This window comes from Microbacterium sp. ZW T2_14, assembly GCF_044987405.1.
GTDB lineage: Bacteria > Actinomycetota > Actinomycetes > Actinomycetales > Microbacteriaceae > Microbacterium.
Genome location: NZ_JBJDRK010000012.1, coordinates 1 through 56,753, shown reverse-complemented (window position 1 = coordinate 56,753; position 56,753 = coordinate 1). Strand labels below are relative to the sequence as shown.

Annotated in this window: 54 protein-coding genes (1 of these 54 running past the window's edge); 45 read left to right on the top strand and 9 right to left on the bottom strand. The window is 70.7% G+C overall.

The features are described from left to right. The 12 genes from ACI3KY_RS06415 to ACI3KY_RS06360 all read left to right on the top strand — a co-directional run. Positions 1–1,128, top strand: the 3' portion of a protein-coding gene (locus ACI3KY_RS06415) for a ribonuclease J (RefSeq protein ID WP_194413877.1). It extends 549 nt beyond the left edge of the window; only the last 1,128 of its 1,677 coding nucleotides appear in the window; the start codon falls outside the window, past its left edge; the stop codon is at positions 1,126–1,128. A 210-nt stretch (positions 1,129–1,338) separates the two neighbouring features. Next, positions 1,339–1,833 (top strand): GNAT family N-acetyltransferase, encoded by a 495-nt coding sequence (locus ACI3KY_RS06410; RefSeq protein WP_404929354.1) that lies wholly within the window; start codon positions 1,339–1,341, stop codon positions 1,831–1,833. 89 nt (positions 1,834–1,922) lie between these two features. Then, the gene (locus ACI3KY_RS06405; protein ID WP_404929353.1) at positions 1,923–4,664 is read left to right on the top strand and encodes a DNA translocase FtsK 4TM domain-containing protein; all 2,742 of its coding nucleotides are present in this window, start codon (positions 1,923–1,925) and stop codon (positions 4,662–4,664) included. Between the two features lie 41 nt (positions 4,665–4,705). Further along, complete coding sequence (gene pgsA / locus ACI3KY_RS06400; protein ID WP_404929352.1) at positions 4,706–5,278, top strand: CDP-diacylglycerol--glycerol-3-phosphate 3-phosphatidyltransferase; 573 nt, start codon at positions 4,706–4,708, stop codon at positions 5,276–5,278. After that, positions 5,275–5,757, top strand: a complete 483-nt coding sequence (locus ACI3KY_RS06395; protein WP_404929351.1) for a CinA family protein — start codon at positions 5,275–5,277, stop codon at positions 5,755–5,757. The genes pgsA and ACI3KY_RS06395 overlap by 4 nt, the downstream gene beginning before the upstream one ends. Before the next feature lie 167 nt (positions 5,758–5,924). Beyond that, positions 5,925–6,233, top strand: coding sequence for a helix-turn-helix domain-containing protein (locus ACI3KY_RS06390; protein ID WP_163620678.1), 309 nt, complete (start codon positions 5,925–5,927; stop codon positions 6,231–6,233). 41 nt (positions 6,234–6,274) lie between these two features. Next, the gene (locus ACI3KY_RS06385) at positions 6,275–6,499 is read left to right on the top strand and encodes a DUF3046 domain-containing protein (RefSeq protein WP_194413872.1); all 225 of its coding nucleotides are present in this window, start codon (positions 6,275–6,277) and stop codon (positions 6,497–6,499) included. 278 nt (positions 6,500–6,777) lie between these two features. Then, a complete protein-coding gene (gene recA, locus ACI3KY_RS06380; protein ID WP_404929350.1) occupies positions 6,778–7,833 on the top strand; it encodes a recombinase RecA in 1,056 nt (351 codons plus the stop codon). Beyond that, a complete protein-coding gene (locus ACI3KY_RS06375; RefSeq protein WP_404929349.1) occupies positions 7,833–8,708 on the top strand; it encodes a regulatory protein RecX in 876 nt (291 codons plus the stop codon). The genes recA and ACI3KY_RS06375 overlap by 1 nt, the downstream gene beginning before the upstream one ends. Positions 8,709–8,803: 95 nt before the next feature. Next, entirely contained in the window at positions 8,804–10,354 is a 1,551-nt protein-coding gene (miaB, locus tag ACI3KY_RS06370) for a tRNA (N6-isopentenyl adenosine(37)-C2)-methylthiotransferase MiaB (RefSeq protein ID WP_404929348.1), read from the top strand. Positions 10,355–10,356: 2 nt separating this feature from the next. Then, positions 10,357–11,313: a tRNA (adenosine(37)-N6)-dimethylallyltransferase MiaA gene (miaA, locus tag ACI3KY_RS06365; RefSeq protein WP_404929382.1), complete on the top strand. Its 957-nt coding sequence runs from the start codon at positions 10,357–10,359 to the stop codon at positions 11,311–11,313. Beyond that, positions 11,310–11,732: a GNAT family acetyltransferase gene (locus tag ACI3KY_RS06360; RefSeq protein ID WP_404929347.1), complete on the top strand. Its 423-nt coding sequence runs from the start codon at positions 11,310–11,312 to the stop codon at positions 11,730–11,732. Before miaA ends, ACI3KY_RS06360 begins: the two co-directional genes overlap by 4 nt. Here ACI3KY_RS06360 and ACI3KY_RS06355 read toward each other — a convergent pair. After that, positions 11,719–13,374 (bottom strand): cytochrome bc complex cytochrome b subunit, encoded by a 1,656-nt coding sequence (locus ACI3KY_RS06355; RefSeq protein WP_404929346.1) that lies wholly within the window; start codon positions 13,372–13,374, stop codon positions 11,719–11,721. The two genes, ACI3KY_RS06360 and ACI3KY_RS06355, sit on opposite strands and share 14 nt — an antisense overlap. A 111-nt stretch (positions 13,375–13,485) precedes the next feature. On the opposite strand from ACI3KY_RS06355, the gene dapF reads away from it, so the two are divergent. Beyond that, positions 13,486–14,373: a diaminopimelate epimerase gene (gene dapF, locus ACI3KY_RS06350; RefSeq protein ID WP_404929345.1), complete on the top strand. Its 888-nt coding sequence runs from the start codon at positions 13,486–13,488 to the stop codon at positions 14,371–14,373. Positions 14,374–14,379: 6 nt separating this feature from the next. Here dapF and ACI3KY_RS06345 read toward each other — a convergent pair whose 3' ends face one another. Then, positions 14,380–15,027, bottom strand: coding sequence for a class I SAM-dependent methyltransferase (locus tag ACI3KY_RS06345; protein ID WP_404929344.1), 648 nt, complete (start codon positions 15,025–15,027; stop codon positions 14,380–14,382). A gap of 104 nt (positions 15,028–15,131) precedes the next feature. Between ACI3KY_RS06345 and hflX the strand changes: the two genes are divergently transcribed. After that, positions 15,132–16,649 carry a GTPase HflX gene (gene hflX, locus ACI3KY_RS06340; protein WP_404929343.1) on the top strand — a complete coding sequence of 506 codons (1,518 nt, stop codon included), beginning with the start codon at positions 15,132–15,134 and terminating at the stop codon, positions 16,647–16,649. Between the two features lie 52 nt (positions 16,650–16,701). Here hflX and ACI3KY_RS06335 read toward each other — a convergent pair whose 3' ends face one another. Continuing rightward, the gene (locus tag ACI3KY_RS06335; protein WP_404929342.1) at positions 16,702–18,657 is read right to left on the bottom strand and encodes a S9 family peptidase; all 1,956 of its coding nucleotides are present in this window, start codon (positions 18,655–18,657) and stop codon (positions 16,702–16,704) included. Positions 18,658–18,949: 292 nt separating this feature from the next. On the opposite strand from ACI3KY_RS06335, the gene ACI3KY_RS06330 reads away from it, so the two are divergent. Together ACI3KY_RS06330 and metE are read left to right on the top strand one after the other, a co-directional pair. Then, the gene (locus ACI3KY_RS06330; protein ID WP_404929341.1) at positions 18,950–19,912 is read left to right on the top strand and encodes a methylenetetrahydrofolate reductase; all 963 of its coding nucleotides are present in this window, start codon (positions 18,950–18,952) and stop codon (positions 19,910–19,912) included. 91 nt (positions 19,913–20,003) lie between these two features. Further along, positions 20,004–22,337 (top strand): 5-methyltetrahydropteroyltriglutamate--homocysteine S-methyltransferase, encoded by a 2,334-nt coding sequence (gene metE, locus ACI3KY_RS06325; protein ID WP_404929340.1) that lies wholly within the window; start codon positions 20,004–20,006, stop codon positions 22,335–22,337. Here metE and ACI3KY_RS06320 read toward each other — a convergent pair. Both ACI3KY_RS06320 and lexA read right to left on the bottom strand, forming a co-directional pair. Continuing rightward, positions 22,334–23,854, bottom strand: a complete 1,521-nt coding sequence (locus ACI3KY_RS06320; RefSeq protein ID WP_404929339.1) for a hypothetical protein — start codon at positions 23,852–23,854, stop codon at positions 22,334–22,336. The genes metE and ACI3KY_RS06320 overlap by 4 nt on opposite strands. Positions 23,855–23,958: 104 nt before the next feature. Continuing rightward, positions 23,959–24,639, bottom strand: coding sequence for a transcriptional repressor LexA (lexA, locus tag ACI3KY_RS06315; RefSeq protein WP_404929338.1), 681 nt, complete (start codon positions 24,637–24,639; stop codon positions 23,959–23,961). A gap of 394 nt (positions 24,640–25,033) precedes the next feature. Between lexA and ACI3KY_RS06310 the strand changes: the two genes are divergently transcribed. From ACI3KY_RS06310 to ACI3KY_RS06280, 7 genes are all read left to right on the top strand, one after another. Next, positions 25,034–25,435, top strand: coding sequence for a LysM peptidoglycan-binding domain-containing protein (locus ACI3KY_RS06310; RefSeq protein ID WP_404929381.1), 402 nt, complete (start codon positions 25,034–25,036; stop codon positions 25,433–25,435). Positions 25,436–25,504: 69 nt separating this feature from the next. Further along, entirely contained in the window at positions 25,505–26,599 is a 1,095-nt protein-coding gene (locus ACI3KY_RS06305; protein ID WP_404929337.1) for a histidinol-phosphate transaminase, read from the top strand. Continuing rightward, complete coding sequence (gene hisB / locus ACI3KY_RS06300; RefSeq protein ID WP_404929336.1) at positions 26,596–27,204, top strand: imidazoleglycerol-phosphate dehydratase HisB; 609 nt, start codon at positions 26,596–26,598, stop codon at positions 27,202–27,204. The genes ACI3KY_RS06305 and hisB overlap by 4 nt, the downstream gene beginning before the upstream one ends. Then, a complete protein-coding gene (hisH, locus tag ACI3KY_RS06295; protein WP_404929335.1) occupies positions 27,201–27,872 on the top strand; it encodes an imidazole glycerol phosphate synthase subunit HisH in 672 nt (223 codons plus the stop codon). The genes hisB and hisH overlap by 4 nt, the downstream gene beginning before the upstream one ends. Before the next feature lie 73 nt (positions 27,873–27,945). Next, positions 27,946–28,692: a bifunctional 1-(5-phosphoribosyl)-5-((5-phosphoribosylamino)methylideneamino)imidazole-4-carboxamide isomerase/phosphoribosylanthranilate isomerase PriA gene (gene priA, locus ACI3KY_RS06290; RefSeq protein WP_194413857.1), complete on the top strand. Its 747-nt coding sequence runs from the start codon at positions 27,946–27,948 to the stop codon at positions 28,690–28,692. Next, positions 28,676–29,476: an SseB family protein gene (locus ACI3KY_RS06285; RefSeq protein ID WP_404929334.1), complete on the top strand. Its 801-nt coding sequence runs from the start codon at positions 28,676–28,678 to the stop codon at positions 29,474–29,476. Before priA ends, ACI3KY_RS06285 begins: the two co-directional genes overlap by 17 nt. A 136-nt stretch (positions 29,477–29,612) precedes the next feature. Beyond that, a complete protein-coding gene (locus ACI3KY_RS06280; RefSeq protein WP_404929333.1) occupies positions 29,613–31,004 on the top strand; it encodes a pyridoxal phosphate-dependent decarboxylase family protein in 1,392 nt (463 codons plus the stop codon). A gap of 47 nt (positions 31,005–31,051) precedes the next feature. On the opposite strand, the gene ACI3KY_RS06275 is transcribed toward ACI3KY_RS06280, so the two are convergent. Beyond that, the gene (locus tag ACI3KY_RS06275; protein ID WP_163620451.1) at positions 31,052–31,420 is read right to left on the bottom strand and encodes a DUF1844 domain-containing protein; all 369 of its coding nucleotides are present in this window, start codon (positions 31,418–31,420) and stop codon (positions 31,052–31,054) included. 349 nt (positions 31,421–31,769) lie between these two features. Between ACI3KY_RS06275 and infC the strand changes: the two genes are divergently transcribed. The 18 genes from infC (at position 31,770) to argH (ending at position 50,767) form a co-directional block, all read left to right on the top strand. Further along, positions 31,770–32,438: a translation initiation factor IF-3 gene (infC, locus tag ACI3KY_RS06270; protein WP_194414894.1), complete on the top strand. Its 669-nt coding sequence runs from the start codon at positions 31,770–31,772 to the stop codon at positions 32,436–32,438. Positions 32,439–32,508: 70 nt separating this feature from the next. Then, a complete protein-coding gene (rpmI, locus tag ACI3KY_RS06265; protein ID WP_194413854.1) occupies positions 32,509–32,703 on the top strand; it encodes a 50S ribosomal protein L35 in 195 nt (64 codons plus the stop codon). A gap of 30 nt (positions 32,704–32,733) precedes the next feature. Then, complete coding sequence (gene rplT, locus ACI3KY_RS06260) at positions 32,734–33,117, top strand: 50S ribosomal protein L20 (RefSeq protein ID WP_109211834.1); 384 nt, start codon at positions 32,734–32,736, stop codon at positions 33,115–33,117. A 128-nt stretch (positions 33,118–33,245) separates the two neighbouring features. Continuing rightward, positions 33,246–34,046, top strand: a complete 801-nt coding sequence (locus ACI3KY_RS06255; protein WP_404929332.1) for a TrmH family RNA methyltransferase — start codon at positions 33,246–33,248, stop codon at positions 34,044–34,046. An 89-nt stretch (positions 34,047–34,135) separates the two neighbouring features. After that, the gene (locus ACI3KY_RS06250; protein WP_404929331.1) at positions 34,136–34,951 is read left to right on the top strand and encodes an amino acid ABC transporter ATP-binding protein; all 816 of its coding nucleotides are present in this window, start codon (positions 34,136–34,138) and stop codon (positions 34,949–34,951) included. Positions 34,952–35,049: 98 nt separating this feature from the next. Then, on the top strand, positions 35,050–35,967 hold the full coding sequence (locus tag ACI3KY_RS06245; protein ID WP_404929330.1) for a glutamate ABC transporter substrate-binding protein: 918 nt from the start codon (positions 35,050–35,052) through the stop codon (positions 35,965–35,967). Positions 35,968–36,041: 74 nt separating this feature from the next. Continuing rightward, on the top strand, positions 36,042–36,689 hold the full coding sequence (locus ACI3KY_RS06240) for an amino acid ABC transporter permease (protein ID WP_404929329.1): 648 nt from the start codon (positions 36,042–36,044) through the stop codon (positions 36,687–36,689). Next, the gene (locus ACI3KY_RS06235; RefSeq protein WP_404929328.1) at positions 36,686–37,594 is read left to right on the top strand and encodes an amino acid ABC transporter permease; all 909 of its coding nucleotides are present in this window, start codon (positions 36,686–36,688) and stop codon (positions 37,592–37,594) included. The genes ACI3KY_RS06240 and ACI3KY_RS06235 overlap by 4 nt, the downstream gene beginning before the upstream one ends. A 60-nt stretch (positions 37,595–37,654) precedes the next feature. Beyond that, positions 37,655–38,704: a phenylalanine--tRNA ligase subunit alpha gene (gene pheS / locus ACI3KY_RS06230; RefSeq protein WP_404929327.1), complete on the top strand. Its 1,050-nt coding sequence runs from the start codon at positions 37,655–37,657 to the stop codon at positions 38,702–38,704. Next, positions 38,704–41,259 (top strand): phenylalanine--tRNA ligase subunit beta, encoded by a 2,556-nt coding sequence (gene pheT / locus ACI3KY_RS06225; protein WP_404929326.1) that lies wholly within the window; start codon positions 38,704–38,706, stop codon positions 41,257–41,259. The genes pheS and pheT overlap by 1 nt, the downstream gene beginning before the upstream one ends. A gap of 164 nt (positions 41,260–41,423) precedes the next feature. Further along, the gene (locus ACI3KY_RS06220) at positions 41,424–42,473 is read left to right on the top strand and encodes an NAD-dependent epimerase/dehydratase family protein (protein ID WP_404929325.1); all 1,050 of its coding nucleotides are present in this window, start codon (positions 41,424–41,426) and stop codon (positions 42,471–42,473) included. 314 nt (positions 42,474–42,787) lie between these two features. After that, complete coding sequence (gene argC, locus ACI3KY_RS06215; protein ID WP_404929324.1) at positions 42,788–43,870, top strand: N-acetyl-gamma-glutamyl-phosphate reductase; 1,083 nt, start codon at positions 42,788–42,790, stop codon at positions 43,868–43,870. Next, positions 43,867–45,024, top strand: coding sequence for a bifunctional glutamate N-acetyltransferase/amino-acid acetyltransferase ArgJ (gene argJ / locus ACI3KY_RS06210; protein WP_404929323.1), 1,158 nt, complete (start codon positions 43,867–43,869; stop codon positions 45,022–45,024). Before argC ends, argJ begins: the two co-directional genes overlap by 4 nt. Then, entirely contained in the window at positions 45,021–45,920 is a 900-nt protein-coding gene (argB, locus tag ACI3KY_RS06205; RefSeq protein WP_194413844.1) for an acetylglutamate kinase, read from the top strand. The genes argJ and argB overlap by 4 nt, the downstream gene beginning before the upstream one ends. Continuing rightward, a complete protein-coding gene (locus ACI3KY_RS06200; RefSeq protein ID WP_404929322.1) occupies positions 45,917–47,149 on the top strand; it encodes an acetylornithine transaminase in 1,233 nt (410 codons plus the stop codon). The genes argB and ACI3KY_RS06200 overlap by 4 nt, the downstream gene beginning before the upstream one ends. After that, positions 47,146–48,069 (top strand): ornithine carbamoyltransferase, encoded by a 924-nt coding sequence (argF, locus tag ACI3KY_RS06195; RefSeq protein WP_404929321.1) that lies wholly within the window; start codon positions 47,146–47,148, stop codon positions 48,067–48,069. The genes ACI3KY_RS06200 and argF overlap by 4 nt, the downstream gene beginning before the upstream one ends. Before the next feature lie 28 nt (positions 48,070–48,097). Next, the gene (locus tag ACI3KY_RS06190) at positions 48,098–49,264 is read left to right on the top strand and encodes a heparan-alpha-glucosaminide N-acetyltransferase domain-containing protein (protein WP_404929320.1); all 1,167 of its coding nucleotides are present in this window, start codon (positions 48,098–48,100) and stop codon (positions 49,262–49,264) included. Between the two features lie 72 nt (positions 49,265–49,336). Further along, on the top strand, positions 49,337–50,767 hold the full coding sequence (gene argH, locus ACI3KY_RS06185; RefSeq protein ID WP_404929319.1) for an argininosuccinate lyase: 1,431 nt from the start codon (positions 49,337–49,339) through the stop codon (positions 50,765–50,767). A gap of 21 nt (positions 50,768–50,788) precedes the next feature. Here the strand turns inward: argH and ACI3KY_RS06180 are convergent, their stop codons facing one another. From ACI3KY_RS06180 to ACI3KY_RS06170, 3 genes are all read right to left on the bottom strand, one after another. Then, positions 50,789–51,391: a hypothetical protein gene (locus ACI3KY_RS06180; RefSeq protein WP_404929318.1), complete on the bottom strand. Its 603-nt coding sequence runs from the start codon at positions 51,389–51,391 to the stop codon at positions 50,789–50,791. A gap of 80 nt (positions 51,392–51,471) precedes the next feature. Next, entirely contained in the window at positions 51,472–52,089 is a 618-nt protein-coding gene (locus tag ACI3KY_RS06175; protein WP_404929317.1) for a DNA-binding protein, read from the bottom strand. Between the two features lie 101 nt (positions 52,090–52,190). Beyond that, entirely contained in the window at positions 52,191–52,580 is a 390-nt protein-coding gene (locus ACI3KY_RS06170; protein ID WP_404929316.1) for a MerR family transcriptional regulator, read from the bottom strand. Positions 52,581–52,634: 54 nt separating this feature from the next. Here ACI3KY_RS06170 and ACI3KY_RS06165 point away from each other — a divergent pair, with 54 nt between their 5' ends. The 4 genes from ACI3KY_RS06165 (at position 52,635) to ACI3KY_RS06150 (ending at position 56,626) form a co-directional block, all read left to right on the top strand. Next, on the top strand, positions 52,635–53,588 hold the full coding sequence (locus tag ACI3KY_RS06165) for an aldo/keto reductase (RefSeq protein ID WP_404929315.1): 954 nt from the start codon (positions 52,635–52,637) through the stop codon (positions 53,586–53,588). 166 nt (positions 53,589–53,754) lie between these two features. Then, complete coding sequence (gene tyrS, locus ACI3KY_RS06160) at positions 53,755–55,041, top strand: tyrosine--tRNA ligase (RefSeq protein WP_404929380.1); 1,287 nt, start codon at positions 53,755–53,757, stop codon at positions 55,039–55,041. Between the two features lie 42 nt (positions 55,042–55,083). Continuing rightward, positions 55,084–55,908: a DUF4184 family protein gene (locus tag ACI3KY_RS06155; protein WP_404929314.1), complete on the top strand. Its 825-nt coding sequence runs from the start codon at positions 55,084–55,086 to the stop codon at positions 55,906–55,908. A gap of 76 nt (positions 55,909–55,984) precedes the next feature. Beyond that, the gene (locus ACI3KY_RS06150; protein WP_404929313.1) at positions 55,985–56,626 is read left to right on the top strand and encodes a UdgX family uracil-DNA binding protein; all 642 of its coding nucleotides are present in this window, start codon (positions 55,985–55,987) and stop codon (positions 56,624–56,626) included. Positions 56,627–56,753: the final 127 nt, after the last annotated feature.

Sequence of the window (56,753 nt, the reverse complement as noted above, 5' to 3'; positions counted from 1 at the left end):
GACCTGCGTGCCTTCGCACGGCTGGGGGAGGAGGGGGTCGACCTGTTCCTCGTCGACTCCACGAACGCCGACGTGCCCGGGTTCACGCCCCTGGAGCGCTCGATCGGGCCGGTGCTCGACCAGGTCATCGGCAAGGCCCCGCGCCGGGTGATCGTGGCGAGCTTCTCGAGCCACGTCCACCGCGTGCAGCAGGTGCTCGACGCAGCGGCCGCCCACGGCCGTCGCGTGGCCCTGCTGGGCCGCAGCATGCTGCGCAACATGACGATCGCCGAGGACCTCGGCTACCTGCACGTGCCCGAGGGTGTGCTGATCGACTACAAGAAGGCGCGCGACCTGCCCGACGACCGGATCGTCTACATGTCGACCGGCTCGCAGGGCGAGCCGATGGCCGTGCTCAGCCGCATGGCGAACCTCGACCACGCGATCGAGCCGGGGCCGGGCGACACGGTGATCCTGGCGTCGAGCCTCATCCCGGGCAACGAGAACGCCGTCTACCGCGTGATCGACGGGCTGACGAAGCTCGGCGCGAACGTCGTGCACAAGGGCAACGCCAAGGTGCACGTCTCGGGCCACGCCGCCGCCGGCGAGCTGCTGTACTGCTACAACATCCTCAAGCCGAAGAACGTCCTCCCAGTGCACGGCGAGTACCGCCACCTGATGGCGAACGCGCGGCTCGCGCAGGACACGGGCATCGCGCCCGAGCGCACCCTCCTCGCGGAGAACGGCACGGTCATCGACCTGCGCGACGGCGAGGCCCGCATGGTGGGGCAGCTCGACCTGGGCTTCGTCTACGTCGACGGGTCGACCGTGGGCGAGATCACGGATGCCGACCTCAAGGATCGTCGCATCCTCGGCGAAGAGGGCTTCATCTCGGTCATCGTGGTCGTCGACGCCTCGACCGGCAAGGTGATCTCGGGCCCGGAGGTGCACGCCCGCGGCTTCGCCGAGGACGACGCCGTCTTCGAGGACGTCAAGCCCAAGATCGCCGCGGCGCTCGCCGAGGCGGCTCAGTCGGGCGTCCGCGATTCGCATGCCCTGTCGCAGATCGTGCGCCGCACGATCGGACGCTGGGTCAACCAGTCGCTGCGTCGCCGGCCGATGATCGTCCCGCTCGTGATCGAAGCGTAGCGAGATCACCATCAGGCGGAGTATCGAAGCGTAGCGAGATCACCATCAGGCGGAGTATCGAAGCGTAGACAACCCACCTCGCCGGGACCGGGGATTCTCGCAGAAACCGGGGGTGTCGCTCTCGGTCTCGGCGAGAATCCCCGGTCTCGACGGCGACGAGTTGTCGCGGACGTGATGGTTCCGTAACACGCGGGCCGTAGCATCGCCCTCGTGGCCTCTTCGTTCCGCATCCGTCCCGCTGTGGCGGCCGACGGCGCGTTCCTGGGCGACATGGTCGTCGAGGCGGCGAACTGGCGCCCGGGCGGCGCGCGGCCGCGGCACGAGGTGATGGACGGCGCCGATCACCGGCGGTACGTCGCCGGGTGGCTGAGACCGGGGGACGCGGGGTTCGTCGCGGAGGATGCGAACGGCGAGCCGGTGGGCGCCGCGTGGTACCGGATGCTGCCTCGCAGCGAGCCCGGGTTCGGCTACGTCGGCACGGGTGTGCCCGAGCTCATCATCGGGGTCCGCCCCATCTGGCGCGCGCACGGCGTGGGACGTGCGCTGCTGCAGCGGCTGTGCGAGCACGCGGGCGCGGCGGGCTGCGCGCGGATCAGCCTGAGCGTCGAGCGCGGCAACTTCGCGTCGTCGCTGTATCGCAGCGAAGGCTTCGCGGTGGTCCGCAGCGGCATCGGCCGCGACACGATGGTGAAGCGCCTGCGCTGACGATCCGCGCCGCGCGGGCGCGCGCGGCAGGTCGCCGGCAGGCGGCGTGGTGGGCGCGGAATGTCGGGGAACCGGCTTACCGTGGGGGGATGGCCAGGAGCTCAAGCCCGACCAAGGGTTCGCGCGCGTCTTCGAGCGCATCCTCCAGTGCGCGTTCGAACGCGTCGACGGCGCGCAAGCCCGCGGCCGCGAAGCCGGCCCCTGCGCCCAAGCGCTACGTCGATCAGCCCGAGCGGCCTCCGGTCGTCGTGCGGGCCTGGCTGGGTCTCGCCCACGCCACCGGCGGCCTGTTCCGCGCCTTCGGCCCCGAGACGCTCGAGAAGGACCAGCGCCGCGACGGGTTCCCGTTCCTGCTCGTGCTGCTCGCGGTCGCCGGCGCCGTCAACGAGTGGTTCTTCATCGGCAGCGAGGTCGCGAAGACCATCAGCGCCTACTCGGTCGGCGCACTGATCGGCCGCGAGGCGTTCGTGCTGCCGGTGCTCCTCCTCATGCTCGCGGGCTGGATGTTCCGCCATCCGTCGTCGGTGCACGACAACGGACGGGTCGGAATCGGCTTCGGGCTGCTGCTGGTCACGATCGCCGGGTTCTGCCACGTCGCGGGCGGCCGCCCTCAGCCCAACGAGCTCCTCCCGGCGCTGAGCGAGGGGGGCGGGCTCTTCGGCTGGATGCTGGGCGAGCCTCTGGCCCTCGTGCTCACGGACGTGGGCGCGTACATCGTGCTGTCGCTCCTGGCCGTGCTCAGCATCCTGATCATCACCAAGACGCCGCCGAACCGCATCGGGCGCCGTCTCGGCGAGCTGTACGCCTGGATGTTCGGCGCCGAGCCGCGGGAGGAGAAGGCGACGGATGCCGCGGCCGACGCGACCGCGGAAGAGCAGGGCGACCCGTCGATCCCGTTCTGGCGTCGCAACAAGACCGGTCGGGAGAAGGACCCCGAGAGCGGGCTCGGATCCCAGGACCTCACCGAGCTGCTCACGGCAGGATCGACACAGGGAGGTTTCGAGCAGGCCATCGTCGCGCCGGTGACCCCGCCGCCGGCACCGGTCGGCGATGCGCTGACCGAGGTCATCGATCCGGCGGTGCTGTCGGCGGCGAAGGCGGCCACCACGTCGCGCACCTCGCTGCGCGACGACGCGCAGATGATCGAGGACGACGGCACCCTTCCCGGCCTCGACGGCATCGGCTCGGTGACGGCGGTCGACGCGCCCTCGGCGCCCTATCGGCTGCCGTCGGTTCACGCCCTTGCCGCCGGCTCGCCGCACGTGGCGCGGTCGCAGGCGAACGACGACACCGTGCGGGCCATCACGAGTGTGCTCGACCAGTTCTCTGTCGACGCCCGGGTGACCGGCTTCTCGCGCGGTCCGACCGTGACGCAGTACGAGATCTCCCTCGGCCCCGGCGTGAAGGTCGAGCGCATCACCGCGCTCACGAACAACATCGCCTACGCGGTGGCGTCGAACGAGGTGCGCATCCTGGCGCCGATCCCCGGCAAGAGCGCCATCGGCGTCGAGATCCCCAACATCGACCGTGAGATCGTGACGCTCGGCGACGTGCTCCGCTCGACGGCGGCGGCCAACCAGACGCACCCGATGACGATCGGCGTCGGCAAGGACGTGGGCGGCGGCTACGTCGTGGCCAACCTCGCCAAGATGCCGCACCTCCTGGTGGCGGGGTCGACCGGTTCCGGCAAGTCGAGCTTCGTCAACTCGATGATCACGAGCCTCCTCATGCGCGCGAAGCCCGCCGACGTGCGCATGGTGCTCATCGATCCCAAGCGCGTCGAGCTGACGTCGTACGCGGGCGTGCCGCACCTCATCACCCCCATCATCACGAACCCCAAGAAGGCCGCCGAGGCGCTGCAGTGGGTCGTGAAGGAGATGGACATGAGGTACGACGACCTCGCGTCCTTCGGCTTCCGTCACATCGACGACTTCAACAAGGCGGTCGTCGCGGGGGAGATCACCCTGCCGCCCGGCAGCGAGCGCGTGCTCAAGCCGTACCCGTACCTCCTCGTGGTCGTCGACGAGCTCGCCGACCTGATGATGGTGGCCCCCCGTGACGTCGAGGACTCGATCGTCCGCATCACGCAGCTGGCCCGGGCCAGCGGCATCCACCTCGTCCTCGCGACGCAGCGCCCGTCGGTCGACGTCGTCACCGGCCTGATCAAGGCGAACGTGCCCTCGCGGCTCGCGTTCGCCGTGACGAGCGTCACCGACTCCCGCGTGATCCTCGACCAGCCGGGCGCCGACCGCCTCATCGGCCAGGGCGACGGCCTGTTCCTGCCGATGGGCGCGTCGAAGGCGATCCGCGTCCAGGGCGCCTGGGTGAGCGAGAAGGAGATCGAGTCGGTCGTCAAGCACGTGACGAACCAGGCGCGTCCCGAGTACCGCGCCGACGTGGCCGCGGTGGCCGAGAAGAAGGAGATCGATGCCGACATCGGCGACGACCTCGAGCTTCTGCTGGCCGCCGCCGAGCTCGTGGTGTCTAGTCAGTTCGGGTCGACGTCGATGCTGCAGCGCAAGCTGCGCGTCGGGTTCGCGAAGGCGGGCCGGCTCATGGACCTCCTCGAGTCGCGCGAGATCGTCGGCCCGTCGGAGGGCTCCAAGGCCCGCGACGTGCTGGTGACGGTCGAGCAGCTGCCGGCGGTGCTGGCACGGATGCGCGGCGACGACGTGCCTGCGCCTGCGCCTGCCGCCGCTGCGGCCGCGCCCGCCACCGCAGCCGACGACCCCTACGGAGCGGATGCCGTGGCCTCGCAGTACGACGGCTACCCCGTCGTCGAGGCCGAAGACGGGTCCGAAGACGCCTGGGGCCTCACCGGCCGCGACTGATCGGACCGGCTGCGCCGACGGGCCGCCGATAAGCTCGAGCCATGGCGATCCCCCGGCAGCTCCCCAACGCGATCACGATCGTCCGCATCCTCTGCGCGCCGGTCTTCCTGTGGATGCTCCTGGCGGACGGGGGAGCGGACGGACCGCTTCGCTGGTGGGCCGCTGCGCTGTTCATCGTGGCGATCGCGACCGACGGGATCGACGGCTATCTGGCACGCCGGCACGACATCGTCACCGATCTGGGCAAGCTCCTCGACCCCATCGCCGACAAGGTGCTCACGGGCTTCGCGTTCATCGGCCTGTCGATCCTCGGCGAGCTTCCGTGGTGGATCACGATCGTCGTCCTCATCCGCGAGATCGGCATCACGGTGTATCGCCTGATGGTCGTGAGCGACCACGTCCTCGCGGCGGCATGGATGGGCAAGCTCAAGACCCTCGCGCAGAGCGTCGCGCTGTCGCTGGCGCTCCTGCCGCTGTGGACGCTCGTGGGCGACTGGATCTTCTGGGTCAACGGCGTGCTCATGACGATCGCGGTGATCCTCACGATCGCCAGCGGCATCGACTACATCGTCACGGAGGTGCGCGCGGCGCGCGCCCACCGGAGGAACGCATGACGGACCGGTCGGCGCAGGGTTCGGCGGCGGTCGCGGTCCTGCAGGCGCTCGACGGCCGGGGGTGGTCGATCGCCGCCGCCGAGTCGCTCACGGGCGGGCGGCTCACCGCGTCGCTCGTGGACGTTCCGGGCGCATCGGCCCACGTGCGCGGAGGGATCGTGGCCTACGCCACCGACGTCAAGGCGAGTCAGCTGGGCGTCGACGCGGCTCTGCTGGCCGAACGCGGTCCGGTGGACCCCGAGGTGGCGGCCCAGATGGCCCAGGGCGCACGACGCGTCCTGGGCGCGGACGTGGGCCTGTCGACGACGGGTGTCGCCGGTCCGGAGCCGCAGGGCGACACGCCGGTCGGCACCGTCCACATCGCCGTCGCGACGCCCGAGACGGTCGTCGTCTCATCGCTCGCCCTGTCGGGGACGCGCGAAGAGATCCGCACGCAGAGCGTGCAGAGCGTGCTGGAGCTCGCCCTCACCCTGCTGTGAGGCATCCTTATCCGTCCTGCCTGCTCCGGGAACAGACCGTGTTTCGTCTCGGTTACATTCGGTGATTCCCACCCATTGCCCAGTTGTCGGGATTAGATTGGCATCAGTCGGTGCTGTACTGTTGGGCACCCGGAAGACGGTGGAATCAGAAGTGAGGAGGGGCCCTGATGATCCTGGTACGTCAAGAGATCGGTGAAGTGCTTCGTGATTTCCGCCAGCAGAAGGGGCGCACCCTCCGTCAGGTCGCGGGACGCGCGAGCGTCGCGCTGGGCTACCTGAGCGAGGTCGAGCGCGGTCAGAAGGAGGCCTCGAGCGAGATCCTCGCCTCGGTGGCCGAGGCGCTGGATGTTCCCATCTCGACGATCATGCGCGAAGTGGGCGACCGCATCTCGGTGCTCGAAGGCATCCAGACCTTCCCCGACGTGGTTCCCGACGATCTCGTGGCCTCGGTGGACGCCGAGCTCTCGCTGCGCTGAGCGTCCTTCTCTCCACGGAGTTCTAGGACCCACCCATCGCCATGCGCCGCAGTGAGTTCGACCGCGCTGTCGCGGACGAGTTCGGCGCGCGCGCGAATGCGGTGGTGACCGACCTGTTCCTGTCGAAGATCGGCGGGCGGACCGCGGCAGAGGCGATCGCGGCGGGTGTCGATCCCCGCGAGGTCTGGCTCGCCCTGTGTGAAGAGCTCGACGTCCCGGCCGAGCGGCGCTACGGCGTCGGCCGGCTGGAACCGCGCCGTCGCTGAGCGATTCCGCGCCACTTCCTCCTTGCCACGGTCGCCGCTCGGCGTGTTTTCGCACGGCGTGTCATCGAAGAAGTGTTCGAGAACGGCGTAGGCTCCTGCACAGCAGGTGTCGAGAGCGTGTTTTCCACGGACCGGGAAGGAGCGAAGACGGATGTCGGAGCCCCTCCCTAACGTGAACAGCGTCGAACGACACCTCACGCCTTGTCGCAGCATCCGTCCCACCGGGCCGGATCGCGACAGCCTACAGGCGACGGAACGCGAGTACAGAGGAGCACGTCATGCCATCACCCGTTGACCGCGAGAAGGCCCTGGAATCGGCTCTCGCCCAGATCGACCGGCAGTTCGGGAAGGGCTCGGTGATGCGCCTGGGCAGCGACGATCGCGCTCCCGTCGAGGTCGTGCCCACCGGCTCGATCGCCCTCGATGTCGCCCTCGGCATCGGCGGGCTCCCGCGCGGTCGCATCATCGAGATCTATGGTCCGGAGTCGTCGGGTAAGACGACGCTCACGCTGCACGCCATCGCCAATGCGCAGCGCGCGGGCGGCATCGCCGCGTTCATCGACGCGGAGCACGCTCTCGATCCCGACTACGCGCAGAAGCTCGGCGTCGACATCGATGCGCTGCTCGTGTCGCAGCCCGACACCGGCGAGCAGGCGCTCGAGATCGCCGACATGCTGGTGCGTTCCGGCGCCATCGACCTCATCGTGATCGACTCGGTCGCAGCCCTCGTGCCCAAGGCCGAGATCGAAGGCGAGATGGGCGACTCCCACGTCGGCCTGCAGGCGCGCCTCATGTCTCAGGCGCTCCGCAAGCTCACGGGTGGCCTCAACCAGACCAACACCACGATGATCTTCATCAACCAGCTGCGCGAGAAGATCGGCGTGTTCTTCGGCTCGCCCGAGACCACCGCGGGCGGCAAGGCGCTGAAGTTCTACGCGTCGGTGCGTCTCGACATCCGTCGCATCGAGACCCTGAAGGACGGCACCGAGGCGGTCGGAAACCGCACGCGCGTCAAGGTGGTCAAGAACAAGATGGCCCCGCCGTTCAAGCAGGCAGAGTTCGACATCCTGTACGGCGTCGGCATATCGCGCGAGGGCAGCCTCATCGACTTCGGCGTGGAGCACGGCATCGTCAAGAAGTCGGGCGCCTGGTACACCTACGAGGGCGAGCAGCTCGGTCAGGGCAAGGAGAACGCGCGCAACTTCCTCCTCAAGAACGAGGACGTCGCGGCCGAGATCGAATCGAAGATCAAGACGAAACTCGGCATCGGGGTCCCCAAGGGCGCTGTCGAGGGCTCGGTCGAGGACGAGCTGGCTGCGCGCCGCCCGGCGTGATGGTCCGATTCGTCGACAGCGGGGGTGAGTCCGACGTCGAGGCCGACCTCGACTCGGACGACGGACTCGCCCCCGTGACCCCGCTCTTCGGCGGCGGGGGTGCGCGTGCGTTCCCGAAGACGGCGGCCGAGGTGCAGCAGGTGCTCGAGGAGCGCCTTCCGAGCGTCGCCCTCGATGCGCCGGCTGCAATCCCGGTACCCGCCGCGGAAGGCGGTCCGGACTCGGGGGTCGACTCGGAGCCACCCGAACTCGGGGATGCCCCACGCGGCGACGCCTCATCGGTCACCGACGACGCCACGCCGATCGACCTGGCGGCCGAGCGCGCCGACAGGTCGCGGTCGGCGGGACGCAGCACGTCGCGTCGCCCGCTGGACGACGACGACGCGGCGGAGACCGCTGAGCGTGGTCTCGTGAAGAAGCTGCGGGGGCGACAGCTGTCGGTGGCGGAGGCGAAGATCTACCTCGGTCAATACGATCTGGATCGCGGGGCTGTCGATGAGATCCTCGACGCCTTCCTCGAGCGCGGCTACCTCGACGACGCCCGCCTGGCGGAGCAGGTCGTGCACGCGGGCATCGATCGCAAGGGGCAGGGGCGACAGGTGATCGCTCAGAGCCTCGCCAAACGGGGCGTGCCGCGTGACGTCGCCGATGCGGCCCTCGCCGAGCTTCCGGACGACGATGCCGAGCGCGCATTGGAGTTCGCGCGATCGAAGGCCGGATCGCTGCGCGGGCTCGAGAGAGACGTCGCGCTCCGGCGACTGGCCGGCCAGCTTGCGCGGCGCGGATACGGCGGCTCGATGGCATTCAACGCGGCACGCACCGCTCTGGAGGAGACGACGCGCCCGTCCGGCCGCGTCAGGTTCGACGAGAGCTGAGCATGACGGCGGCCGGTCGTCCGAGGATCCGGTCGCAGAGGTGGGGACTGTTCGCAGACTCCCCGCCTGTGCGCGGCTCGTAGAATGGCGGGATCATGTCTTCGCCTTCCGCTTCCCCGACTCTCATCGCGCCCTCCCCGGCCGCGAACGACGTCGACGGCCGTGCCCGCACCTACGAGGTGCGCACCTTCGGCTGCCAGATGAACGTGCACGACTCCGAGCGCCTCTCCGGCTCGCTCGAGAGCGCCGGGTACATCCGCGCGGAGTCCGGCGAAGAAGCGGACGTCATCGTCATCAACACCTGCGCGGTGCGCGACAACGCGGCAGGCAAGCTGTACGGCACGCTCGGCCACCTGAAGTCGCGCAAGGACAAGCACGACGGCATGCAGATCGCGGTCGGCGGATGCCTGGCCCAGATGGACAAGGACGTCGTCCAGCAGAAGGCGCCCTGGGTCGACGTCGTCTTCGGCACGCACAACATGGGCTCGCTCCCGAGCCTCCTCGAGCGGGCGCGCCACAACGGCGAGGCCGAGCTCGAGATCCTCGAGTCGCTCGAGATCTTCCCCTCGACCCTGCCCACCAAGCGCGACAGCATCTACAGCGGGTGGGTCTCCATCTCGGTGGGCTGCAACAACACGTGCACGTTCTGCATCGTGCCGAGCCTGCGCGGCAAAGAGAAGGACCGTCGCCCGGGCGACATCCTGAACGAGATCCGCCTGCTCGTCGATGACGGCGCGATGGAGGTGACCCTGCTCGGCCAGAACGTCAATTCGTACGGCGTCGAGTTCGGCGACCGCCAGGCCTTCGGCAAGCTGCTGCGCGCCGCGGGCGAGATCGACGGCCTCGAGCGCATCCGGTTCACGAGTCCGCACCCCGCCGCCTTCACCGATGACGTGATCGATGCGATGGCCGAGACGCCCGCCGTCATGCCGCAGCTGCACATGCCGCTGCAGTCCGGGAGCGACCGGATCCTCAAGGCGATGCGGCGGTCGTACCGCAGCGAGCGGTTCCTGGGCATCCTCGACCGTGTGCGCGCCAAGATGCCCGACGCGGCGATCACGACCGACATCATCGTCGGGTTCCCGGGCGAGACCGAAGAGGACTTCGCAGCCACGATGCGCGTCGTGGAGCAGGCGCGCTTCGCCAGCGCGTTCACCTTCCAGTACTCCATCCGCGAGGGCACGCCGGCCGCGACCATGGCGGATCAGGTGCCGAAGCACATCGTGCAGGAGCGCTACGAGCGGCTGATCGCCCTGCAGGAGCGCATCTCGCTCGAAGAGAACCAGAAGCAGCTCGGTCGCGAGGTGCAGGTGCTGGTGTCCTCTGCCGAGGGCAAGAAGGATGCCGAGACGCATCGCCTCACCGGGCGCGCGGAAGACAACCGCCTCGTGCACTTCGAGGTGCCGGCCGGCTCCGATGTCCCGCGTCCCGGCGATGTCGTCTCGGTCGTCGTGACGCACGCCGCGCCGTTCCACCTGCTCGCCGATGCACCCGAGGGTGCCTCGCTGCGCATCCGGCGCACCCGCTCCGGCGACGCGTGGGACCGTGCGCAGGCCGAATCCTGCGCGGTGCCGGCCCCGGCAGGGGAGTCCGTCGCGCCGCGCGCGGTGTCTCTCGGACTGCCGACGCTGCGCATCGGCGTCTGACCCTGTCCGTGACCGACGGCGCCTCCGCAGACGAGGGTGCGGCCTCGCAGCCCCGGCTGTGGGCCGTGGTCGGCGCCACGGGAACGGGCAAGACCGCGCTGTCGCTCGATCTCGCCGAGGCCCTCGCCACGCGCGGTCGAACCGCGGAGATCGTCAACGCCGATGCCATGCAGCTCTACCGCGGCATGGACATCGGCACCGCCAAGCTTTCCGTGGCCGAGCGCCGCGGCATCCCGCACCATCTCTTCGATGTGCTCGATGTCACCGACGAGGCGGCCGTCGCCTGGTATCAGGATGCCGCCCGCACCGCGGTCCGCGAGATCCACGGTCGCGGCGGCGACGCCATCCTCGTGGGCGGCTCGGGACTGTACGTGTCGAGCGTTCTCTTCGATTTCCGCTTCCCGCCGCGCGACGAGGAGCGCCGCGCGCGCCTCGAGAGCGAACTGGACGCCCACGGCCCCGGCGCTCTCTACGCCCGGCTGCGAGAGCTCGACCCCGCCACGGCGGCCAGAGTCGATCCCCGCAACGGGCGTCGTATCGTGCGCGCGCTCGAAGTGCTGGAGCTCGGGGAGCGCACGCACGGGGCGGCGCTTCCGGAAGAGCCGGTGCTGTGGCACCCTGTGACGCGCATCGTGGGTGTGGCGGTGCCCCGCGACGAGCTGGTCGGACGCCTCGACGCTCGCGTCGAGGCGATGTGGCGTGAGGGGATCCTCGACGAGGTCCGCGCGCTGCGGGACCGGGGCCTCGAACACGGCGTGACCGCGCGCCGAGCGATCGGCTACGCGCAGGCTCTCGCGCAGCTGACGGGCGAGATGACCGAGGCCCAGGCGATCGCCGAGACCCAGGCGCTGACGCGCCGGTACGCGCGCCGGCAGGTGTCATGGTTCCGGCGCTATGACGCGCTGCGCTGGGTGGAATCCGGAACGGATGCCGCGGTGCTGGCAGACTCGTCGGCATGAGCATCGCGATCCGGCCCTTCGAGCTGCCCGACACCGAGGCTGTGGTGTCGCTGTGGCAGGCCACGGGCCTCACCCGGCCGTGGAACAACCCCTACCAGGACATCAACCGCAAGCTGTCGGTGCAGCCGGAGCTGTTCCTGGTGGCCGTCGCCGCGGGCGCGATCGTCGGCTCGGTCATGGCCGGATACGACGGTCACCGCGGATGGCTCTACTACCTGGCCAGCGACCCGGCTCGTCGCGGCGAGGGCATCGGGCGCCGTCTCGTGGAGGTCGCTGAGGAGCGACTGCTCGAGCTGGGCTGCCCCAAGGTGCAGCTCATGGTCCGACCCGAGAACAACTCGGCGCACGGCTTCTACGGGGCGCTCGGCTACGAGGCGTTCGAGACGTGGGCGACCGGGAAGCGCCTCATCGCCGACTGAGCGGCGGTGCGGGCGCCCGGGTGGCGTCGTGCGCCTCGTGCTCGTCCGGCCCGGCGTCGATGGGGCCGCCTTCGTAATAGAGGCGCATGCGCCGGCGCAGTCGGCGCGTGAGCGGACCGGTCTCGGTGTCGATCGGTCGCGGAGCTCCTCCCGTCGCATCGTCCGGCAGCCCGAGGCGAGCCCGCTCGGTCTCGTCGAGCGGCTGGTGGATCTCGACGTACTCACCGCCCGGAAGCCGCACGATCCGCCCGGTCTCGTAGCCGTACCGGAGCAGGTCCGCGTCCTTTCGCTGCAGGCCGAAGCAGATCCGGCGGGCGATCGTGAACGCCACGCACGGGCCGACGACGAGCGCCACCTGCAGCGTGCCGATCACGTGCTCGATGCTCACGGAGAAGGACGTGGCGATGACGTCGGCACCGCCCGCGGCCCACAGCACCGCCACGAACGTCAGCCCCGCCACACCCAGACCGGTGCGCGTCGGCGCGAGGCGCGGCCGGTCGAGAAGGTGCCGATCCCGACGGTCGCCGGTGACCCACTCCTCGAGGAACGGGTAGGCCGCGACCACCGCGAAGAAGGCGCCCACGACGGCGAGCGGGGCCAGGATCGCCATCGTCCAGGTACGGCCGAGCCACACGACCTCCCAGCCCGGCGGCACCAGGCGCAGGGCGCCGTCGAGGAATCCGGTGTACCAGTCCGGCTGGCTGCCGGCACCGGCGTTGCCGGGATCGGCGGGGCCGTAGAGCCAGATGGGGCCTACCGTGACGGTCGCCGCGATGAGCAGCAGAAGGCCTGTGACGACGAGGAACAACCCTGCCGCGCGACCGGCTGCGGTCGGGACGAGACGGACGCCGACCACGTTCTCGGACGTGCGGCCCCGACCCGGGAACTGGGGTGGCCGGTGTCGCCACGCCGCGACCGCACGCAGCGCGACGAGCACGAGGAGTGCGCCCGGGAACACGACGATGTGGAGCGGATACAGGTTCTCGATGATCCGGCCGGGAAACGGCCCACCGAAGAGGACGGACGCGAGCCAGGTGCCGACGACCGGGATGCCGAGGAGGATGCCCTCGACGATCCGCAGCCCGGTGCCCGAGAGCATGTCGTCGGGCAGCGCGTAGCCGCTCCATCCGCTCGCGAGGGCCGCGATCAGGGCCAGGACCAGCAGCAGCCACATGGCACGCCGTGGCCGACGGAAGGCGCCGGTGAAGAAGGTCGCCACGAGCTGCACGATGATCGCCGCGGGGAGGAGGAGTGCTGCCCAGTGATGCGCCTGGCGCAGAACCACGCCACCGGCGACGTCGAACGTGATGTCCATCGTCGACGCGAACGCCTTCGACACCACGGTGCCGTGCAACGGCGCATACGACCCCGCGTACACCGTGTCGGCGCTCGACGGCGTGTAGAAGAACATCAGCAGGATGCCCGTCACGGTCACGACCACCAGCGACGCCACGCTGACGACGCCGAACAGGTTGGTCCAGTGCGTGGGGACGCGGCGACGCCGAAGCTCGGCCCATGTCTCGTCGAGGCGGTGACCGAACACGGTGATGCCGCCGAGGCGTCCGGCCACCCGGTCGGTCACCGATCGGCGGCGCCGGTCCTCGCCGCGAGCCCGGTCGGTCTCGATCGCGATGCCGCGCATGCTGTCCCTCCTGATGGTCCTACCCACAAGACACCGTGAGGCGACCGGATGTGACAGCGCCAGCGACCGCAGCGGCGGAGCACCGAGCGCGGGCGACCGTAGACTGTGACGATGCCGCAGACGATCGCGTTCACCAAGGGCCACGGCACCGGCAATGACTTCGTGATCGTCCCCGACCCCGATGGCACCCTGGATCTCACCGACGACCAGGTCGCCGTGCTGTGCGACCGGCGCTTCGGCATCGGCGGCGACGGGATCCTGCGCGTGGTCCGGACGAGTGCCATCGCGGAGGGTTCAGAGGCGGCCGCGTCCGGCGCTGAGTGGTTCATGGACTACCGCAACGCCGACGGCTCGAAGGCCGAGATGTGCGGCAACGGGATCCGGGTGTTCGTGCGGTACCTCGTGGACGCCGGCTGGGCCGACGTCGATGCGGGACCCCTCCCGATCGGCACCAGAGCCGGCGTCAAGACCGTCACCCGCAGCGACGGCACGGTCGGCGAGAAGGGCTTCGAGGTCGACCTCGGCCTGTTCGCGGTCGACGATTCGGGCGTCCTGGTGCGCACCCGCGGCGGGGGCGCTCCGCGCCCCGGTATCGGAATCGATGTGGGCAACCCCCACGTCGTGGTGGCGCTGCCCGACGAGGCGGAGCTCGAAGGCCTCGACCTCGCCGCACGGCCGCAGCTGCACCCGGAGCCTCCGCACGGCGCCAACGTCGAGTTCGTGGTGCCGAGCGACCCGCTCGTGCGCGACGGCGTCGGGTCCATCCGCATGCGCGTGTTCGAGCGCGGTGTGGGTGAGACGCTCAGCTGCGGCACCGGCGTGGCGGCCGCGGCACTGGCGGTGCGGCACTGGGCCGGTCCGGCGGCGCCTGACCACTGGGTGGTCGACGTTCCCGGAGGCACGCTGGGCGTGCGGATGCCGCAGCTCGACGGTGAGCGGCACGTGCTGCTGTCGGGGCCGGCGACGCTGGTCTACACCGGCGAGGTCACGCTCGCCTAGAGTCCGTCAGAGCTCGGGCAGCACGATCGGCTCGCTCTGGGGCGAGCCGTGGCGTCGCACCTTGAGCACGCGGAATCCGCGGGCCGTCGCGGCGCGGTACACGCTGAAGCGACGATCGAGCGTGGACGCGAGCCATCGCTGGAGCGAGTCCGAGCCGAGGTTGCGCTGCACCACCAGCCATGCGTCGGCCCGCTCGTCCAGACGCGGTATCCACTGCTCGAGCAGGCCGTGCAGCTCGTTCTTGCCGACCCTGATGGGCGGGTTCGAGCGGATGGTGCGGAACACGACGTCGTCGGGAACATCGTCGGGCAGCGCGGCGTTGACATTGTCGAGCCCGAGATCGGCGGCGTTGCGCCGCACGAGGTCCAGCGCTCGTTCGTTCACGTCGACGGCCCACACGGTCGCGTGCGGGGCGTCGAGCGCCAGGCTGAGTGCGATCGGCCCCCAGCCGCAGCCGAGGTCGAGGAAGTTCCCGCCGGCCGGTGGCGGGGGAGTGTTCGACAGCAGCACCGCGGTCCCCGCGTCCACGTGGTCGGGGCTGAAGACGCCGCCGGCAGTGGTGACTTCGAGTCCGCGTCCGGCAAGCGTGACGCGGATGCGGCGCAGATTCTCGGGGCTGGCGGGCGTCGCACTGAAGTAGTGGTCGCTCCCCATGGCTGACGAGCCTAGCGGAGGTGCTCCCCGGGAGGGGAGCGTAGAATTCACGGATGCCGCGAACCGGCCGATGAGCGCCGGAAAAGGCATCCCGAAAGGAACACATGACGGATACGACGACACCCCAGAGCACAGACGAGACGCCGGTCGACCCGGTGGATCGCGTGCTGGCGCGCGCCGAAGCGCGCTCGGGGGTGCGAGTCTTCGGAGCCGCTCAGGCGCTCCAGGACGAGACCACGATCGGGCGCGCAGACACCGACGGCGAGCAGTGGGACCGCGAGGAGCGTGCCGCGCTGCGTCGCGTTCCCGGCCTGTCCACCGAGCTCGAGGACGTCACCGAGGTCGAGTACCGCCAGCTGCGGCTCGAGAACGTGGTGCTGGTGGGCGTGCACGCACAGGGTGAGACCGAGGATGCCGAGAACTCCCTGCGCGAGCTCTCGGCGCTCGCCGAGACCGCCGGCGCCGTCGTGCTCGACGGCGTGCTGCAGCGCCGGCCGCACCCGGATCCCGCGACCTATGTGGGGCGCGGCAAGGCGGAGGAGCTGCGCGACATCGTCGCCGCCGTCGGCGCCGACACCGTGATCGCCGACACCGAGCTGGCCCCGAGCCAGCGCCGTGCGCTCGAGGACGTCGTGAAGGTCAAGGTGATCGACCGCACGACGGTGATCCTCGACATCTTCAGTCAGCACGCCAAGAGCCGCGAGGGCAAGGCGCAGGTCGAGCTCGCGCAGCTCGAGTACCTGCTGCCGCGCCTGCGCGGCTGGGGCGACTCGATGAGCCGCCAGGCCGGTGGCCAGGTGGGTGCCGGCGGCGCGGGCATGGGCTCGCGCGGACCCGGTGAGACGAAGATCGAGCTCGATCGGCGTCGCATCCGCACGCGCATGGCGATGCTGCGCCGGCAGATCCGCGAGTTCGCCCCGGCACGTGACGCGAAGCGGGCCGAGCGCAAGCGCAACACGATCCCGTCGGTCGCGATCGCCGGCTACACGAACGCCGGCAAGTCGTCGCTGCTGAACCGGCTGACGAGCGCCGGTGTGCTGGTGGAGAACGCCCTGTTCGCGACACTGGACGCCACCGTCCGGCGCAGCGAGACGGGCGACGGTCGCGTCTACACGCTCACCGACACCGTCGGGTTCGTGCGCAACCTGCCGCACCAGCTGGTCGAGGCGTTCCGCTCAACGCTCGAAGAGGTCGGCGACGCCGATGTCATCGTGCATGTCGTCGACGGTTCCCACCCCGATCCCGCTGCCCAGCTCGCCACGGTTCGCGACGTGATCGGCGACGTCGGGGCGCGCGACATCCCCGAACTGGTCGTGTTCAACAAGGCCGATCTCGTCGACGACGACACCCGTCTGCTCCTGCGCGGTCTTGAGCCGAAGTCGATCTTCGCCTCGTCACGCACCGGAGAGGGCCTCGACGAGCTGCGGACAGCGATCGAGGCGGCCCTGCCGCTGCCGGCCGTGGAGGTGCGAGCGCTGGTGCCCTACGATCGCGGCGATCTGGTGTCGGCGATCCACGAGCAGGGCATGATCCTGTCGCAGGAGCACGAGGAGGGCGGCACGGCCGTGCACGCCCGTGTCGGCGAGCATCTCGCGTCGCGCCTCGCGCCCTTCGAGGTCTGACGCGCGTCGTCCCGCTCCTGCGTCGAGCAGGAGCGGGACGGCGGGCCAGCTTTCAGTCCAGCTCGAGCGGCGGCACTCCCGGCGGGTCGAACCCGAGCACCTGACCGAGGAACGACAGCTCCGCCTCCATCGTGCGCACGAGCGTGTCGGCGCTGCGGAACCCGTGCCCCTCGCCCTCGAAGGCCAGGTAGGCATGGGGGACGCCGTTCGCCGCGAGGGCATCGCGCACGGCCTCCGACTGCGAGGGCGGCACCACTCGGTCTTCGAGTCCCTGCTCGATCAGCAACGGTGTCCGCATCCGGTCCAGGTGCGTCAGCGGTGACCGCTGGACGTACAGCTCCTCGGCCTCGGGGAGCGGGCCGACCATGCCGTCGAGATAGCGCGCTTCGAAGTCGTGGGTGTCTTCGGCGAGGCGGCGCAGGTCCGCGACACCGTAGCGGCTGATGCCCGCGGCGAACGCGTCCGAGTTCGCCAGGGCGCACAGCACCGTCCAGCCACCGGCGGAGCCGCCGGCGATCGCGAGCCTCGCCCCGTCCGCAGCGCCTGCCGCGGCGAGACCGCGCGCCGCGGCGACCACGTCGTCGACGTCGACGACTCCCCACTGCCCGAGCAGGCGCTCGCGGTAGGCGCGGCCGTACCCGCTGGATCCGCCGTAGTTCACGTCGAGCACGCCGATCCCACGGCTCGTCAGGTAGGCGATCTTCCCGGATGCCGCGCCGCCGACGTGGTCGGTCGGTCCGCCGTGGACGAAGACCACGTAAGGGGGCCTCTCGTCATCCGGCCCCGCGACGTTCGGGTTCGTCGGCGGATAGTCGAACGCGTGCACGGGTCCATGGGGTCCGGGAACCGAGACGGCGCGGGACTGCGGCATCCATTCCGCGCCCCAGAGCGCCTCGCCGCCGACGATGGACCGTGCTGAGTCCGGCTCGTCGACGGCCAGTTCCCACAGCCCCGCGCCGCCGGAGCCTGCGCCGGACACCAGGATGCGTGCACCGCGGGCGTCCTCGATGGAGAGTCGCGTGACGGCGTCGATCGGCAATGTCCGTTCGGTTCCGTCGGGGGCGATCAGCACGAGCGTGTCGGACCCGTCCGTCCGCACCGCGACGATGCGGCCGTCGTCCAGCGCTGCGAACCAGCGCGTGCCCAGCACCCACAGCGGTCCACCGGTGTCGGCATCGGCGGGCGCGATCGGCTCGTGGTGCAGATCGGCCGTGAGTCGGAGGCGCCACAGATTCCATCTGCCCGTCGGATCGTCGGCGTAGAGGAGGTCGTCGTCGCCGACCCACACCGGCTGCAGGGGTGAATGGCGCTCGCCGGATGACGGGTCGCCTGCCACGGTCGTCCACTCCATGGCCTCGGTGCCGTCGAGTCGACCGACGCGCAGCTCGGCACTGTCCCAGGCCATGTTCGGGTGGTCCCAGGCGATCCAGGCGAGGTGCGTGCCGTCGGGTGAGAGGGCGGGGTGCGCGACGAAGTCGCTGCCGCCGGCGAGCGACGCGAGGCGTGCGGGATCCCGTTCCGCAGACCCGTCGAGCGGCACGTCCACGATGTCGCGCACGGGCGCGGCGCCGACTGTGTGGTCCTCGCGCACCGCCAGCAGCCGGCCGCGCTGCAGCGTCAGCCCGCCGTAGCGGACGTCGCCGGCATCGGGGGTCAGCGCGCGCGGCTCGTCGCCGGGGGGGAGCCGCCAGATGCGCTGGTCGGCCTTCTCCACGAAGTACAGCACGCCGTCGTCGTCGGCGGTCCATGAGCCGCCGCCGTATTCGTGCACGCGCGATCGTGCGCTCCACGGCGGCGGGAGAACATCGACGACGGCTCCGGAAGCCGCGCGCCGGCGCACCGCGGAACGGCCGCCCTCCTCGGCGACGGACTCGCCCCACCAGACCTCGGGCTGCTCGCTGCCGCCCACGAAACGGGCGCCCTCGAGCCGGGGAGAAGCGGCCGACACCTCCGTCGCCGCGATCGGAGAGGGCCAGCTGCCGTACGGGAGAACGTCGGGTGTCGTCACGGAGACCACGCTACGTCCAACCGCGCGCGTCGCGGGATCGAAACAGAAGGTCACAGGAGACCGCGCACGCACGGGCTCCGCTACCGTGGACCCATCGACGCCCGGTCGTCCGCGAGGACGCCCCCCGAAATCTGGGGGTTCCGGGCAGGAGCGACAGCCGAGCCCGGCACCCGCCCGCGAAGACACCCCTCCCGCCTCACGCATCGGAACCAGCGTGGCGGAAGCGAGGTGCCGCGGCCGCCCGGGTCTCCCGTTCGGCCGAGCCCGAGTCCGATCCCTGAGAAGCAGGCCCATGTCCATCGACCTGAGCACTCCTCCCGTGCCGATCTCGTTCGAGGTGTACCCGCCTCGATCCGATGCCGGTGTCGCGGCCCTCCACGAGACCATCCGCCACCTGGCCGCCGTCGACCCTCGATTCATCTCGGTCACCTACGGCGCAGGCGGCTCCACCGGCGGCCGGTCCCTCGAGCTCTTGACGCACATCCTGCGCGAGACCCACGTCGAGCCCCTCGCGCACCTCACCTGCGTGGGCAACACCTACGCGGGTGCCAACACGCTGATCCGGGAGTTCCTGGATGCCGGCATCACGAGCTTCCTCGCCCTGCGCGGCGACCCGCCGGCAGGGGCATCCGAGGACGACGCCTTCCTCGGCGATCTCGGCAGCGCGGCCGAACTCGTGCAGCTCATCGACCGGGTGCAGGCCGAGCGCGAGCCCTACACCGAGGCGCCGATCCCGGGGGTGCCGGGAGCCGTGCGCGTCGACAGACGGGCCCGCGTCGACATCGCCGTCGCGGCGTTCCCCAACGGCCACCCCCGCTCGCGCCACGCGTTCGAGGACATCGACGCGCTCCTCGCCAAGCAGGCGGCCGGAGCCACGCTTGCGATCACCCAGCTCTTCTTCCACGCCGACGACTACCTCGCCTTCGTGGCGCGTTCGCGCCAGGCCGGGGTCACGATCCCGATTCTTCCCGGCATCATGCCGATCACCTCCGGCGCACGGCTGCGGCGCGTGCTCGAGCTCAGCGGGGAAGCACTCCCGGCCGACCTTGCGATCGCGCTCGACGTGGAGCCCACCACCGAAGGGCAGCGCGACATCGGCATCGCGCACGCCGCGCGCCTCGCCCGCGAGGTCATCGACGGCGGCGCCCCCGGCATCCATCTCTACGCCTTCAACAACCACGAGACGGTCCTCGCGGTGCTCAGCGAGGCCGGCGTGCTCGTCCCGGCGACGCGAATGCCCCACACCGTCCACTGACCCGGACGCCGCCACCTGTCGGATGCCCCGGCAGTCTCTTCGGCGACCCCGAAACCCCCCACTCCGAGATGCACGAAGCGAAAGAGAGAGCATGATGACCGAACCCCGCATCACCTTGCCCCACGGCACGATCCTGGGCTATCCCCGGATCGGGCGCCGCCGCGAGCTCAAGCGCGCGGTGGAGGCGTACTGGACCGGCACGACCGACGCCGAGACCCTCGAGGAGACGGCGGCCGGACTGCGCCGCGCCACGCGCGAGCGCCTCGCGGAGCTCGGCCTCGGCCGCGACGACTCGTCGATCCCCGAGTCCTTCTCGTTCTACGACCAGGTCCACGACGCGGCGGTCGCCGTCGGCGTGCTGCCTGAGCGGTTCGCGGGCCTCCGCGGCGCGGACGGCGCGATCGGCCTCGATGCGTACTTCACCGCTGCGCGCGGTGCGGGCGAGGCGGCTCCCCTCGAGATGACGAAGTGGTTCGACACGAACTACCACTACCTCGTGCCCGAGATCGGCCCCGAGACCGCTTTCGCCCTCTCGAGCGACCGCTTCGCGCGCCAGGTGGCAGAAGCGAAGGCCGACGGATTCACCGTCCGTCCGGTGATCGTGGGCCCGGTGACACTCCTCGCCCTCGCGAAGGCGACGGATGCCGCTCCCTCGGGCTTCGATCCGCTCGACCGCCTCGACGACCTGCTGCCGGTCTACGCCGAGCTCCTCGCGAGCCTTCGGGTGGCCGGTGCGGAGTGGGTGCAGCTGGACGAGCCCGCCCTCGTGAGCGAGAGCCTGCCCGCGAGTCCGGCCGCCGTGGCGGATGCCGCCGCTCGCGCGTACGCGGTGCTCGGCGGCGCGGCCGACCGGCCCGCGATCCTCGTCGCCGCCGGCTACGCGCAGCTGTCGGACGAGGCGTGGGCGGCGCTCGCCGCGGCGCCGATCGAGGCCATCGCCGTCGACCTCACGCGGGGCGCCGTTCCGGCCCCGGTCGAAGGGCTGGCAGACAAGACCCTCGTCGGAGGTGCTGTCGACGGCCGCAACGTGTGGCGCGGAGATCTGGAGGCGGCCTGGACCTCGCTCGAGGCGCTGCGGGCGCTGGGAGCCGGCGCCGTCACCGCCGGGACCTCGACCTCGCTGCAGCATGTGCCGCACGACGTCGAGGACGAGACGACCCTCGAGCCGCGGCTGGCGACGTGGCTGGCGTTCGCCGACCAGAAGGTCGCGCAGGTCGCGACCCTCGCTCGCGGCCTGGTGCACGGGCGGCCGGCCATCGCGGACGCGCTGGCCGAGGCATCCGCCGCTCTCGCCGACCGGCGCGGTGCGCCCGGTGTGCGAGACGGTCTCGTCCGGGAGCGGGCCTCAGCGCTCGGCGCGGAGGACTTCGCCCGCGGAGACTACGACGAGCGCGTCGCTGCGCAGGAGATCGAGCTGGCACTTCCGGTGCTGCCCACGACCACGATCGGATCGTTTCCCCAGACCGGTGACATCCGGCGCGCCCGTGCGCGTCACGGCCGCGGCGAGCTCAGCGCCGACGAGTACGAGAGCTTCCTGCGCGACGAGATCGCGCAGGTGGTGACGCTGCAGGAGGACATCGGCCTCGACGTCCTCGTGCACGGGGAGGCCGAGCGCAACGACATGGTGCAGTACTTCGCGGAGAACCTCGAAGGCTTCGCGGTCACCGAGAACGGCTGGGTGCAGTCCTACGGCTCGCGGGCGACCCGGCCGTCGATCCTGTGGGGCGACGTCGCGCGTCCCGGGGCGATCACCGTGGCGTGGTCCGCCTTCGCGCAGTCGCTGACGGACAAGCCGATGAAGGGGATGCTGACCGGTCCGGTGACGATCCTCGCGTGGTCGTTCGTCCGCGACGACCAGCCGCTGGGGGAGACGGCGAACCAGGTGGCGCTCGCGCTCCGCGACGAGATCGCCGATCTCGAAGGGGCGGGCATCCGCGTCGTCCAGGTCGACGAGCCGGCGCTGCGCGAGCTCCTGCCGCTCAAGCGCGCCGACCAGCCCGCCTACCTGGAGTGGTCGGTCGGCTCGTTCCGCCTCGCGACCGCCGGCGCGGCGCCGGCCACGCAGGTGCACACGCACCTCTGCTACTCGGAGTTCGACGTGGTGATCGACGCGATCGCGGCCCTGGATGCCGACGTCACCTCGATCGAGGCCGCGCGCAGCCGCGGCGAGGTGATCGGCGACATCGCGACGTCCGGCTTCGCCGCCGGCATCGGACCGGGCGTGTACGACATCCACTCGCCGCGGGTGCCGTCGGTCGACGAGATCACCGAGCTCCTCGACCGCACGGTCGCCGAACTGCCGCTGCGCCGCGTCTGGGTCAACCCGGACTGCGGGCTGAAGACCCGGGGATACGACGAGACCGTGGCGTCGCTCAAGAACCTCGTCGCGGCGACGCAGGCGGTGCGGGCGAGCGTTCCCGCTTAGCGCCGCTTCTTCGTGGCGGATGCCGCGGCCGCTTCGGTCGCGGCATCCGTCTCGATCACGAGCGTGTCCGCGTCGGCGTCGACCGTATCCGCGTCGACGATCACGACGGTGTCCGCGTCGGCGTCCACAGCAGGCTCGTCCGGGATTGCTGCCTCGGCCGTGGCTGCCGCCTCTGCCGCCGCGGCGGCTTCTTCCGGGCGGCGCTGGAGCAGCTCGAACACCCACCACACGACGAGCCACACGACGAGCACGAGGAATACCTCGCCGACCGAGAGCGGGCGCAGCAGCATCAGCCACACGATGGCCAGGGCACCGAGCACGATCCGCACCAGGATGCGCTGGTTGTGCAGCCACGTGCCGAAACGCCCCGTGTCGACACCGCGCTTGAGCAGAGCGCCCCGCACGCCCGCGTTGACGGATGCGACGCCGCTGCGCGTGGCCCGCGCACCGCGCCAGCGGCCCGACATCCAGGCGATGACGGCGATCACGATGCCGAGCAGAGTGAGCACCACCGCCGTGTCGCGCATCGCAGTGGTCACCTGCTCGTACATGGCTGCGAGCGCACCGGCCGGAACACCGAGGCTCGGCGCGCTGAGCGCGAGGATCGACCCGCCGATGCCCAGGCCGATCGCCAGCACGCCGGCACCGAGTGCGATGCCGGCACCTGTGCCGAGGACGGCCGTGGATCGCCGCCGTGCGATGAGGATGCCGGCCAGGAACAGCACCAGCGCGATGATCGGCGTCCACCAGCCGGCGGCGACGGCGAGGTTGTAGACGGTGCCCACCACGGTCAGAGCGTCGCTCTGCGCGACCACGATCGTCTTGTCGATGACCGGGATGGACTCGGCGAACCCGATTCCGCGGTCGACGAGACGCTTCTTGACCTCTTCGATGATCGGCGCCAGCTGGATGCCGACCTCGCCGTTCGCTTCGATCACCACCGCCCCCGACGACGTGCCGCCGGCCGCTACGGCCTCGAGCGACCGGTGGCTCGCGCGCAGTGCCGTCTCCCAGACATCGGCGAAGGCATCGGATTCCACCAGTCGCGTGACCGTGGTGTCGACGAGGTTCTGCAGTCCCTGCGCAGCGGGCGCGCGAAGCAGGTCGAGTGCGGCAAGAGCGCGCGGCGGCAGGTCGAGCTGCTGGATGCCGTCGAACAGGTCGTTGGTGAGGGTCTCGAGGTTGAGGGAGTCCTCGATGGCCACGGTGACCTGGTCGGCGACCATCGCCTGCACCTGCGGGTCTTCCGCGAGAGGCGCGAATGTCTCGACGAACCGCGTCTCGTCGACGAGCTCGACGCGCGCCCATGAGGCCACGATGGAGACCGGCACCAGGATGGTCGCGATGACGATGCACAGCGCCGACAGGAACGCGCGCCACCGGCTGCCCTGGGGTTTGTCCGTGGGGGCGGGGGCGGGAGGCAGCGTCTCGGCGCGCAGGCGGGCGTTCTCGGCTTCGAGGGCGTCGAGACGCGCGCGGAGCGCTGCGCTCTCGTCCGCGGCGGTGAGGTCGGTCATTCCCCCCTTATAGCGCCTGCTGGGGACGCGCCGCCAGTCACCTCACGATTCGGCGGCGAACTCGGGATCGGCCGCCGCTGGCCCGAAGACCGCCGCGGGCCGGCTCACACCGCGCGCAGCACGGCCACGACCTTGCCGAGCACTGTCGCCTGGTCGCCCAGGATCGGCTCGAATGCCGAGTTGCGGGGGAGCAGCCACGTATGGCCGTCACGCTGACGGAACGTCTTGACCGTCGCCTCGCCGTCCAGCATGGCCGCGACGATCTCGCCGTTGTCGGCCGTCGCCTGCGAGCGCACGACAACCCAGTCGCCGTCGCAGATGGCGGCGTCGATCATCGACTCGCCCGAGACCTTGAGCATGAACAGATCGCCCTTGCCCACCAGCTGGCGGGGGAGCGGGAAGATCTCCTCGACCTGCTGCTCGGCGGTGATGGGAACGCCTGCGGCGATGCGGCCGACCAGCGGGACCAGCGCCGCGTCGCCGACGGAGGGCGCGGTGTCCGCGGGACTCTCGGTCGCCGTGCCCGGCAGATCGATCAGGACTTCCATCGCCCGCGTCTTGCCGGCGTCCCGCCGCAGATAGCCGCTCAGCTCCAGCTGGTTGAGCTGATGAGTGACGCTGGACAGCGACTTCAGGCCGACGGCATCGCCGATCTCTCGCATGCTGGGCGGATACCCGTGGCGTGCGATCGACCGCTGGATCACCTCGAGGATCGCCAACTGTTTGTCGCTCAGGCTCTTGCGCCGACGAGTCTGGGGCTTCTCGCGCCCGGCCGCGTCGCTCATCTTCCGGCTCCGTCCTGCGCTCGGCGAGGAGCGCTGTTTCTTCGAATGTCGGAGGCCCGTGGTGGGGTTCTCGTATCGAAACCGTATCCGGCTCGCGCGCTTCTGGGGAACAACCCGGCCGCGTGTCGCGTTCGAGAGATCGTCGCCCGGATCCGGTATTGACATCGTACAGTCTCGAAGATAGCTTCGGAAGAGAGGTTCGCATTCATCGCTCCCGGCCGAGCGATGAATGCGAATCTCTCCCCATCGGGAGGAGCCCAGCATGACCGCGATCCACTTCACGACGTCCGTCCCCTCGCCGGCACGCGCCGCGCGCCTGGCGGCACAGCGTGTGCAGGGCGCCGCACGGCGGGTTCCGGCGAACGCCACGGTCGAGGTGAATGGCACGGTCGAGCTGAATGGCGCGGTCAGGAATGGCAGCGTCGAGCCCCGCTTTGTCGGGGGCACCGCTCGGCCCACCCGCCTGCGCCTCACCGTGCGCGGCCGGCGGGTGCTCGCCGCGCTGGCCGCCCTCCCCGCGGTGATCGCTCTGAGCGCAGCGGTGATCGGCGGCGGGGCGGCACTCGCCACCCGTGACGCCGGCGCGCCGGCAGGTTCCTTCCACACGGTGACGGTGGCCGCGGGAGACTCGCTCTGGAGCATCGCCGAAGAGATCGCGCCCGACCGTGATCCCCGCGACGTCGTCGACGAGCTCGTGCGCCTGAACGCCCTCGACAGCGTCGTCGTTCGGGCCGGGCAGAACCTCGCGATCCCCACCGGGGCAGACCGGGGTGAGGCGCCCGACGACGGGCGCTGAGTCCCGCCTCTCGGTGGACGGAGTCTCGCGTCGTCACGCGGCGGAACCCTCCCCTCCTACGGGCCTAGCATGGGAGAGGTGAGTGCACGTCTCGAAGACCTCCCCTTGCGCGCCGACCTCCGCGGTCAGAAGCCATACGGCGCCCCGCAGGCTCCCCTTCCGGTGGCGCTGAACGTCAACGAGAACACCCATCCCGTTCCGGCAGAGGTCGCGGACGACATCCTCGACTCGATCGCGCGGGCGCTCAGCGACGTGAATCGGTATCCCGACCGCGAATTCACCGCGCTGCGCGAGGGCTTCGCCGACTACCTGGGTCACGGCCTCACGCGCGACGAGATCTGGGCGGCGAACGGCTCGAACGAGGTGCTCCAGCACATCCTGCAGGCCTTCGCAGGACCCGGACGCACGGCGTTCGGCTTCGCGCCCACCTACTCGATGTACCCGCTGCTCACCCGCGGCACCGGCGCCGAGTGGATCTCCGGCACCCGCGCCGAGGACTACTCCGTGACCGCCGACGATGCGGCCGCCCAGATCGCGGACGCATCGCCCGACGTGGTGTTCCTGTGCTCGCCGAACAACCCGACCGGCACCCCGCTCGGGCTCGATGTGGTCCAAGCCGCGTATGACGCGACGGACGGCATCGTGATCGTCGACGAGGCCTACTTCGAGTTCGCCCCGCACGACGAGCGTTCGGCGCTGACGCTGCTGCCGGGGCGGGAACGCCTCGTCGTCTCGCGCACGATGAGCAAGGCGTTCGCGTTCGCGGGCGCCCGGGTCGGATACATGGCAGCCGATCCCGCGCTCATCGACGCGCTGCGGCTCGTGCGCCTGCCGTACCACCTCAGCGCGCTCACGCAGGGGGCGGCGACCGCAGCCCTCCGGCACGCCCCCACGATGCTGGGCATGGTCGACGAGATCGTGGCCCAGCGCGACCGCATCTCGGCCACCGTCGAGGCGCTCGGCTACAGGCCGCACGAATCGTGGACGAACTTCGTGCTGTTCGGGGGAGTGGCCGATCCCGCCGCGACGTGGCGTGCGCTCTACGACCAGGGCGTGCTCATCCGCGACGTCGCCATCCCGGGGCATCTGCGGGTCACGGCGGGCACAGCGGACGAGACGACAGCCTTCCTCGACGCGCTGGCCTCGGTAGGATCGGCGGCATGAGCGCCGCACCACGCACCGCCTCGCTGCGCCGGGCGACGAGCGAGTCGACCGTCGAGCTCGAGCTGGATCTGGACGGCAGCGGCCGCAGCCGGATCGACACGACGGTCCCGTTCTTCGACCACCTCCTGACCGCGTTCGCGAAGCACTCGCTCACCGATCTCACCGTGCGCGCGTCGGGTGACACCGACATCGATGCGCACCACACGGTCGAAGACATCTCGATCGTGCTCGGCCAGGCGATCCGCGAGGCGCTCGGCGACAAATCGGGCATCGCGCGCTACGGCGACGCGCTGGTCCCGCTCGATGAGGCACTGGCCCAGGCCGTCGTCGACATCAGCGGCCGCCCGTACCTCGTGCACACAGGTGAGCCGGCGGGCTTCGAGCACCACCTCATCGGCGGGCATTTCACGGGTTCGCTGGTGCGCCACACGTTCGAGGCGATCGCATTCAACGCGGCCCTGACGGTCCACGTGCGTGTGCTGTCGGGGCGCGACCCGCATCACATCGCCGAGGCCGAGTACAAGGCCCTCGCGCGCGCCTTCCGGCAGGCGAAGGCCCACGACCCGCTGGTCGACGGCATCCCCAGCACCAAGGGCGCGCTGTGAGCGGGAGCACGGCCCCCACCGACGAGCGGCCGGTCGTCGCCGTCCTCGACTACGGGTCGGGCAACGTGCACTCGGCCGTGAAGGCGCTCGTCGCCGCCGGCGCCGATGCGCGGCTGACTGCAGACCCCGGCCTCGTCCGCGATGCCGACGGGCTGTTCGTGCCCGGGGTCGGCGCCTTCCGCGCCGTCGCAGAGGCGCTGCGTGCCAGCCGGGGCGACCAGCTGATCGAGCGCCGTCTCGCGGGGGGACGCCCCGTGCTCGGTGTGTGCGTGGGAATGCAGATCTTCTTCGAGCGCGGCGTGGAGCGCGGCGTCGACACCGAAGGGCTCGGCGAGTGGCCGGGCGTCGTGACCGAGCTCGACGCCCCCGTCCTTCCCCACATGGGGTGGAACACGGTCGAGCCGGGTGAGGGCACGCGCCTCTTCCGCGGGATCGAGCACGAACGTTTCTATTTCGTCCACTCGTTCGGGGCGCAGAAGTGGCTGCTCGACGTGCAGCCGCCGTTCCCCGAGCCGGTCCTGACGTGGTGCGACTACGGGGCGCCGTTCCTCGCGGCGGTCGAGAACGGACCGCTGTCGGCCACGCAGTTCCACCCCGAGAAGTCGGGGGATGCCGGCATCCGTCTGCTGTCGAATTGGATCGACGGGCTGCGCGGGGCTACCCTCTGAGACCGTGCCGTCTGCGGGAGCGCGTGCTTCCGGGACCCGCCACCCACAGCTTTCGATGCCTGAGCCAGGAGCCATGAACGATTTCGCGTCCACACCCAAGCTGGTCCTCCTGCCCGCCGTCGATGTCGCCGACGGCAAGGCCGTCCGCCTGACGCAGGGTGAGGCGGGCACTGAGACGAGTTACGGCGATCCCGTCGACGCCGCGCTCGACTTCGCGCGACAGGGCGCCGAGTGGATCCACCTCGTCGATCTCGACGCGGCGTTCGGTCGCGGCAGCAATGTCGGCGTGCTGCGCAAGGTGATCAGGCAGGTCAAGGGCGTGCAGGTGGAGCTCTCCGGTGGCATCCGCGATGACCGCACCCTCGAGGCTGCTCTCGAGAGCGGGGCGTCGCGCATCAATCTGGGCACGGCCGCGCTCGAGAACCCGGAGTGGGCGGCCGACGTCATCGGGCGCTACGGCGACGCGATCGCCGTGGGCCTCGACGTCCGCGGCACGACGCTCGCCGCCCGAGGCTGGACGCGCGAGGGCGGCGACCTGTGGACGGTCCTCGACCGGCTCGAGTCGGCGGGATGCAGCCGCTACGTGGTGACGGATGTCACGAAGGACGGCACGCTGCAAGGCCCCAACCTCGACCTGCTGCGGGAGCTCACCGCGCGCACGCCCAAGCCGATCGTGGCGTCCGGCGGTGTGTCGAGCCTCGACGACATCGTGGCGCTGCGCGATCTCGTGCCGCTCGGCGTGGAGGGTGTCATCGTCGGCAAGGCGCTCTATGCCGGTGCGTTCACGCTGGCCGAGGCGCTGGATGTCGCCGGATACTGACCCGCACGCGGCCGGCGACGGCCACGGTCATGGACACGGCGGCGACTCCGCCGGCGTCCCCTGGGAGGGACGCAGCTTCGAGGCGAACCGGCATGCGTCCGACGACGGCTCCGCCGATCCTGCGCTGCTCGCCGCGCTGACCGCGTTCCGCGCGGGGACGGGCACTCAGCGCGAGGTGATCGACGCCTATCGGGCGGCGCGTCTGCTCATCCCGCTCGTCGCCGAGAAGGGTGAGAGCGGCGTCGGCGCGCACGGCCTGGAGGTCGACAAGACCCAGGAGCTGTCGATCGTCACCGTGGCCGCGCCCGACGGTCGTCGGGTGCTGCCGGTGTTCTCTTCGGTCGACGCGATGAAGCGGTGGGATGCCGCGGCCCGGCCGGTCCCCGCCGACGGCGTCCGCACCGCGCTGTCTGCTGCGGCCGATGACACCGATCTCATCGTGCTCGACCCCGGCTCGGACACCGAGTTCGTCATCCGCCGCCCGGCGGTGTGGGCGATCGGCCAGGGCCACGAGTGGGAGCCGAGCTTCCTGTCGCCGGAGGTCTTCGCCGGACTGCACGACAGCATCGGCGCCGAGCTCTCGGTCATCGATCTGTCGGTGGAGCCCGGCGACCCCGACGCGCGTCTGCGCGGTCCGGAGCTCGTGGTGCGCCTGCACCTGATGGACGGCCTCGAGAAGGCCGAGCTCGACGCCGTGCTCGCGCGCCTCGCGGCCCGCTGGGCCGCGGACGATCGCATCGCCGTCCTCGTCGACTCGCTCACCGTCAAGCTCGTCCGCGCCTGAGCGCACGTCGGCCTCAGCCCGCGCATCCGCTCGTGGTCGAGGCCGCCGCAGAGGCATCCCGGGCAGGCGGACCCGCCCCGCGCTCTTGCGCACTCCCGTCCGGCGGCGGAGGATCGGCTCGGCGAAGGGGGCGACCATGGACGGTGCCACGAAGGAGCAGTACCGGGAGGCGCTGGAGGTCGCGCATCGGCACGCACTGAGCTGGCTGGACTCGCTCCCGGACCGTCCCATCCGCCCCGCGCTGGATGTCGACGGCGTGCTCGCACGACTGGAGCCTCGGCTGCCCGAGGAAGGCACCGAGCCGCGGGACGTCGTCGAGGAGCTCGCCGCGGCATCCGAGCCGGGTCTCATGGCGATGGGCTCCCCGCGCTTCTACGGCTTCGTGATCGGCGGCGCCTACCCGGCCGCGCTGGCGGCGGATTGGCTGGTGGCCGCCTGGGACCAGAACACCGGGTCTCGCCAGCCCACGCCGGCGACGGCCGCCGTCGAAGAGGTCGCCGGCGGCTGGCTCCTCGACCTGCTCGGGCTTCCCGCCGAGAGCGGTGTCGGGTTCGTGACCGGCGGGACCACCGCCAACCTGGCGTGCCTCGTCGCGGCGCGCGACGCGGTGCTGCGCCGGGCGGGAGCGGATCCCGCTGCCGGGATCGCGCAGGCGCCGGCGATCCGGTTCCTCGCCGGCGATGCGGTCCACACCTCGATGCAGCTCGCCGGCCGTATCGCAGGTCTCGGTCTGCCCCGGACGGTGGGCGCTGACGATCAGGGCCGCATCGACGTCGCGGGCCTCGAGCGCGAGCTCGCCGAGGGCACCGGCCCGACCATCGTCGCCCTGCAGGCCGGCGACGTCCACTCCGGGGCGTTCGACGATTTCACTTCGGCCGTCGCGGTCGCCCACCGTGCCGGCGCCTGGGTGCACGTCGACGGCGCCTTCGGTCTCTGGGCGGCGGCCAGCCCCCGCCTGCGTCATCTGGTCGCGGGTCTCGCCGACGCCGATTCGTGGGCGACCGACGCGCACAAGACGCTCAACGTGCCCTACGACTGCGGCGTCGCGATCGTGCGCGACGAGGCGGCGATGACGGCCTCGCTGGGCGCCCACGCCGCCTATCTCCCGGCGGTGGCGAGCATCCCGGACCCGTACGACCGGGTCCCGGAGCTCTCGCGTCGCGCGCGCGGCGTGCCGGTGTGGGCGGCGCTGCGATCGCTCGGTCGGCAGGGCGTCGTGCGTCTGGTCGACGGACTGGCGGATGCCGCGACCGACCTTGCTGCAGGATTCCGTGCCGTGCCCGGGCTCGAGGTGCTCAACGACGTGGCCTTCACGCAGGTGTGCCTCGCGACGGGCGACGACGCGGCGACCGCGGCGCTGGGGGAGTGGCTGCGCGACGAGGGCACGGTCTGGGCTTCGTCGTCCACCTGGCGCGGCCGCACGGTGGTGCGCTTCGCCGTGAGCAACCACGGCACCGACGCCGAAGCGGTCCGCCGCACGGTGGACGCGGTGGCGCGCGGTGCCGCTGCGCTGGGCATCACGGGCTGAGCGCCGGCGGGGCGTCTCGTCACCCCGTCATCGTCGCGTGCCGGATGTCAGGTGACCGGGCCGGTCCACTTCTCGCCGGGACCCTTGCCGATCGGATCGGGGATCACGGATGCCTCGCGGAACGCGAGCTGCACCGAGCGCAGCCCGTCGCGGAGCGACCGGGCGTGCATGTCGCTGATCTCGGGAGCGCCCGCGGTGATCAGGCCGGCCAGGGCGTTGATGAGCTTGCGTGCCTCGTCGAGGTCGGTCTGCGTCGCGGGGTCGTCGGCGAGGCCGACCTTGACCGCGGCGGCGCTCAGCAGGTGGACGGCGGCGGTCGTGATGACCTCGACGGCCGGCACCTCGGCGATGTCGCGCGAGGCGGAGGCCGCGGCGCGCTCCTGCTCTTCCCAGCGGGCCTGACGCTCGGCATCCACCGCCGTCGTGCTCGTCGTTTCGCCGTCCTGGTCTCGAATCGTGTCCACGCCGTTCTCTCTGATAGACTGCTGCGGTCTCCGGTACGTTCTGTGCCGGATCGGAAAGTGGATCACATCCCACCCGCGCTTGCCGTTCCAGGCTACCGGGTCAGGCACTCCGCCCCGACCGTCCTGCGGCCACGCAGAAACGGGAGGGGTAGCCGCCAGGGCAACCGCGCGGGAGCTCCGTCACCGGAGAGGGTGCAGGAAGTCGGCGCTCGAAGCGTCTGACGGGTGGAATGGATCCTCTCTCCGCCCGCGACATGAACATGTGTCGCGGTGGTCCATCCCATAACCCAAGGAGTTCCGCATCAGCGATCCCCGCACCAACGACCGCATCCGCGTCCCCGAGGTCCGCCTCGTCGGACCCGCGGGTGAGCAGGTCGGCGTCGTCCGCATCGAGGTGGCGCTGCGCCTGGCCCAGGAGGCCGACCTCGATCTCGTCGAGGTGGCCCCGAACTCGAAGCCGCCCGTGGTCAAGATCATGGACTACGGCAAGTTCAAGTACGAGGCTGCGCAGAAGGCCAAGGAAGCGCGTCGCAATCAGGCGAACACCGTCCTCAAGGAGGTCCGGTTCCGCCTGAAGATCGAGGCCCACGACTACATAACCAAGCTCAAGCGCGCCGAGGGCTTCCTGCAGGCGGGCGACAAGGTCAAGGCGATGATCCTGTTCCGTGGCCGCGAGCAGTCGCGCCCCGAGCAGGGCGTGCGTCTCCTCCGCAAGTTCGCGGAGGACGTCGCCGAGTTCGGCACGGTCGAGTCGAACCCGACGATCGACGGTCGCAACATGGTGATGGTGGTCGCCCCGCACAAGAACAAGTCCGAGGTGAAGACCGAGCAGAACGCTCAGCGTGCCGCCAACAAGGAGGCAGCGCGTTCCGCCCGTAACGGCAGTGGCCCGCAGGGCGACGCCGACTCGGACGCCGCAGCCGAGACCGAGGCTCCGGCCGCCGAGTCCGAGGCCGCCACGGCCGAATAGGCCCCACAGACTCCCGCACCGCGGGATACCGACTCCCGCCTGGGCGGGAAGTGAAACGAAGGAAGAAGAGATGCCGAAGCAGAAGACCCACTCGGGCGCCAAGAAGCGCTTCAAGGTCACGGGCAGCGGGAAGCTCATGAAGCAGCAGGCGAACCTTCGCCACAACTTCGAGGGCAAGCCCAGTCGCCGTACCCGCCGCCTGTCGCAGGACCAGGTCCTCGCGAAGGGCGACGCCAAGGTCGCCAAGAAGCTCCTCGGCCTCTGAGCGCCGACGCAGGAATAGGAATCAATCGAAATGGCTAGAGTCAAGCGGGCCGTCAACGCCCACAAGAAGCGTCGCGTCATCCTCGAGCGCGCCTCCGGTTACCGGGGCCAGCGCTCGCGTCTGTACCGCAAGGCGAAGGAGCAGGTCACCCACTCGCTCGTCTACGCGTACCGCGACCGTCGCAAGCGCAAGGGCGACTTCCGCCGTCTGTGGATCCAGCGCATCAACGCCGCTGCCCGCCAGAACGGCATCACCTACAACCGCTTCATCCAGGGCCTCGGCCTCGCGGGTGTGCAGGTCGACCGTCGCATGCTCGCCGAGCTCGCGGTGAACGAGCCCAAGACGTTCGCGTCGCTCGTCCAGACCGCCAAGCAGGCACTGCCCGAGAACGTCAACGCGCCTAAGAGCGCCTGACACGCGGCATCCGCTGTCTCGGAAGGGGCGTCCTCCTCACGGAGGGCGCCCCTTCTGCGTCGGCGACCGACGCAGAAGGGGCGGAAACGCATGTCAGGGGACGGATGCCGCGACCCTAGACTGATGCCGTGCTCGAGAACCCTCGCTCTCCGCGTGTCCGCGCCGTCGCGAAGCTGACCAAGCGGAGCGCGCGGCAGGAGACCGGGCTCTTCCTCCTCGAAGGGCCGCAGGCCGCGCGTGAGGCGCTGGCGTATCGGCCCGACACGCTCGTCGAGCTGTTCGCGACGCCGTCGGCGCTCGAGCGGCACGCGGATGTGCGCGATGCCGCGAAGGATGCCGGCCTGGAGGTCGTCTACACGACCGAGGCGGTCCTCGACGCGATGGCCGACACCGTGACACCGCAGGGCATCGTCGCGGTGGCCCGGCAGTCGCCGACATCGCTGCGCGACATCTTCGCGTCCGGCCCGCGCCTCGTCGCCATCTGCGAGGAGGTGCGCGACCCCGGCAACCTCGGCACCATCATCCGGGCGGCCGACGCTGCGGGAGCAGATGCGGTCATCCTCACCGGGCGCACTGTCGACCCCTACAACCCGAAGGTCGTCCGCGCCACGACGGGATCGCTGTTCCACGTGCCGGTCGCCGTCGGCGCCGATCTTGCGACGGCGGTCGAGAAGGCCCGCGCGGCCGGTGTGCGCGTCATCGCCGCCGATGTCGGGGGAGGGGACTTCCTCGCCTCCCGTGATCTGCTCGCCGAGCCGACCGCCTGGCTCTTCGGCAACGAGGCGCGTGGTCTCGAAGAGGACGCCCTGTCGCTGGTCGATCTCTCGCTGCGGCTGCCGATCTACGGCGCCGCCGAGTCGCTGAACCTCGCGACCGCCGCCAGCGTCTGCTTGTACGAGACCGCCTTCGCGCAGCGCGCCGTCGGTTGAGCCGCTGGTATTCCGCCCCTGTTACGGAACGGTAAAGGCTCGAGGGTCCTACTGGCCGAGTGTCCTCGCTCGCCCCTAGGGTGAACGCTATGACGCCCGACGACAGTGCGCCGGCACCAGATGCAGCCGGACAGGCGACGCCGACGAGCAACATCTCGGTCCGCCGTGGTGACCCCCTCGTCCAGATCTCGAACGTGCAGAAGCACTACGGAGAATTCCAAGCACTCAAAGACATCGATCTCACCGTCAACCGCGGCGAGGTCGTCGTGGTGATCGGCCCGTCCGGCTCGGGCAAGTCGACGCTGTGCCGCACGATCAACCGCCTCGAGACGATCACGAGCGGCACCATCGCGATCGACGGCAAGGAGCTGCCGAAAGAGGGCAAGGGCCTCGCCGGCCTCCGAGCGGATGTCGGCATGGTCTTCCAGTCCTTCAACCTCTTCTCGCACCTGACGATCCTCGAGAACGTCACGCTGGGACCGATCAAGGTCAGGAAGATGAAGAAGGCGGATGCCGAAGCGGTCGCCCGGCAGCTGCTGGAACGGGTCGGCGTCGCGCAGCAGGCATCCAAACTGCCCGCACAGCTGTCGGGCGGGCAGCAGCAGCGCGTGGCGATCGCGCGCGCGCTCGCGATGCAGCCGAAGGTGATGCTCTTCGATGAGCCGACGAGCGCGCTCGACCCCGAGATGATCAACGAGGTGCTCGACGTGATGGTCGGCCTCGCCCAGGACGGCATGACGATGATCGTCGTGACGCACGAGATGGGATTCGCCCGCAAGGCGGCCGACCGGGTCGTGTTCATGGCCGACGGTCAGATCGTCGAAGAGGCGACGCCGGAGGAGTTCTTCACGAATGCGCAGAGCGCGCGCGCCAAGGACTTCCTCTCGAAGCTCCTGACCCACTGACCCGCGCTGCGTCGCGCCGGCCCCGGCAGGACGCTCCCGACTTCACCCCGCACCGACATACGGAACCCGTGGAAACACATGCAACAGGAGGAACACACATGCGCAAGACAAAGATGATCGCCGGCCTGGGCCTGGCCGCAGCCGCCCTGCTGACCCTCACCGCGTGCAACAGCGGCACGCCGGGGGCCTCACCGTCCGAGTCGACCGGCGGCGGTGACGAGGAGATGTCGAGCACGCCCTGGGAGGTCGCCACCGACGTCACGATCGAAGGCAGCCCCACGTTCGACGCCATGACGGAGCGCGGCTCGGTCAAGGTCGGCGTCAAGGAGGACCAGCCCGGTCTGGGCTACCTCGACCCCACCACCGGCGAGCGGACCGGCTTCGACATCGACATCGCACGCTGGATCGCGGCATCGCTCGGCTTCGACGAGGACCAGATCGAGTTCACCGCGATCCCGTCCGCGAACCGCGAGCAGGCGATCGTGAACGGCGACATCGACTACTACGTCGGCACGTACTCGATCACCGACAAGCGCAAGGAGCAGATCAACTTCGCCGGTCCGTACTTCATCACCGGACAGGGTCTGCTGGTCGCGGCCGACAACGACACCATCGACGGCCCTGACTCGCTCACGTCCGACATGGTGGTGTGCTCGGCCACCGGCTCCACGTCGATCCAGCGCATCAAGGATCTGGGAACGGCCCAGACCAAGGAGTACGACACGTACTCCGCATGCGTCGAGGACCTCAAGAACGGCCAGGTGGATGCCGTGACGACCGACGAGGCGATCCTCATCGGCTACGCCGCGCAGGACCCCGACAACCTCAAGGTCGTCGGTGACGTCTTCAGCGAGGAGCGCTACGGCGTCGGCCTGGCGAAGGGCGACACCGCGCTGCAGGAGTACATCAACACGGTGTTCACCGACGGCGGCGACATCTGGCAGCAGATCTTCGACAACAACCTCGGCGACGCCGGTGTCGAGGGCGAGCAGCCCGAGGTCGACCCGGCCATGTGACCGATTCCCGTGGCGGCGCCCTCGGCGCCGCCACGGGACGTCCCTGACCATGTTCGGATGAGGAAGGCGGCACGGTGGGAGTCATCACAGACAACCTCGACCTGTGGAACGAGGCCCTCGTCGGCACGTTGGTGCTGTTCTTCGGCGGCGGTCTGATCGCGCTCGTGCTCGGCTTCATCGTCGGCGCGATGCGAGTCTCACCGGTGCCGATCGCGCGCTCCGTGGGCGCCGTGTACGTCAACTGGATCCGCAACACGCCGCTGACGCTGGTGATGTTCTTCTTCGCGTTCTGCCTGCCGATCCTGCTGCAGCAGCGCGTCCCGGCCGTCATGCTCGCGACCGTTGCGCTCGGGATCTATACCGCCACCTACGTGGCGGAGACCATCCGGTCCGGTGTGAACACGGTTCCCGTCGGGCAGGCGGAAGCGGCACGGGCGCTCGGCCTCACCTTCGGACAGGTCATGTCCCTCATCGTGCTGCCGCAGGCGACGCGTTCGGTCATTCCGCCGATGATGAGCGTGTTCATCGCGCTGTTGAAGAACACGACGGTCGCCGCCGGCTTCTCGGTGGTCAACCTCGGCTCCGTGCGTTCCAACCTCAGCGAAGTCGGCGAGAATCAGCTCGTCGTCCTGCTGTGGGTCATGGTGATCTTCGTGGTCCTGGTGCTGCTCCTCGCATGGCTGCAGCGATTCGTCGAGCGCAAGTGGAGGATCGCGCGATGAGCGGCTCCGTCCTGTACGACGTCCCCGGACCGCGGGCGGTCGTCCGCAACCGCATCATCGGCGCCGTCACCATCCTGGTGGTCCTGCTGTTCGTGGGCTGGGTGATCTGGCGCTTCTACGAGACCGGGCAGTTCAGCCCCGAGAAGTGGGAGCTGTTCACCTACTCCACCATCTGGATGCTGTTCCTCGAGGCGACGTGGAACACGCTCGCGGCCTTCGGCGTCGCGGCGGTCGGTGCGATCATCCTCGGCTTCGTCCTGGCGCTCGGCCGCATGTCCGACCACGCGTGGGTGCGTGTGCCGGTCGGCTGGATCGTCGAGATCCTGCGCGCGATCCCGGTGCTCATCTTCATGATGCTGCTGTACTACGGGCTGCCCGTGATCGGGGTCAAGATGTCGCCCTACTGGGCCGTCGTCATCGCCCTGATCGCGTACAACGGCTCGGTGCTCGCCGAGGTGATCCGTGCGGGCGTCGAATCGCTGCCGCGCGGCCAGAGCGAGGCGGGCTACGCCATCGGTCTGCGAAAGGCCGGCGTCATGCGGCTCGTCCTGCTGCCGCAGGCGATCCGGGCGATGCTCCCGGTCATCATCTCCCAGCTCGTCGTCACGCTGAAGGACACCGCACTCGGCTTCATCATCACCTACCACGAGCTGCTCTATCTCGTGAAGCTGCTGGGGTCGCAGGCGCTGTACAACTCGCCGCTCATCCCCTCGGCGATCATCGGCGGCTCGATCTATGTGGCGCTCTGCCTTGCGCTGTCGTACGTCGCCTACATCGTCGAGAAGCGCACGCGCCGGTCGCCGAAGGTGACCACGGTGGCTGCGGCGGGTCAGCCCGGTCAGGGTGGCACCGACACCGAGCTGATCGTCGCGCAGTCGGATATCCGCACCGGCGGCGGCGCCTGACGCCGACCCCACCGGTCGCCGAGCGCAGGCGACGATCAGCCGTCGCTAGACTCGTCTCTCGTGTCAGACGCTGCTGAGAACACCGAGATCACGCCCGAGGCGGTGAACGCCGCCGTCGACGCCGCCCTCGCAGCGATCGGCGCCTCGGCGGACACCGCGGCGTTGAAGGCCGCACGGTCCGCGCACGCCGCCGAGGGCTCGCCGCTGGCGAAGCTCAACGCGCGACTGCGCGAGGTCCCGAACGACAAGAAGGCCGAGTTCGGCAAGCTCGTCGGTCAGGCGCGCGGCCGCGTGAACCAGGCGCTGGCCGCCCGTGAGGAGGAGCTCGTCGCGGCGGAGACCGCCGCGAAGCTCGAGGCGGAGCGCCTGGACATCACGGCGCTGCCGGCCCGCGCACGCGTCGGCGCGCGGCATCCGATCTCCCTCCTCCAGGAGCAGATCGCCGACATCTTCGTCGGGATGGGCTGGGAGATCGCGGAGGGTCCCGAGCTCGAGCACGAGTGGTTCAACTTCGACGCGCTGAACTTCGACGTCGACCACCCGGCGCGCCAGATGCAGGACACGTTCTTCGTCGACCCGGTCGACCGGCACCTCGTGATGCGCACGCACACCAGCCCGGTGCAGGTGCGCTCGATGCTCGAGCGCGACCTGCCGCTCTACGTGCTGTGCCCGGGGCGGGTCTACCGCACCGACGAGTACGACGCGACCCACCTGCCGGTGTTCACGCAGTTCGAGGGCATCGTCGTCGACAAGGGCATCACCATGGCGCACCTCCGGGGCACCCTCGACCACGCCGCCAAGGTGCTGTTCGGCCCCGAGGCGAAGACGCGATTCCGCGCGAACTTCTTCCCCTTCACGGAGCCGTCGGCCGAGCTCGACCTCTGGCACCCCACGTTCAAGGGCGGCGCCCGATGGATCGAGTGGGGCGGCTGCGGCATGATCAACCCCAACGTGCTGCGCGCGGCCGGGATCGACCCCGAGGAGTACTCCGGCTTCGCGTTCGGGATGGGCGTCGAGCGCACGCTGATGTTCCGCAGCGACGTCCAGGACATGCGCGACATGGCCGAGGGCGATGTCCGCTTCAGCGAGCAGTTCGGAATGGTGGTCTGATGCGCGTCCCGCTCTCATGGTTGCGTGAGTACGTCGATGTTCCGGCGGATGCCTCGCCCGAGGACGTCCTCGCGGCGCTCGTGCGCGTCGGGTTCGAAGAGGAGGACGTCCACCGCTTCGAGCTGCAAGGCCCCATCGTCGTCGGCGAGGTGCTCGAATTCGTCGAGGAGCCGCAGTCCAACGGCAAGACGATCCGCTGGTGCCAGGTGCGCGTCGCGCCGGACGGCGAGACCGCGGCGGACGGCGGCGACGCGGTGCACGGCATCGTCTGCGGCGCCCGCAACTTCTTCGCGGGCGACAAGGTCGTGGTGACGCTCCCGGGCGCCGTGCTTCCGGGTCCGTTCCCGATCGCCGCGCGCAAGACGTACGGGCACGTGTCCGACGGCATGATCGCCTCGGCCCGCGAGCTCGGCCTCGGCGAGGAGCACAGCGGCATCCTCCGTCTCGTGGAACTCGGCATCGACGCGCCCGTCGGCACCGACGCGATCTCGCTGCTGGGCCTCGACGACGTCGCCGTCGAGATCAACGTGACCCCCGACCGCGGGTACGCGCTGTCGATCCGCGGTGTGGCCCGCGAGTACTCGCACTCGACGGGTGTTCCCTTCCGGGACCCCGCCGAGCGCGCGTGGGACGAGATCGCCCCCGGGCAGGGGTTCCCCGTCACCGCCGACGACACCGCGCCGATCCGCGGCCGCGCCGGTGTCACCGAGTTCGTGGCGCGCGTCGTGCGCGGCGTCGACCCCACCAAGCCCACGCCGGCGTGGATGATCGCGCGACTGTCGCTCGCCGGCATCCGCTCCCTCGGCATCCTGATCGACATCACGAACTACGTGATGCTCGAGCTCGGGCAGCCCATCCACGGCTACGACCTCGACAAGCTGCAGGGCGGGATCACGGTACGCCGCGCGGCGCCCGGCGAGAAGCTCGAGACGCTCGACGGCAAGGTCCGCACGCTGGATCCCGAAGACCTGCTCATCACCGACGACTCGGGCCCCATCGGTCTCGCGGGCGTCATGGGCGGCGGCGCCACCGAGATGAGCGACGCGACGCGCAACGTGCTCATCGAGGCCGCCACGTTCGACACCGTGTCGATCGCGCGCACGGCGCGCCGGCACAAGCTGCCCAGCGAGGCCTCCCGTCGCTTCGAGCGCGGCGTCGACCCGCTCGTGCCGTTCGTGGCCGCGCGCCGCGTCGCCGACCTGATGGAGGAGTACGCCGGAGGCACGAGCGACGACGCCTACGGCGCGGCGCTGTTCGCCGAGGTGTTCATGCCCGGCATCGAGCTTCCGCCGCTGTTCGTGCAGCATCTCATCGGGGTCGACTACACGCAGGGGCAGATCGAGGCGGCGCTGCGGCTCATCGGCTGCGAGGTCGTGCCCAACGAGGACGACGCCGCCGGCTGGCAGGTCATCCCGCCGTCGTGGCGCCCCGACCTCACGGACAAGTGGACGCTCGCCGAGGAGGTCGCCCGCATCGAGGGCTACGACCGCATCCCGGCGTTGCTGCCCCTGCCGCCGTCGGGCCGCGGACTCACCCCGGCCCAGCAGGGCCGCAGCCGCGTCGCCAACGCGCTCGCGGCGGCCGGGTACGTCGAGACGCCGTCGTTCGGCTTCACCACCGAGGAGCAGAACGACCTGCACGGCTCGCCGTCGGGCGAGCACCTGCCGAGCGTCAAGCTGGCGAACCCGCTCGACGGCCAGTCGCCGTTCCTGCGTCGGTCGCTCGTTCCGGGCCTGCTGCAGGTCGCGCACCGCAACGTGGCGCGCGGGCTGACCGACCTGTTGCTGTTCGAGACGGGTGTCGTGTTCCTCCCCGAGCCCGGTGTGCAGTACGGCACGTCGCACGTGCCCCCGCTGGCCGTGCGCCCGGATGCCGCGACGCTCGCCGAGCTCGACGCCTCCATTCCGCCACAGCATCGGCACGTCGCCGTACTGCTCACCGGCAACCTGGTGTCCAAGCAGCCCGGGCTCGCGCCGGTGGCCGCAGAGCTCGCCGACGCCCTGGATGCCGTCCGCACGATCGCCGCCGCGGCCGGCGTCACGATCGACGTGACGCAGGGTGAGCGCGCCGCGCTGCACCCCGGCCGTACCGGCGTGCTGTCGGTCGCGTCGGCGAACGCGGGGGATCGCGTGGAGGTCGGCTACGTCGGAGAACTGCTGCCGGCCGTGGCCGAGGCATCCGATCTTCCCGGTCGCGTGGTCGTCGCAGAGCTCGATCTCGATCTCGTGCTGTCACTGGCCGGGGAGAAGGTCGTCGCCGCGTCGCTGTCGGGCTTCCCCGTGGCGACGCAGGACGTCTCGCTCGTCCTCCCCGCCGACGTGCCGGCCGCCGAGGTGCGGGCCGCGCTCGTCGAGGGTGCGGGCGAGCTGCTCGAGTCGCTGCGTCTCGTGGACGACTACCGCGGGCAGGGTCTGCCCGAGGGGGCGAAGAGCCTGACGTTCGCGCTGCGCTTCCGCGCTCCCGACCGCACGCTCACTGCTGCCGAGGCGACCGAGGCGAAGCTGGCCGGCGTCGCCGCGGCGACCGAGCGCTTCGGCGCCACGCTGCGCGAGTAACCCGCCGCCCGCTGTCGGGAGCCCGTGCCGTCACCGATCGCCCACGTCGCGACCGGTGCACGACACGGGCTCTCGGTGACAGCACGGGCCGTCATCGCGTCGGGCGGGATCTGCTGGGGGCGGAGACGGATGCCGCGACCCGGCCGGTCTGGTTGGCTGGTGGCATGACCGACGTACTGGTGCTGGGCGGGACGGGCTGGCTGAGCGGGCGCGTCGCCGAGAAGTGGACGGTCCCCACGGCCACTCCACGCGCCGCTGGCGCGTCGCGCGGAGCCTCCGGCCGCGTGGGCCCAACCGGAGCCGCCGTGACCTGCCTGGCACGGGGTGGGCGGGAGGCACCGTACGGTGCCACCCTCGTCGTCGGCGACCGCGACGATCCCGGGGCGTACGACGCGGTCGCCGGTCGCGACTGGGACGAGATCGTCGACATCTCGTCGAACCCGGCGCATGTCGCATCCGCCCTGGAGGCCCTCGCGGGCCGCACCCGGCACTGGACGTACATCTCGACGGTGTCGGTCTACGCCGCGAACGACGAGCCCGGCGCCGACGAATCGGCTGGGCTGCTCGCGCTCGGCGACGCCGGCGCGGACGAGGACTACGGTCGCGCGAAGGTGCGGGCCGAGGCATCCGTCCGTGCGTCACTCGGATTCCGCGCGGCCATCGTGCGTCCGGGGCTCATCGTCGGCCCCGGCGATCCCACAGACAGGTTCGGCTACTGGGTCGGCCGGTTCGCCCTCGCGGGCGACGGGGAGGTGCTCACGCCCGAGACGACGGAGCGCGGAGCGCAGGTGATCGACGTCGACGACCTCGCGGAGTTCGTGCAGGCGATCGGGCGCGAGCGGTGGACCGGCGTCGTGAACGCGGTGGGCGATCCCGTCGGCCTCGACCGGCTGCTCGCGGATGCGCGCGAGGTGGCAGGTCACACGGGAGCCGTCGTGCCGGCGGCCGATGCCTGGCTGGAGGCGCACGATGTCGCGTACTGGGCGGGTCCGCGCTCACTGCCGCTCTGGCTTCCCGCCGACACGACGGGCTTCTGGACCCGCTCGAACACCGCATACCGGCTGCTCGGCGGGCGGCTCCGACCTGTGCGGGAGACGCTCGAGCGCACCCTCGCCGACGAACGGAAGCGCGGCCTGGATCGCGAGCGCCGCGCGGGGCTCACGCGGTCGGATGAGCTCGCCCTCCTCGACCTTCTCGGTGACAGCCGCGCCTGACCCGCCGGCGGGATCGTGGGTTCTCGCCGAAGACCCATGAACGCCGCGCGCCGGACGTGTGGTCTCGGCGAGAGCACATGACGCCGGCGGTCACGCTCGATTTGCGGATGCCGCGATCAGGCGGCTATCGTCGGCGCATGCCTTCGGCGACCCAGGGACCCTCGACGCTCGTTCCGAGCGTCGTTCCTGCGCGCCGACGCCGTCTGGGCGAGCGCCGACTCTAGGCGACCCCTGCACCGCCGTCCTCACCTTGGACGTCTGCGAGCGGGCGTCGCCGCCTGTAGCCCCCGCACCCAGACTCTAAGGTGGAATCCATGACATATTCGGTCGCCGTATCCGGCGCATCCGGTTATGCGGGCGGCGAGATCCTGCGGATCCTCGCCGCGCATCCCGACGTCGAGATCCGCACCGTGACCGCGCACTCCAACGCGGGACAGCCGCTCATCCAGCACCAGCCGCACCTGCGGTCGCTTGCCCACCTCACCCTCGAGCAGACCACGCCCGAGATCCTCGCAGGGCACGACATCGTGTTCCTTGCGCTGCCGCACGGGCAGTCGGGGCAGTACACCGACGTGCTCGGCGACACGCCCCTCGTCATCGATGCGGGGGCCGATCACCGCCTCGAGTCGGTGGCCGACTGGGATCGGTTCTACGGCGGCGACTTCCACGACCCCTGGGTGTACGGCGTTCCCGAGCTCCCGCTCGCCGGCTCGAAGCAGCGCGACCGGCTCGTGGGGGCGACCCGGATCGCCGCTCCCGGCTGCAATGCGTCGACCGTCAGTCTGAGCCTCGCCCCGGGCGTCGCCGCCGGGGTCATCGATCCGTCCGACATCGTGACGGTGCTGGCGGTGGGCCCCTCGGGTGCCGGCAAGAGCCTCAAGACGAACCTCCTCGCCAGCGAGGTCCTCGGCACGGCGAATCCGTACGCCGTCGGCGGCACCCACCGGCACATCCCCGAGATCCGTCAGGCGCTCGCCGCCGCCCGCCCTTCGACAGGCTCAGGGACCGCGTCGACGGATGCCGCCGACCAGGGCATCCGCATCTCGTTCACCCCCGTCCTGGTGCCGATGTCGCGGGGGATCCTCGCGACCTCGACGGCGCCCATCACGCCGGGCGCGACGGACGACGAGATCCGCGCCGCGTGGGAGGCCGCCTACGGCGACGAGACGTTCGTGCAGCTGCTGCCGGCGGGGGAGTTCCCGCGCACGGCCGACGTGCTGGGCGCGAACACCGCGCTCATGGGCCTGGCGGTCGACCGGGCTGCGAACCGGGTGGTCGTCGTGACCGCCGTCGACAACCTCGTCAAGGGCACGGCCGGAGCAGCCGTGCAGTCCATGAACATCGCGCTGGGCCTCGCCGAGGGCACCGCGCTGACCGTGAACGGAGTCGCCCCGTGAGCGTCACCACGCCCCAGGGATTCGCAGCGGCCGGCGTCGCCGTCGGACTCAAGTCGTCGGGCAAGCCCGACGTGGCCGTGGTGGTCAACCGCGGCCCGCTCAAGGTCGGCGCGGCGGTCTTCACCAGCAACCGCGCCAAGGCGAACCCGATCCTGTGGTCGCAGGAGGTCATCCGTGACGGAGTGGTCGAAGCGATCGTCCTCAATTCGGGCGGCGCGAACTGCTTCACGGGCTCGTTCGGGTTCCAGACGACGCACCAGACCGCCGAGAAGGCGGCCGAGCTGCTCGACGTGAGCGCGGGAGACATCCTGGTGTGCTCGACAGGTCTCATCGGCACCGGCGACGAGGTCTTCCGCAGCAAGGTGCTCGCCGGCACCGAGCAGGGCATCGCCGAGCTCTCCGCCGACGGCGGGGAGGCGGCATCCCTCGCCATCATGACCACCGACTCGCGGCCCAAGCGCGCGCACGTGAACCGCGACGGCTGGTCGATCGGCGGCATGGCGAAGGGTGCCGGGATGCTGGCGCCCGGCCTCGCCACGATGCTCGTGGTGCTCACGACCGACGCCGTCCTCGACGCCGCTCAGGCCGATGCGGCGCTCCGCCAGGCGACCGGGCGCACGTTCGACCGGCTCGACTCGGACGGCTGCATGTCGACCAACGACCAGGTCACCCTCATGGTGAGCGGGGCGTCGGACATCACGCCCGACCCCGACGCCTTCGCCGCGGCACTCGCCGAGATCTGCCAGGACCTCGCGCAGCAGCTGCAGGGCGACGCCGAGGGCGCGAGCCACGACATCACGATCCAGGTCATCAACGCCGCCTCCGAGCAGGAGGCCGTCGAGGTGGGCCGCTCGGTCGCCCGCAACAACCTGTTCAAGGCGGCGATCTTCGGGAACGACCCGAACTGGGGCCGTGTGCTCGCCGCCATCGGCACCACGCAGGCGCAGTTCGACCCGTACGACGTCGACGTGTGGATGAACGGCGTCCGGGTGTGCTCGCAGGGCGGCCCCGACGCGCCGCGAGAGGACGTCGATCTGACCCCGCGTGCCACCGATCTCATCATCGACCTGAAGGTCGGAGCGGCCGAGGCGACGATCCTCACCAACGACCTCACTCACGACTACGTCCACGAGAACAGCGCCTACTCCTCATGACCGACCTGCAAGAGACCGATCCCGGCGAAGCCAGCGCGCGCGCCGTGACCCTCATCGAGTCGCTGCCCTGGCTCCGGCGCTTCCGCGACCAGATCGTCGTGGTGAAGTACGGGGGCAACGCGATGGTGAGCGAGGAGCTGCAGGACGCCTTCGCCGCCGACATCGCCTACCTCCGCTACGTCGGGGTGAAGCCGGTCGTCGTGCACGGCGGGGGTCCGCAGATCTCCTCGATGCTCGATCGCCTGGCGATCCCGAGCGAGTTCAAGGGCGGCTACCGCGTCACCTCCACCGAGGCGATCTCGGTGGTGCGGATGGTGCTCACCGGGCAGATCAATCCGCAGCTCGTGTCGAAGATCAACGCGCACGGCCCGGTCGCCACCGGGCTCAGCGGCGAGGACGCGGGCCTGTTCGGCGGCCGCCGCCGCGGTGTGGTCATCGAGGGCGTCGAGCACGACCTCGGCCGGGTCGGCGATGTCGTCGAGGTCGATCCGCAGCCCGTGCTCGATCAGCTCGCCGCCGGCCGCATCCCCGTGGTCTCGAGCATCGCTCCCGACCTCGACACCCCGGGGCACTCACTGAACGTGAATGCGGATGCCGCGGCATCCGCTCTCGCCGTCGCGCTGGGGGCCGCGAAGCTCGTGGTGCTCACCGACGTGGCCGGGCTCTACGCCGACTGGCCCAACCGCGACTCGCTCGTGTCGCACCTGACAGCGGCCGAGCTGCGGGCGATGCTGCCCTCGCTCGAGTCGGGCATGATCCCGAAGATGGCGGCGTGCCTGGAGGCCGTCGAGGGCGGCGTGGAGACCGCGGCCATCATCGACGGGCGGGTGCCGCACTCGGTGCTCGTGGAGATCTTCACCAGCAAGGGAATCGGAACAGAGGTGGTGCTCGGATGACGTGGCAGGACGATGCGGGGCGCGACCTCGTGAAGAGCTTCGGTGCTCGGATGCAGATGTTCGTGCGCGGCGAGGGCTCGTACCTCTGGGATGCCGACGGCAAGCGGTACCTCGACTTCCTCGCGGGGATCGCGGTGGACTCGCTCGGCCACGCGCACCCGGTGTTCGTCGACGCGATCGCGACCCAGGCGGCGACGCTGGCGCACGTGTCGAACTACTTCGCCACCCCGCCGCAGCTGGCGCTCGCGTCGACGTTGAAGCGTCTCGCGGGCACCGGCGACGAGGGCCGCGTGTACTTCGGCAACTCCGGCGCCGAGGCGAACGAGGCGGCGTTCAAACTCGCCCGGCTCCACGGTGCCAAGAGCCGGGAGGGGGGCGCCGACCGTCCGCGGATCCTGGCGCTGAACGACGCGTTCCACGGTCGCACGATGGGCACACTCGCCCTCACCGGCAAGCCCTACATGCAGGAGCCCTTCCTCCCGATGACCCCGGGCGTCGAGTTCATCGACTCCACGGTCGAGGCGCTGGAAGCGGCGATCGACGACCGCGTCGCCGCGCTCTTCGTCGAGCCCGTCAAAGGCGAGGCGGGCGTGCTGCCGCTGCCGGAGGGCTACCTGGCCGCCGCCCGCGAGATCACCGAGCGCCACGGCGCGCTGCTCATCATCGACGAGATCCAGACCGGCGCCGGCCGCACGGGGGAGTGGTTCGCCTTCCAGCACGAGGGCATCACCCCCGACGCCATCACGGTCGCAAAGGGCATCGGCGGCGGGTTCCCCATCGGTGCACTGATCACCTTCGGCAGCGCGAGCGAGCTGTTCTACCCGGGCACGCACGGCTCCACCTTCGGCGGTAACGCGCTCGGCACCGCCGTCGCGGGCGCGGTGCTGGGCGAGATCGAGCGCGCAGACCTGGTCCGCAACGCGGCCGAGCGCGGCGCCCAGCTCACCGCGGCGATCGAGCGCATCGACTCCGAGCTGATCGACGGATGCCGCGGCGCCGGGCTGCTGATCGGCGTGGGGCTGCGGCATCCCGTCGCCAAAGCGCTCGTGGCGGCCGCGCAGGAGCATGGCCTCGTCATCAACGCACCCAACGACGAGACCATCCGGCTGGTACCGGCCCTCACGATCGGCGACGTCGAGATCGACGAGTTCGTCGAGCTGTTCACGGCTGCGATCCGCACCGTGGAGGACGCCCTGGTGCTCGAGACCCCCACGGAGGTTCCCGCATGACCCGCCACCTGCTGCGCGACGACGACCTGACGCATGCCGAGCAGGACGAGATCCTCGATCTCGCCATCGCGCTGAAGAAGGACCGCTGGAAGCTCAAGACCCTCGAGGGCCCGCAGACCGTCGCGGTCATCTTCGACAAGTCGTCGACCCGCACGCGCGTGTCGTTCGCCGTCGGCATCGCCGATCTCGGCGGCTCGCCGCTCATCATCTCGACCGCCAACAGCCAGCTCGGCGGCAAGGAGACGCCCGCCGACACGGCGCGCGTGCTCGAGCGTCAGGTGGCCGCGATCGTCTGGCGCACCTACGCGCAGGCCGGCCTCGAGCAGATGGCCGAAGGCACGCGGGTGCCGGTCATCAACGCCCTCAGCGACGACTTCCACCCCTGCCAGCTGCTCGCCGATCTGCTCACCATCAAGGAGCACAAGGGCGAGCTGAAGGGTCTCACGCTGGCGTTCTTCGGCGACGGCAAGTCGAACATGGCGCACTCCTACGTGCTCGCCGGCGTCACGGCCGGGATGCACGTGCGCGTCGCATCGCCGGAGACGTACGCGCCGCGCGACGATGTGATCGCCGATGCGGATCGACGTGCGGCCGAGACCGGCGGTTCCGTCACGCTCTACACCGACGCGAACGAGGCGGCGGCCGGCGCCGATGTCATCGTGACCGACACGTGGGTGTCGATGGGCAAGGAGGAGGAGAAGCTCGAGCGGCTGCGTGACCTCGGCGGGTACAAGGTGACCCAGGAGCTCATGGCGCTCGCGCAGGACGACGCGATCTTCATCCACTGCCTGCCGGCGGACCGCGGCTACGAGGTCGACGCCGAAGTCATCGACGGGCCGCAGAGCGTGGTCTGGGACGAGGCCGAGAACCGCCTCCACGCCCAGAAGGCGCTGCTGGTCTGGCTGCTCCGCCAGGACTGAACACGGCGGCGCGGAAGAACTCCTGTCGTTGAGCGAGCGAGGCGAGACGAAGCGCACTGAGACGAGCGACGACGGCTGGCTCGCCTCGCGCTGGGCGCGGCTGAACGGCCCCGGCCGCATCGCCGGGGTCGATCTCGCGCGCGGGCTCGCCGTGCTGGGCATGTTCGCGGCGCACCTGCTGTGGATCGGCGGCGCGTTCGACGCGGCGCAGCCCGCCACGTGGATCACGGTCGTCCAGGGACGTTCGTCGATCCTGTTCGCGACGCTCGCCGGCGTCTCGATCGGTCTGATGACCGGCGGGCGCGAGCCGCTGCCGGTAGGCCGCATGACGACGGCGCGGGGGCGGCTCGCGGTGCGGGCGGCCCTGCTGTGGGTGCTCGGCATCCTGCTCATCGCCACCGGCGTGCCGGTCTACGTGATCCTCCCCGCCTACGCGCTGATGTTCCTGCTCGCGCTGCCGCTGACGTCGCTGCCCGCCCGGATGCTCCTGCTGCTCGCGGGCGCCCTGGCCGTGATCATGCCGTTCGTGCAGATCGTCCTCGACGCGCTGCCCTTCTGGAGCACCCCCGCGGGGTACTTCGTCTCGCTGGGACTCGGCTGGCACTACCCGTTCACCACCTGGATCGCGTTCGTCGTCGCCGGGCTCGGTGTCGCCCGCGCCGGTGTGACGCGGCTGCGGGTGCAGGTGTGGCTGGTCGTCGCCGGCGTGCTGCTCGCCCTGGTGGGCTACGGAACGGATGCCGCCACCGGCGCCGATCCGGGCGCAGAGGCTGCGTCGTACCTCGGGGCGCTGTGGACCGCGAGGCCGCACTCCACCGGGCTCCTGGAGGTCATCGGGTCCGGCGGCTTCGCGCTCGCCGTGCTGGGCATCTGCCTGCTCGCGTGCCGCACCGTGCTCAGGTGGGTCGTGCTGCCGCTGCGCGCCGTCGGTGCGATGCCGCTGACCGCCTACACGCTGCAGCTCGTCGTGTGGGCGGCGATCGCTGCCGCGACGCTCGACCGTGTCGGCGACCTCGCCGGCTTCCGCGCGCTCGAGCCGTTCTGGCCGCTGACGATCGGCACCATCGTGCTCTGCACGGCGTGGGCGCTCCTCATCGGGCGCGGCCCGCTGGAGACGGTGCTGGATGCCTCGTCGCGCTTCGCCGTCCCGGGCGACCGACGGCAGGCGCGATCGGTGCCGACATCCACTCCGTGAGGGCGGCGGAACAGCCCATGGTCGCCCCGACGCTGAGCGAGCGCGCCCGGGGCCTGCGGATAGGCTGGGCGCGTGAGTGAATCGAAGGCTGACGGCACCAACGAAGGCGCACTGTGGGGAGCCCGCTTCGCCACGGGACCCTCCCCGGAGCTGGCCGAGCTCAGCCGATCGACTCATTTCGACTGGGACCTCGCGCTCTACGACATCGCCGGCTCCCACGCGCACGCCAAGGCGCTCGCCGCCGCGGGGTACCTCACATCGGACGAGGAGCGGGCCATGCACGACGGCCTCGACGTGCTCGCACGAGGCGTGACCGACGGCACACTGCTGCCCGCGGCATCCGATGAGGACGTGCACGGCGCGCTCGAACAGGCGCTGATCGGCGTCGTCGGTCCGGAGCTGGGTGGCAAGCTGCGTGCCGGCCGCAGCCGCAACGATCAGATCGCGACGCTCGTGCGGATGTATCTGCTCGACCACGCGCGCACCGTCGCGCGTGAGGTGCTTCGTCTCGTCGACGCGCTCGTATCGCAGGCCGAAGCGCACCCCGACGCGATCCTGCCGGGCCGCACGCACCTGCAGCACGCGCAGCCGGTGCTGCTGGCCCATCACCTGCAGGCCCACGCGTGGCCGCTGCTGCGCGATCTCGAGCGCCTGCGCGACTGGTCCGCCCGCGCCGCGGTGTCTCCGTACGGCGGCGGTGCGCTCGCCGGCTCGACCCTCGGTCTCGATCCGCAGCTCGTCGCGCGTGAGCTCGGTCTCGACCGGCCCGCCGAGAACTCCATCGACGGCACTTCGTCGCGCGACGTGGTCGCCGAGTTCGCGTTCATCGCGGCGATGATCGGCATCGACGTCTCGCGCTTCGCCGAGGAGATCATCCTCTGGAACACGCGCGAGTTCGGGTTCGTGACGCTGGACGACGGATACTCGACCGGATCGAGCATCATGCCCCAGAAGAAGAACCCCGATATCGCCGAGCTTGCGCGCGGCAAGACGGGACGACTGATCGGCAACCTCGCCGGGCTGCTCGCGACTCTCAAGGCCCTTCCGCTCGCGTACAACCGCGACCTGCAGGAAGACAAGGAGCCCGTCTTCGACTCGGTGCGCACCCTCGAGACCGTCCTGCCCGCGTTCGCCGGCATGGTGGCGACGATGCGGTTCCACACCGACCGGATGGCTGCGCTCGCCCCCCAGGGCTTCTCGCTCGCGACCGACGTCGCCGAGTGGCTCGTCAAGCGCGGCGTGCCCTTCCGCGACGCGCACGAGATCTCGGGCCACCTCGTTCGCATCTGCGAGGAGAACGGGCTCGAGTTGCACGAGGTCACCGATGAACAGCTCGCGTCGGTGTCGGCGCACCTGTCGCCGGACGTGCGCGAGGTGCTGAGCGTCGAGGGATCCGTGGCGAGCCGCACCGGAGTCGGCGGCACGGCTCCGGTCAGAGTGGCGGAGCAGCGGGCCGAACTGATCGAGCGCGTACAGGCGACCGCCCACACCCTCGGGCTCTAGCCTTCGGGGTCGCGGCGGCGATCACCAGATCGCGAGACGCACGAGCGCGCCGACGACGCACGCCCACACCAGGCTTGCCAGGGTTCCGATGATGAACCGCTCCCGTGCCTCGGCGCTCGCGAGCTCGGAGAACCGGCCGATGCCCTTGAGGGCCACCACCACTGCGATCGCCTCCGGGAACCCGGCGATGATCCCGAGCACCACGGCGACGCGTTCGAGGTAGCCGATGGTGGTGCCCCCGCGCATCACCTCGCGGACGGCCCCGGAGCCTTCGCCGGCGACCGCCCCGGGCAAGGAGGGGGCACGCAGGAGGATGCCGCCGTTATCGCCTTCCTCCACGCGCCCGTGGCTCGCGACGTCGAGGATGCGCCGCGTGATGGGGTTGCCGCCGAGGACCGCCAGTGCCGTTCCGAGCAGTGCAATGGCCAAGCCGAGCAGGAGCGGAACGTTGACGGGCGACACCGTCACGGCGAGCAGGCACAGCACCACGAGGACGCCCGCGACGATGAGCGGGATGTCGGCCGGCTTGCGAAGACTGACGATGACAAGCACGAGCGCGCCGCACAGGGCGAGGAACAGGAAGATCGCGAGCGCGGCCGTCAGCACGACGTCGGGGAGGACCATGGCGTCAGTCTGACATGAGCCCCCGACGACACCCCGGTGCGGCAGCCCGTGTGCGCAAAGCCGGTATTCGCACCGGCGGCTCAGCCTTGTTCGTGCGGCGGGATGGCGGGTGTCGCGTCGTCCAGGCGTGCAAGCACGCGTTCCAGCGCAGGGACGGCGGCCTCTTCCACGCGTAGCGCGGCGGCCTTGGCGCGCAGGCTGATCGCGCCCTCCGACACGCCCAGGCGCGCGGCCGCGTCCCGCTGGGTGAGCCCGTCGGCGAGCAGGTCGTAGACCTCCCAGCCTTCCGGCGTCCGACGGTCGCGCAGTTCGACCAGCAGGCGGACCAGGGCCTCGGCGTCCTCTCCGCCGGCCGGTGCGGTGACGGCCAGTCGGGTGGGTGTCTTCTTGGCGCGGTCGACGGCGTCCCTGGCGTTGATGAAGGCTTCGCCGCGTGCCGCGCGGACGCTCTGCGGGAGCGGCGACTCGACGTCGCCGACCCCGAGCCCGACGCTCCATTCGCCAGACCGCGTCAGTTCGAGCACGATCGACAGCACGGTGGAGGCCTCGGCGACCGCGACCTGCAGCTCGTCGCCTGCCGTGCGCTCGGGCGGCAGCGCGAGCCTGTCGCTGCCGTGCCGGCTCACCACGGCGAGGGCGGACGGCACGGCGTCGGCGTTGACGCGGCTGGCGCGCTGGTCGGCGGTGAGGACGTACATCGCTTCCTTTAGTCTAGGAGTTCAAGTACGCAAGAGTTTAGCATGGAAGCTTCATTACCGAGAGTCTGTAGCCTAAAGTAACCGTTACTGCAGCCTCACGACTATAGCAACGCCCTCGCGGCGGACTCCGCGGGATCGACCCGCCCGCGGTACCACTCGAGCTTCTCGCTCAGCTTGTCCCGCTGCGTGCGAAGGTCGGTGATCGCTGCTTCGACCGCCGCGGCATGCTCCTCGAGCAGTGCGATCCGCTCGGGAATCGTGGAGTCGTCGCGGCACAGCGCGCCATAGCGCCGCAGTCGTTCGATGGGCATGCCCGTCTCCCGCAGGCACTTGAGGAAGCCGAGCGTTCCGAGATCCGCCTCCGAGTACTGCCGGTGTCCGCCGGCGCTGCGATGCACCTGCGGGAGGATGCCTTCGCGCTCGTAGTACCGAAGAGTGTCGAGCGAGAAGCCGGAGAGGGCCGCGGCCTCGGCCGGTGTGTACATGGTCATGTCGGTCAGAATAGAGCTTGACCTGGAGCGAACTCCAGATTGCACAGTGGTGACATGACGAACGCCGTATCTCCCACGTCCCCCCTCGTGCTCGGTGCCATGATGTTCGGCACGACCATCGACGAGCACACGTCCTTCGCGTTGCTCGACCGCTTCGTCGAGCGCGGCGGCGTCTGGATCGACACGGCCGACTGCTACAGCTTCTGGGCGAGCGCGGACGGACAGGGCGGCGACAGCGAGCGCGTTCTCGGCCGCTGGCTCGCAGCCCGCCCCGGCGTGCGAGACCGCGTCCGCATCGCGACCAAGCTCGGTGCGGAGCCGCTGTGGTCGGGCTCGTGGCCTTCCGGCCGCGCAGGCCTGTCGAGACGCGCTGTCCGCGATGCGTTCGCGGGCAGCCTCGACCGGCTCGGCGTCGAAGCGGTCGACCTGCTGTGGCTTCATCAGGAGGACCGCCGCACGCCGATCGAGGAGACCGTCGAGGCCCTCGCCGAGCTCACCGGAGCCGGCCTGACGCGCAGAGTCGGGGCATCCAACCACCCCGCCTGGCGGATCGAGCGGGCCCGCGCGCATGCGCGGGTGATCGGATCGCTCCCGCTCGACGCCCTGCAGCTCAACGCCACGTACCTGCGCGTGCGCCCGGGCACCCGGCCGCCGGGGGTCGAGCACCGCTTCGGCGTGCTGAGCGACGAGCAGCGCGACTACGCGGACGCGCACGGGCTCGAGGTGTGGGCGTACACGCCGCTGCTGGCCGGCGCCTACGACAATCCCGCCAAGGAGATCCCGGAGCCGTACGACCACGTCGGCAACGAGCGACGCCTCGCCGCCCTCGACGAGGTGTCGGCCGAGATCGGCGCGACGCGCGGTCAGACGGTGCTGGCCTGGCATGTGGCGCACGGCGTGCGACCGATGCTCGGCGGCAGCAAGCTCGACCAGCTCGACGCGGCGATGGAGGCCGTGCGTCTTCCGCTCACCTCTGAGCAGCTCGCGCGTCTGGACGCGGCGGTCTGATGCGGATGCCTCGACTCGGCGTCGTCGTCGGGTCGAGGCATCCGTCGTCCGCCGGAGCCCCCATCGCCCGCCGGAGCCCTCATCGCCCGCCGGAGCCCTCATCGCCCGCCGGCGCGCGGGGCCTCGCGATGGCGCTGATAGCCTGGCTCGCGTGTCTGAAACCCTCGTGAGCGTGACGGCGCCTGCGATCGACCCGACGTTCGAGAACGTCTGGGACGAGATCGTATGGCGTGGACTCGTGCATGTGTCCACCGACCAGGAGGCGCTGCGCGCCCTTCTCGCCGGGGACCCGATCACGTATTACTGCGGGTTCGACCCGACCGCTCCGAGTCTGCATCTCGGCAATCTCGTGCAGCTTCTGACGATGCGCCGCCTCCAGCTCGCCGGCCACAAGCCGCTGGGACTCGTGGGCGGATCGACCGGCCTCATCGGCGATCCGCGTCCCTCGGCCGAGCGCACCCTCAACACCAAGGAGACGGTCACCGAATGGGTCGGGTACCTGCAGTCGCAGGTCGAGCGCTTCCTGAGCTTCGAGGGCGATAACGCCGCACGCATCGTCAACAACCTCGACTGGACGGCGCCGATGAGCGCCATCGACTTCCTGCGCGACATCGGCAAGCACTACCGCGTCGGCACGATGCTCAAGAAGGACGCGGTCGCGGCGCGCCTGAACTCCGAGGCGGGGATCAGCTACACCGAGTTCAGCTACCAGATCCTGCAGGGCATGGACTACCTGGAGCTGTACCGCCAGTTCGGGTGCGTCCTGCAGACCGGTGGAAGCGACCAGTGGGGCAATCTCACCAGCGGCACCGACCTGATCCACCGCGTCGAGGGTGTGTCGGTGCACGCCATCGGCACCCCGCTGATCACGAACAGCGACGGCACGAAGTTCGGCAAGAGCGAGGGAAACGCCATCTGGCTCGACGCCGCGATGTGCAGCCCGTACCGCATGTACCAGTTCTGGCTCAACACCGACGACGCCGACGTGATCCAGCGGCTGAAGATCTTCACGTTCCTGACCAGGGCCGAGATCGAGGAGTACGAGCGGCTCGTCGCCGAGGAGCCGTTCCGCCGCGCCGCCCAGAAGCGCCTGGCGCTGGAAGCCACCGGCATCGTGCACGGGACGGATGCCACGGCCGCGGTGATCGCGGCATCCGAGGCCCTCTTCGGTCAGGGCGATCTCGCCTCGCTCGACGCGATCACGCTGCGTCAGGCGCTCGAGGAACTGCCGAACGCCACGGTCGCGGCCGGCACTCCGGTGCTGCAGGCGCTCGTCGACACCGGACTGGTCGCCAGTCTGTCTGAGGGCCGCCGCGCGATCGCGCAGGGCGGGGTCTCGCTCGACGGCGCCAAGGTCGAAGACGATGCAGCGACGGTGTCGGGTGCGCTTGCGGGCGGTGTCTCCGTGCTCCGGCGGGGCAAGAAGACGCTGGCCGGCGTCTTCGTCGGCTGACGCGACGCGGTGAGCAGCGCGACGCCGGCGGCGGGGTGACGGATGCCGTTCACCCCCAGCCATGCCGTCGTCGCGCTGCCATTCGTCCGCACGCCGCTGGTGCCCGCTGCGATCGCGATCGGCGCGATGACGCCGGATCTGCCCCTCTTCGTCCGGGGACTCCCGCTCGACTACGGACGCACTCACGCCTTCGGGTGGCTGCCGGCGACGGTGCTGCTCGCTCTTGTCCTGCTGCTCGCCTGGCGGTGCGTGCTGCGGCCCGCGGCGCGTGAGCTGTCACCGCGGTGGCTGGCCGCCCGGCTGCCGGGGGAGTGGGATGCCGGCGCCGGCGCCGCATGGCGCGAGACGTTCTCGATCGCCCCGGCTCGCGGGCGGCGCGCACCGTGGACCGGGATGCTGCTGCTCGTCCTCTCGCTGCTCATCGGCGTCGTGACCCACATCGTGTGGGATCTGTTCACGCATGAGGGCCGCTGGGGCTCGGTCGCCATCCCCGCGCTGGCGGCGACGTGGGGGCAGCTGCCCGGCTACAAGTGGCTGCAGCACGGGTCGAGTGCGATCGGTCTCGCGATCATCGGCGTGTGGATGCTCGTGTGGCTCCGGCGACGGCCGGCAGCGGCATCCGTTCCTCGCGTCGTGGCCGACGCACTGCGCTGGGCGTGGTGGGTCTCGCTCCCGGTCGCGCTGGCGGTGGCGTGGGTGTGGGGCCTCGCGGTGCACGGTCCGCTCGACGCCGGGTTCACGTCCGCGCACCTGGCCTACCGGGTGCTGCCGCCGGCGTGCGCGCTGTGGGGTGCGGCGACGGTGGCCGTCTGCCTCGTGATCCAGGTGCTGCGCGGGCGGTCCTCCGCGCAGACCCGCTCGGTCTGACGGGCGGACGATACCCCCGGCGGCGCGGCCGGGCCAGGGGCTGCTCGATGCGTCGACGGCGTCGTACGGTTCCGGCATGGACGTGGAACGACCGGGCGCGCAGCAGTGGGTGCCGGAGGATCCCGACCTGGATCGCATGCGAGAGGCGGTGCAGGGATGCCGCGGCTGCGAGCTGTGGCGGGCGGCGACGCAGGCCGTGTTCGGCGAGGGTGCCCCCGTTGCGCGGCTCATGCTGGTGGGGGAGCAGCCGGGAGACCGGGAGGACCTGGAGGGCGAGCCCTTCGTCGGCCCGGCGGGCCGCATCCTCGCACAGGCGCTCGAGGCTGCCGGCATCGAGCGCAAGGACGTGTACGTCACCAACGCGGTCAAGCACTTCCGCTTCGAGGAGCGAGGCAAGCGCCGGATCCATCGCCGTCCCGATGCGGGGCACATCACGGCGTGCCGGCCATGGCTCGAGGCCGAGGTCGCAGCGGTGGATCCGGACGTCGTGGTCTGCCTCGGGGCCACGGCGGCGCGCGCGGTGCTGGGTCGCGTCGTCAAGATCGGAGCCGAGCGCGGCACGCCTCTCGAGAGCGCCGGGCGCACGGTGCTGGTGACCATCCACCCCTCGGCAGTGCTGCGTCTTCGCGATTCGGGAGAGCGGAGCGAGGCGATCGCGGGACTGACCGCCGATCTGCGGACCGCTGCGGAGGCGGCTCGATCCTCGAATTCCGCGTGATTCCGGGGTTGTGGGGGTGCGACACGCCCGGGGTGCGGGGTGGATTCGACGGGTGGGCGGGGCGCACGTAAAGTATTACTTGTTCGCCCCAAAGGGTAGAGCGGAAGGCCGGAAGGCCTGGCTCCCC

Excerpts from the sequence above, each read along its gene's own strand:
- ACI3KY_RS06405 (WP_404929353.1), top strand. The coding sequence starts at position 1,923 with ATGGCCAGGAGCTCAAGCCCGACCAAGGGTTCGCGCGCGTCTTCGAGC.
- pgsA (WP_404929352.1), top strand. The coding sequence starts at position 4,706 with ATGGCGATCCCCCGGCAGCTCCCCAACGCGATCACGATCGTCCGCATC.
- ACI3KY_RS06395 (WP_404929351.1), top strand. The coding sequence starts at position 5,275 with ATGACGGACCGGTCGGCGCAGGGTTCGGCGGCGGTCGCGGTCCTGCAG.
- ACI3KY_RS06390 (WP_163620678.1), top strand. The coding sequence starts at position 5,925 with ATGATCCTGGTACGTCAAGAGATCGGTGAAGTGCTTCGTGATTTCCGC.
- ACI3KY_RS06385 (WP_194413872.1), top strand. The coding sequence starts at position 6,275 with ATGCGCCGCAGTGAGTTCGACCGCGCTGTCGCGGACGAGTTCGGCGCG.
- recA (WP_404929350.1), top strand. The coding sequence starts at position 6,778 with ATGCCATCACCCGTTGACCGCGAGAAGGCCCTGGAATCGGCTCTCGCC.
- ACI3KY_RS06375 (WP_404929349.1), top strand. The coding sequence starts at position 7,833 with ATGGTCCGATTCGTCGACAGCGGGGGTGAGTCCGACGTCGAGGCCGAC.
- miaB (WP_404929348.1), top strand. The coding sequence starts at position 8,804 with ATGTCTTCGCCTTCCGCTTCCCCGACTCTCATCGCGCCCTCCCCGGCC.
- ACI3KY_RS06360 (WP_404929347.1), top strand. The coding sequence starts at position 11,310 with ATGAGCATCGCGATCCGGCCCTTCGAGCTGCCCGACACCGAGGCTGTG.
- ACI3KY_RS06355 (WP_404929346.1), bottom strand. The coding sequence starts at position 13,374 with ATGCGCGGCATCGCGATCGAGACCGACCGGGCTCGCGGCGAGGACCGG.
- dapF (WP_404929345.1), top strand. The coding sequence starts at position 13,486 with ATGCCGCAGACGATCGCGTTCACCAAGGGCCACGGCACCGGCAATGAC.
- ACI3KY_RS06345 (WP_404929344.1), bottom strand. The coding sequence starts at position 15,027 with ATGGGGAGCGACCACTACTTCAGTGCGACGCCCGCCAGCCCCGAGAAT.
- hflX (WP_404929343.1), top strand. The coding sequence starts at position 15,132 with ATGACGGATACGACGACACCCCAGAGCACAGACGAGACGCCGGTCGAC.
- ACI3KY_RS06330 (WP_404929341.1), top strand. The coding sequence starts at position 18,950 with ATGTCCATCGACCTGAGCACTCCTCCCGTGCCGATCTCGTTCGAGGTG.
- metE (WP_404929340.1), top strand. The coding sequence starts at position 20,004 with ATGATGACCGAACCCCGCATCACCTTGCCCCACGGCACGATCCTGGGC.
- ACI3KY_RS06320 (WP_404929339.1), bottom strand. The coding sequence starts at position 23,854 with ATGACCGACCTCACCGCCGCGGACGAGAGCGCAGCGCTCCGCGCGCGT.
- lexA (WP_404929338.1), bottom strand. The coding sequence starts at position 24,639 with ATGAGCGACGCGGCCGGGCGCGAGAAGCCCCAGACTCGTCGGCGCAAG.
- ACI3KY_RS06305 (WP_404929337.1), top strand. The coding sequence starts at position 25,505 with ATGGGAGAGGTGAGTGCACGTCTCGAAGACCTCCCCTTGCGCGCCGAC.
- hisB (WP_404929336.1), top strand. The coding sequence starts at position 26,596 with ATGAGCGCCGCACCACGCACCGCCTCGCTGCGCCGGGCGACGAGCGAG.
- priA (WP_194413857.1), top strand. The coding sequence starts at position 27,946 with ATGAACGATTTCGCGTCCACACCCAAGCTGGTCCTCCTGCCCGCCGTC.
- ACI3KY_RS06285 (WP_404929334.1), top strand. The coding sequence starts at position 28,676 with ATGTCGCCGGATACTGACCCGCACGCGGCCGGCGACGGCCACGGTCAT.
- ACI3KY_RS06280 (WP_404929333.1), top strand. The coding sequence starts at position 29,613 with ATGGACGGTGCCACGAAGGAGCAGTACCGGGAGGCGCTGGAGGTCGCG.
- rpmI (WP_194413854.1), top strand. The coding sequence starts at position 32,509 with ATGCCGAAGCAGAAGACCCACTCGGGCGCCAAGAAGCGCTTCAAGGTC.
- rplT (WP_109211834.1), top strand. The coding sequence starts at position 32,734 with ATGGCTAGAGTCAAGCGGGCCGTCAACGCCCACAAGAAGCGTCGCGTC.
- ACI3KY_RS06250 (WP_404929331.1), top strand. The coding sequence starts at position 34,136 with ATGACGCCCGACGACAGTGCGCCGGCACCAGATGCAGCCGGACAGGCG.
- ACI3KY_RS06245 (WP_404929330.1), top strand. The coding sequence starts at position 35,050 with ATGCGCAAGACAAAGATGATCGCCGGCCTGGGCCTGGCCGCAGCCGCC.
- ACI3KY_RS06235 (WP_404929328.1), top strand. The coding sequence starts at position 36,686 with ATGAGCGGCTCCGTCCTGTACGACGTCCCCGGACCGCGGGCGGTCGTC.
- pheT (WP_404929326.1), top strand. The coding sequence starts at position 38,704 with ATGCGCGTCCCGCTCTCATGGTTGCGTGAGTACGTCGATGTTCCGGCG.
- ACI3KY_RS06220 (WP_404929325.1), top strand. The coding sequence starts at position 41,424 with ATGACCGACGTACTGGTGCTGGGCGGGACGGGCTGGCTGAGCGGGCGC.
- argC (WP_404929324.1), top strand. The coding sequence starts at position 42,788 with ATGACATATTCGGTCGCCGTATCCGGCGCATCCGGTTATGCGGGCGGC.
- argB (WP_194413844.1), top strand. The coding sequence starts at position 45,021 with ATGACCGACCTGCAAGAGACCGATCCCGGCGAAGCCAGCGCGCGCGCC.
- ACI3KY_RS06200 (WP_404929322.1), top strand. The coding sequence starts at position 45,917 with ATGACGTGGCAGGACGATGCGGGGCGCGACCTCGTGAAGAGCTTCGGT.
- argF (WP_404929321.1), top strand. The coding sequence starts at position 47,146 with ATGACCCGCCACCTGCTGCGCGACGACGACCTGACGCATGCCGAGCAG.
- ACI3KY_RS06180 (WP_404929318.1), bottom strand. The coding sequence starts at position 51,391 with ATGGTCCTCCCCGACGTCGTGCTGACGGCCGCGCTCGCGATCTTCCTG.
- ACI3KY_RS06175 (WP_404929317.1), bottom strand. The coding sequence starts at position 52,089 with ATGTACGTCCTCACCGCCGACCAGCGCGCCAGCCGCGTCAACGCCGAC.
- ACI3KY_RS06170 (WP_404929316.1), bottom strand. The coding sequence starts at position 52,580 with ATGACCATGTACACACCGGCCGAGGCCGCGGCCCTCTCCGGCTTCTCG.
- ACI3KY_RS06165 (WP_404929315.1), top strand. The coding sequence starts at position 52,635 with ATGACGAACGCCGTATCTCCCACGTCCCCCCTCGTGCTCGGTGCCATG.
- ACI3KY_RS06155 (WP_404929314.1), top strand. The coding sequence starts at position 55,084 with ATGCCGTTCACCCCCAGCCATGCCGTCGTCGCGCTGCCATTCGTCCGC.
- ACI3KY_RS06150 (WP_404929313.1), top strand. The coding sequence starts at position 55,985 with ATGGACGTGGAACGACCGGGCGCGCAGCAGTGGGTGCCGGAGGATCCC.